Origin of the sequence: Bacteroides sp. HMSC067B03 (genome assembly GCF_001811315.1) — a bacterium.
In the GTDB taxonomy this organism is placed as follows: Bacteria; Bacteroidota; Bacteroidia; order Bacteroidales; family Bacteroidaceae; genus Bacteroides; species Bacteroides faecis.
Genome location: NZ_KV804357.1, coordinates 57,672 through 107,511 on the forward strand (window position 1 = coordinate 57,672; position 49,840 = coordinate 107,511).

General features: G+C 43.4%; 44 protein-coding genes (1 of these 44 running past the window's edge). 20 read left to right on the forward strand and 24 right to left on the reverse strand.

The window, feature by feature from the left end; translation table 11 throughout:
* The 3 genes in view from HMPREF2794_RS12115 to HMPREF2794_RS12125 are tightly spaced (at most 55 nt apart) and all read right to left on the reverse strand, a layout consistent with a single transcriptional unit that may run on beyond the window.
* Positions 1 to 736: the 5' portion of a DUF2156 domain-containing protein gene (locus HMPREF2794_RS12115; protein WP_022301190.1), read on the reverse strand. It extends 182 nt beyond the left edge of the window; 736 of the gene's 918 nt are visible here — the first part of the coding sequence; it begins with the start codon at positions 734 to 736; the stop codon falls past the left edge of the window.
* 55 nt (positions 737 to 791) lie between these two features.
* Positions 792 to 1,487 carry an LrgB family protein gene (locus HMPREF2794_RS12120; RefSeq protein ID WP_010536351.1) on the reverse strand — a complete coding sequence of 232 codons (696 nt, stop codon included), beginning with the start codon at positions 1,485 to 1,487 and terminating at the stop codon, positions 792 to 794.
* The gene (locus HMPREF2794_RS12125; protein ID WP_010536352.1) at positions 1,468 to 1,893 is read right to left on the reverse strand and encodes a CidA/LrgA family protein; all 426 of its coding nucleotides are present in this window, start codon (positions 1,891 to 1,893) and stop codon (positions 1,468 to 1,470) included. Before HMPREF2794_RS12125 ends, HMPREF2794_RS12120 begins: the two co-directional genes overlap by 20 nt.
* 196 nt (positions 1,894 to 2,089) lie before the next feature.
* On the opposite strand from HMPREF2794_RS12125, the gene pta reads away from it, so the two are divergent.
* The 6 genes from pta to HMPREF2794_RS12155 all read left to right on the forward strand — a co-directional run bounded on the left by pta (position 2,090) and on the right by HMPREF2794_RS12155 (position 7,488).
* Positions 2,090 to 3,109, forward strand: coding sequence for a phosphate acetyltransferase (gene pta / locus HMPREF2794_RS12130; RefSeq protein ID WP_010536353.1), 1,020 nt, complete (start codon positions 2,090 to 2,092; stop codon positions 3,107 to 3,109).
* A gap of 28 nt (positions 3,110 to 3,137) precedes the next feature.
* Complete coding sequence (locus HMPREF2794_RS12135; RefSeq protein ID WP_010536354.1) at positions 3,138 to 4,337, forward strand: acetate kinase; 1,200 nt, start codon at positions 3,138 to 3,140, stop codon at positions 4,335 to 4,337.
* Positions 4,338 to 4,478: 141 nt separating this feature from the next.
* A complete protein-coding gene (locus HMPREF2794_RS12140) occupies positions 4,479 to 5,468 on the forward strand; it encodes a glycosyltransferase family 2 protein (protein ID WP_010536355.1) in 990 nt (329 codons plus the stop codon).
* 143 nt (positions 5,469 to 5,611) lie between these two features.
* Positions 5,612 to 6,307 carry a RadC family protein gene (radC, locus tag HMPREF2794_RS12145; protein ID WP_010536356.1) on the forward strand — a complete coding sequence of 232 codons (696 nt, stop codon included), beginning with the start codon at positions 5,612 to 5,614 and terminating at the stop codon, positions 6,305 to 6,307.
* A gap of 47 nt (positions 6,308 to 6,354) precedes the next feature.
* On the forward strand, positions 6,355 to 6,666 hold the full coding sequence (locus tag HMPREF2794_RS12150; RefSeq protein WP_010536357.1) for an iron-sulfur cluster assembly protein: 312 nt from the start codon (positions 6,355 to 6,357) through the stop codon (positions 6,664 to 6,666).
* 57 nt (positions 6,667 to 6,723) lie between these two features.
* Positions 6,724 to 7,488, forward strand: coding sequence for a UDP-2,3-diacylglucosamine diphosphatase (locus HMPREF2794_RS12155; RefSeq protein WP_010536358.1), 765 nt, complete (start codon positions 6,724 to 6,726; stop codon positions 7,486 to 7,488).
* A gap of 107 nt (positions 7,489 to 7,595) precedes the next feature.
* Here the strand turns inward: HMPREF2794_RS12155 and susG are convergent, their stop codons facing one another.
* The 7 genes from susG to HMPREF2794_RS12190 form a co-directional block, all read right to left on the reverse strand.
* A complete protein-coding gene (gene susG / locus HMPREF2794_RS12160) occupies positions 7,596 to 9,674 on the reverse strand; it encodes an alpha-amylase SusG (protein ID WP_022301187.1) in 2,079 nt (692 codons plus the stop codon).
* Positions 9,675 to 9,784: 110 nt separating this feature from the next.
* On the reverse strand, positions 9,785 to 11,242 hold the full coding sequence (gene susF / locus HMPREF2794_RS12165) for a starch-binding outer membrane protein SusF (RefSeq protein WP_022301186.1): 1,458 nt from the start codon (positions 11,240 to 11,242) through the stop codon (positions 9,785 to 9,787).
* Between the two features lie 24 nt (positions 11,243 to 11,266).
* Positions 11,267 to 12,430: a starch-binding outer membrane protein SusE gene (susE, locus tag HMPREF2794_RS12170; RefSeq protein ID WP_022301185.1), complete on the reverse strand. Its 1,164-nt coding sequence runs from the start codon at positions 12,428 to 12,430 to the stop codon at positions 11,267 to 11,269.
* A 34-nt stretch (positions 12,431 to 12,464) separates the two neighbouring features.
* Positions 12,465 to 14,120 carry a starch-binding outer membrane lipoprotein SusD gene (susD, locus tag HMPREF2794_RS12175; RefSeq protein WP_070751597.1) on the reverse strand — a complete coding sequence of 552 codons (1,656 nt, stop codon included), beginning with the start codon at positions 14,118 to 14,120 and terminating at the stop codon, positions 12,465 to 12,467.
* 21 nt (positions 14,121 to 14,141) lie between these two features.
* Positions 14,142 to 17,156 carry a starch-utilizationTonB-dependent receptor SusC gene (gene susC, locus HMPREF2794_RS12180; protein WP_010536363.1) on the reverse strand — a complete coding sequence of 1,005 codons (3,015 nt, stop codon included), beginning with the start codon at positions 17,154 to 17,156 and terminating at the stop codon, positions 14,142 to 14,144.
* Positions 17,157 to 17,307: 151 nt separating this feature from the next.
* Positions 17,308 to 19,524 carry a glycoside hydrolase family 97 protein gene (locus HMPREF2794_RS12185; RefSeq protein WP_010536364.1) on the reverse strand — a complete coding sequence of 739 codons (2,217 nt, stop codon included), beginning with the start codon at positions 19,522 to 19,524 and terminating at the stop codon, positions 17,308 to 17,310.
* 197 nt (positions 19,525 to 19,721) lie between these two features.
* Positions 19,722 to 21,575 (reverse strand): glycoside hydrolase family 13 protein, encoded by a 1,854-nt coding sequence (locus HMPREF2794_RS12190; protein ID WP_010536365.1) that lies wholly within the window; start codon positions 21,573 to 21,575, stop codon positions 19,722 to 19,724.
* A 244-nt stretch (positions 21,576 to 21,819) separates the two neighbouring features.
* Between HMPREF2794_RS12190 and HMPREF2794_RS12195 the strand changes: the two genes are divergently transcribed.
* Entirely contained in the window at positions 21,820 to 23,418 is a 1,599-nt protein-coding gene (locus HMPREF2794_RS12195; RefSeq protein WP_070751598.1) for a DUF6377 domain-containing protein, read from the forward strand.
* A 202-nt stretch (positions 23,419 to 23,620) separates the two neighbouring features.
* Here HMPREF2794_RS12195 and HMPREF2794_RS12200 read toward each other — a convergent pair whose 3' ends face one another.
* The gene (locus HMPREF2794_RS12200; RefSeq protein WP_070751599.1) at positions 23,621 to 25,021 is read right to left on the reverse strand and encodes an alkaline phosphatase; all 1,401 of its coding nucleotides are present in this window, start codon (positions 25,019 to 25,021) and stop codon (positions 23,621 to 23,623) included.
* Between the two features lie 103 nt (positions 25,022 to 25,124).
* A complete protein-coding gene (gene efp / locus HMPREF2794_RS12205; RefSeq protein ID WP_008766998.1) occupies positions 25,125 to 25,691 on the reverse strand; it encodes an elongation factor P in 567 nt (188 codons plus the stop codon).
* A 192-nt stretch (positions 25,692 to 25,883) separates the two neighbouring features.
* Here efp and rpmH point away from each other — a divergent pair, with 192 nt between their 5' ends.
* The 7 genes from rpmH (at position 25,884) to HMPREF2794_RS12240 (ending at position 31,545) form a co-directional block, all read left to right on the forward strand.
* Positions 25,884 to 26,045 (forward strand): 50S ribosomal protein L34, encoded by a 162-nt coding sequence (gene rpmH, locus HMPREF2794_RS12210; protein ID WP_005678985.1) that lies wholly within the window; start codon positions 25,884 to 25,886, stop codon positions 26,043 to 26,045.
* A 412-nt stretch (positions 26,046 to 26,457) separates the two neighbouring features.
* Positions 26,458 to 27,108 carry a PASTA domain-containing protein gene (locus HMPREF2794_RS12215; RefSeq protein WP_070751600.1) on the forward strand — a complete coding sequence of 217 codons (651 nt, stop codon included), beginning with the start codon at positions 26,458 to 26,460 and terminating at the stop codon, positions 27,106 to 27,108.
* Positions 27,109 to 27,133: 25 nt separating this feature from the next.
* Positions 27,134 to 28,207: an RluA family pseudouridine synthase gene (locus tag HMPREF2794_RS12220; RefSeq protein ID WP_010536369.1), complete on the forward strand. Its 1,074-nt coding sequence runs from the start codon at positions 27,134 to 27,136 to the stop codon at positions 28,205 to 28,207.
* Complete coding sequence (locus tag HMPREF2794_RS12225; protein ID WP_010536370.1) at positions 28,204 to 29,178, forward strand: D-alanine--D-alanine ligase; 975 nt, start codon at positions 28,204 to 28,206, stop codon at positions 29,176 to 29,178. The genes HMPREF2794_RS12220 and HMPREF2794_RS12225 overlap by 4 nt, the downstream gene beginning before the upstream one ends.
* A 101-nt stretch (positions 29,179 to 29,279) precedes the next feature.
* Positions 29,280 to 30,428: a 1-acyl-sn-glycerol-3-phosphate acyltransferase gene (locus tag HMPREF2794_RS12230; RefSeq protein WP_010536371.1), complete on the forward strand. Its 1,149-nt coding sequence runs from the start codon at positions 29,280 to 29,282 to the stop codon at positions 30,426 to 30,428.
* Positions 30,425 to 31,138 (forward strand): NigD1/NigD2 family lipoprotein, encoded by a 714-nt coding sequence (locus HMPREF2794_RS12235; protein ID WP_022301835.1) that lies wholly within the window; start codon positions 30,425 to 30,427, stop codon positions 31,136 to 31,138. The genes HMPREF2794_RS12230 and HMPREF2794_RS12235 overlap by 4 nt, the downstream gene beginning before the upstream one ends.
* A 14-nt stretch (positions 31,139 to 31,152) precedes the next feature.
* The gene (locus HMPREF2794_RS12240) at positions 31,153 to 31,545 is read left to right on the forward strand and encodes a rhodanese-like domain-containing protein (RefSeq protein WP_070751601.1); all 393 of its coding nucleotides are present in this window, start codon (positions 31,153 to 31,155) and stop codon (positions 31,543 to 31,545) included.
* Between the two features lie 86 nt (positions 31,546 to 31,631).
* On the opposite strand, the gene HMPREF2794_RS12245 is transcribed toward HMPREF2794_RS12240, so the two are convergent.
* From HMPREF2794_RS12245 to proB, 3 genes are all read right to left on the reverse strand, one after another.
* Positions 31,632 to 32,585 (reverse strand): Rossmann-fold NAD(P)-binding domain-containing protein, encoded by a 954-nt coding sequence (locus HMPREF2794_RS12245; protein ID WP_070751636.1) that lies wholly within the window; start codon positions 32,583 to 32,585, stop codon positions 31,632 to 31,634.
* A 91-nt stretch (positions 32,586 to 32,676) separates the two neighbouring features.
* Positions 32,677 to 33,930 carry a glutamate-5-semialdehyde dehydrogenase gene (locus HMPREF2794_RS12250; protein WP_070751602.1) on the reverse strand — a complete coding sequence of 418 codons (1,254 nt, stop codon included), beginning with the start codon at positions 33,928 to 33,930 and terminating at the stop codon, positions 32,677 to 32,679.
* 87 nt (positions 33,931 to 34,017) lie between these two features.
* Entirely contained in the window at positions 34,018 to 35,100 is a 1,083-nt protein-coding gene (gene proB, locus HMPREF2794_RS12255; RefSeq protein ID WP_010536376.1) for a glutamate 5-kinase, read from the reverse strand.
* 105 nt (positions 35,101 to 35,205) lie between these two features.
* On the opposite strand from proB, the gene HMPREF2794_RS12260 reads away from it, so the two are divergent.
* Positions 35,206 to 36,357: a pyridoxal phosphate-dependent aminotransferase gene (locus HMPREF2794_RS12260; protein WP_029425255.1), complete on the forward strand. Its 1,152-nt coding sequence runs from the start codon at positions 35,206 to 35,208 to the stop codon at positions 36,355 to 36,357.
* Here the strand turns inward: HMPREF2794_RS12260 and HMPREF2794_RS12265 are convergent.
* The 9 genes from HMPREF2794_RS12265 to ribD all read right to left on the reverse strand — a co-directional run bounded on the left by HMPREF2794_RS12265 (position 36,326) and on the right by ribD (position 45,850).
* Positions 36,326 to 36,559 (reverse strand): DUF2007-related protein, encoded by a 234-nt coding sequence (locus tag HMPREF2794_RS12265; protein WP_010536378.1) that lies wholly within the window; start codon positions 36,557 to 36,559, stop codon positions 36,326 to 36,328. The two genes, HMPREF2794_RS12260 and HMPREF2794_RS12265, sit on opposite strands and share 32 nt — an antisense overlap.
* Before the next feature lie 76 nt (positions 36,560 to 36,635).
* A complete protein-coding gene (gene murI, locus HMPREF2794_RS12270) occupies positions 36,636 to 37,478 on the reverse strand; it encodes a glutamate racemase (protein ID WP_010536379.1) in 843 nt (280 codons plus the stop codon).
* Positions 37,479 to 37,585: 107 nt separating this feature from the next.
* Positions 37,586 to 38,101 (reverse strand): OmpH/Skp family outer membrane protein, encoded by a 516-nt coding sequence (locus HMPREF2794_RS12275; protein WP_010536380.1) that lies wholly within the window; start codon positions 38,099 to 38,101, stop codon positions 37,586 to 37,588.
* Between the two features lie 55 nt (positions 38,102 to 38,156).
* On the reverse strand, positions 38,157 to 38,672 hold the full coding sequence (locus tag HMPREF2794_RS12280) for an OmpH/Skp family outer membrane protein (RefSeq protein ID WP_022301838.1): 516 nt from the start codon (positions 38,670 to 38,672) through the stop codon (positions 38,157 to 38,159).
* 109 nt (positions 38,673 to 38,781) lie between these two features.
* The gene (locus HMPREF2794_RS12285) at positions 38,782 to 39,696 is read right to left on the reverse strand and encodes a hypothetical protein (RefSeq protein WP_010536382.1); all 915 of its coding nucleotides are present in this window, start codon (positions 39,694 to 39,696) and stop codon (positions 38,782 to 38,784) included.
* A gap of 45 nt (positions 39,697 to 39,741) precedes the next feature.
* Positions 39,742 to 42,396, reverse strand: coding sequence for a BamA/OMP85 family outer membrane protein (locus HMPREF2794_RS12290; protein WP_010536383.1), 2,655 nt, complete (start codon positions 42,394 to 42,396; stop codon positions 39,742 to 39,744).
* 30 nt (positions 42,397 to 42,426) lie between these two features.
* Positions 42,427 to 43,161, reverse strand: a complete 735-nt coding sequence (locus HMPREF2794_RS12295) for an isoprenyl transferase (protein WP_010536384.1) — start codon at positions 43,159 to 43,161, stop codon at positions 42,427 to 42,429.
* A 33-nt stretch (positions 43,162 to 43,194) separates the two neighbouring features.
* Positions 43,195 to 44,670, reverse strand: a complete 1,476-nt coding sequence (locus HMPREF2794_RS12300) for a BamI family beta-barrel-assembly machinery protein (RefSeq protein ID WP_070751603.1) — start codon at positions 44,668 to 44,670, stop codon at positions 43,195 to 43,197.
* 133 nt (positions 44,671 to 44,803) lie between these two features.
* Entirely contained in the window at positions 44,804 to 45,850 is a 1,047-nt protein-coding gene (gene ribD, locus HMPREF2794_RS12305; RefSeq protein WP_010536386.1) for a bifunctional diaminohydroxyphosphoribosylaminopyrimidine deaminase/5-amino-6-(5-phosphoribosylamino)uracil reductase RibD, read from the reverse strand.
* Positions 45,851 to 45,903: 53 nt separating this feature from the next.
* Here ribD and prmC point away from each other — a divergent pair, with 53 nt between their 5' ends.
* From prmC to argH, 5 genes are all read left to right on the forward strand, one after another.
* On the forward strand, positions 45,904 to 46,740 hold the full coding sequence (gene prmC, locus HMPREF2794_RS12310) for a peptide chain release factor N(5)-glutamine methyltransferase (RefSeq protein WP_070751604.1): 837 nt from the start codon (positions 45,904 to 45,906) through the stop codon (positions 46,738 to 46,740).
* Entirely contained in the window at positions 46,737 to 47,219 is a 483-nt protein-coding gene (locus tag HMPREF2794_RS12315; RefSeq protein ID WP_010536388.1) for a regulatory protein RecX, read from the forward strand. Before prmC ends, HMPREF2794_RS12315 begins: the two co-directional genes overlap by 4 nt.
* A gap of 77 nt (positions 47,220 to 47,296) precedes the next feature.
* Positions 47,297 to 47,935, forward strand: coding sequence for an orotate phosphoribosyltransferase (gene pyrE / locus HMPREF2794_RS12320; RefSeq protein ID WP_010536389.1), 639 nt, complete (start codon positions 47,297 to 47,299; stop codon positions 47,933 to 47,935).
* A 97-nt stretch (positions 47,936 to 48,032) separates the two neighbouring features.
* A complete protein-coding gene (locus HMPREF2794_RS12325; protein ID WP_055269121.1) occupies positions 48,033 to 48,443 on the forward strand; it encodes an SRPBCC family protein in 411 nt (136 codons plus the stop codon).
* Between the two features lie 35 nt (positions 48,444 to 48,478).
* Entirely contained in the window at positions 48,479 to 49,819 is a 1,341-nt protein-coding gene (gene argH / locus HMPREF2794_RS12330) for an argininosuccinate lyase (protein ID WP_010536391.1), read from the forward strand.
* Positions 49,820 to 49,840 lie beyond the last annotated feature (21 nt).

Consider the following 49,840-nt stretch of genomic DNA (forward strand, 5'->3'; position numbering starts at 1 on the left):
AAGCACCATCAATGTTGGTATCTGCCTTTTCTACATGCACTCCGAATGTTTCATGATTGATAGGCATTCCGAAAGTAAATGCTACAATTTTCCCGTTGACGTGGAGAATACCTCCGGTCAGGCCGAGTGCTTCGAAATTATGTAAAGCATAAATAAGGGCACGGCGTTCATTCCCCGTTCCTTCCTGCTGGTCGCAGTTGTTCACTTTACACCATTCGGCTTCCAGGTCCAGACACTCCTGAATACGGTCGGGAGTAATCGGTGTGTATTCATAATCGGGATACGTATTACGGAATCGGTTGATGTGATTTCTTTTTGCCTGAAATTTCTTTCCTTTCAGAGTGGCGAGATCACTCCTTAGATATATATAGTCTGCATAGTCACGATTTTCCGTGAAGGTAAACTGGCCGGGTAGAATAGCTTCGAGATCGGCGCGCATATTGCTGCAAACTCCCAGCATACAGAAGTTATGCTTTTCTTTATCGGCATCCTCTATTAATTCCCGTAGAATGGCTTTCAGGTCGCCACTTCCTACAGGCATCATATATGCCAGTTGCTCTCCTGCCCAGAATTTAAATACCAGGAAATTGTCGATAACTGCATATTGAGTATCGTACAAGAATCTCCAACTACAGAGGTTGGAAAATGAAAGATCGCAGTTTCGGCGGTCACTTTTCATCGTGAATGCGGTTATTGTGTCTTTGTCTGCTAATGTAATGTCTTTAAATGGAATCATAAAATGCTTTTTGCGTTTAACTCTTTATATAACGGAAAATGAAAGAATTTTGTTTTTACAAAACACCTAATAATCGCAGGATGGTCGGTGTCAGTAATGCGGTGAATATTCCATTTAGTGTAAGTCCCAGGCTGGCATAGGCTCCATATTTACTACTGATGTCCATTGCGGTGGATGTACCGACAGCATGAGCGGCTGTTCCCATTGATAGTCCTTGCGCTATCGGACTGCCTACATGCATAATTTTCATCGTCTTAAAACCGCAGATTGCTCCCAATAGTCCTACTGCTACTACGACAGCGGCGGTCAGTGACGGGATACCTCCGATAGCTTTGGTTACTTCCATCGCAATGGGGGTTGTTACAGATTTTGGTGCTAATGAAAGAATTACTTCTTGTGAGGCTCCCATAAATTTAGCAATCAATACCACAGAAATAACTCCGACAATGCAGCCTGCCAATTGAGATAAAAGGATAGGCAACAACTGTTTCTTAATCATTTCCAGCTGAAGATATAAGGGAACTCCTAAAGCTACGACAGCAGGGCGTAACCAGAATTCGATGAGATGCCCTCCCTGATTATAAGTCTCATAAGAGATATTCGTCATTTTGAGGAAGATGATAAGCACAGCGATTGTGAGTAATATCGGGTTCAGTAATACTAATCCTGTTTTTTTCTGAAGCCATTTAGCGAAGAAGAAAACACCAAAGGTGACAGCTAGCAGGAAGAAATTATTTTCTAAAAAGCTCATTGAATTTACGTGTTAGATTGATTTTATCTGTTAAGTGAAGGCTGCGTGCTAATTTAATTTGGCGCGCCAATCTGATTTTACGTACGATTTGGTGTACCCATCCTGTAACGACCAATACAAGAGCAGTACTGACGATCGTTGCAATGACTATCGGCCAGAATTCCGCCGCAATTACATCGAAATATAGCATTAACGCTACTCCGGGAGGGACAAAAAAGAAGCCCAGATTAGCTACCAGAAAGTCGGACAATCCCTGCACCCACTGCAGTTTGATCCAGCCTAATTTCAAAAAGAGGGTGAGCAGCAGCATACCGATGATGCTGGAGGGGAGCTTGATCCCTGTTAAATAAACGATTAATTCACCCAAAGCCAAACAGCCAAATAAAATGGCACACTGACGTATCATACACTAATTACCTATTGATTTGTTTGAAAACACTGCAAAGGTAGAAAAAATAGAAGTACAGTGTTAAATATTATAATATTTTAGACTTGGGAAAGAAAAATAGCCGAAATTGTAATGTGGATATTGCAAAATTGAGTACTTTTGCAGCGCAAATTACAAATCGTAACAAGGTTTATAATATTATTCAAATATATCTATGCTTAATTTAATCAACCAAATCGTGGCTCGTGCGAAAGCAGACCGCCAACGTATTGTTCTTCCGGAAGGAACTGAAGAACGCACATTAAAAGCTGCCAATCAGATTTTGACAGATGAAGTTGCTGACCTTATTTTACTGGGTAAACCCGCTGAAATTAACGAACTTGCTGTAAAATGGGGGCTGGGCAACATCAGCAAAGCTACTATTATCGATCCTGAAACTTCTCCGAAACACGAAGAGTATGCACAGCTGTTGTGTGAGCTTCGTAAGAAGAAGGGGATGACTATTGAGGAAGCTCGTCAATTGACAAATGATCCTTTGTTCTATGGTTGTTTAATGATTAAGAATGGTGATGCTGACGGTCAGCTGGCAGGTGCCCGCAACACGACAGGTAACGTATTGCGTCCTGCTTTGCAGATTATCAAGACAGCTCCGGGTATCACTTGTGTATCTGGCGCAATGTTGTTGCTGACTCATGCTCCCGAATATGGTAAGAACGGTATTCTGGTAATGGGTGATGTTGCCGTTACTCCGGTTCCGGACCCTAACCAGCTGGCGCAGATTGCTGTTTGCACGGCACAAACGGCAAAAGCCGTTGCCGGTATTGAAAATCCGAAAGTGGCTATGTTGAGCTTCTCTACCAAAGGGTCTGCCAAACATGAGGTAGTAGACAAAGTGGTGGAAGCTACCAAAATTGCAAAAGAGATGGCTCCTACACTTGATCTGGATGGCGAAATGCAGGCAGATGCTGCTCTTGTTCCTGAAGTGGGCGCAAGCAAAGCTCCGGGTTCTGATGTAGCCGGTCAGGCTAACGTACTGATTGTTCCGAGTCTGGAAGTCGGTAATATCTCTTATAAGCTGGTACAACGTCTGGGACATGCTGACGCTATCGGTCCGATCCTTCAGGGTATTGCACGTCCGGTGAACGATTTGTCTCGTGGTTGCTCCATCGAAGACGTATATCGTATGATTGCTATTACAGCTAATCAGGCTATTGCTGCAAAAAATAATAAATAAGTATTAAGTATCAAGTAGTAAAGACAATATGAAAATTCTAGTATTGAACTGTGGTAGTTCATCTATCAAATATAAATTATTCGATATGACCACTAAAGAAGTAATAGCTCAAGGTGGTATCGAAAAAATCGGTCTGAAAGGTTCTTTCCTTAAATTAACTTTGCCGAATGGCGAAAAGAAAGTTCTTGAAAAAGATATTCCGGAACATACTATTGGCGTTGAATTTATTTTGAATACATTGATAAATCCGGAATACGGGGCTATTAAGTCATTAGATGAAATCAATGCTGTCGGTCACCGTATGGTACATGGAGGTGAACGTTTCAGTGAATCTGTATTGCTGAACAAAGAGGTGCTGGAAGCTTTTACTGCTTGCAATGATCTGGCTCCGCTTCACAATCCTGCTAATCTGAAAGGTGTGAATGCCGTTTCTGCTATTCTTCCCAACATTCCTCAGATAGGCGTATTTGATACAGCTTTCCATCAGACTATGCCGGATTATGCTTACATGTATGCTATTCCTTATGAAATGTATGAGAAATATGGTGTACGCCGTTATGGCTTCCACGGAACTTCTCACCGTTATGTATCAAAGCGTGTATGCGAATTTCTGGGCGTTAATCCGGTAGGACAGAAAATCATCACTTGTCATATTGGTAACGGTGGTTCTATTGCTGCTGTCAAAGATGGTAAATGTATGGATACGACAATGGGACTGACTCCGTTGGAAGGTTTGATGATGGGTACTCGCAGCGGTGATATTGATGCAGGTGCAGTGACATTCATCATGGAAAAAGAAGGCTTGAATACAACAGGGGTTTCTAACTTGCTGAACAAGAAGAGCGGTGTACTGGGTATTTCAGGTGTATCAAGCGATATGCGCGAACTGTTGGCTGCTTGTGCTAACGGAAACGAAAGAGCTATTCTGGCTGAAAAGATGTATTACTACCGTATTAAGAAATATATCGGTGCTTATGCTGCGGCATTAGGCGGCGTAGATATCATATTGTTTACAGGTGGTGTGGGTGAAAATCAGTTTGAGTGTCGTGAGGCCGTTTGTAAGGATATGGAATTCATGGGCATTAAACTGGATAGCGCTGTTAATGCAAAAGTTCGTGGTGAAGAAGCTGTCATTTCTACTGCAGACTCTAAAGTGAAGGTAGTTGTGATTCCGACAGACGAAGAACTGTTGATTGCATCGGATACAATGGATATTCTGAAAAAGTAATCATTAACTTACTGATATGAAAAAGGCGGTTCCCATCACAGGGCCGCCTTTTTTGATTGGCAAAATTACTGTTGACTCTTTTATAAGTCTCGTTTTTTTTACCTTACTTTGCGTACAAAATATTTTTAGACAGATTATTATATGCGCTATTCCGTCATAATCCCCGTTTACAATCGTCCCGATGAGGTGGATGAATTACTGCAAAGTCTCGCGTCACAGCACTTTAAAGATTTTGAGGTTGTGGTAGTGGAAGATGGTTCTTCTATCCCTTGTAAGGAAGTCGTAGACCGATATACAGATCGATTGGACATTCAATACTTCTCTAAAGCAAATTCCGGACCGGGGCAGACTCGTAACTACGGAGCAGAGCGAAGTAAAGGCGAATATCTCATTATACTGGACTCTGATGTCATTTTGCCCGAAGGATATTTTGATGCCATAGAGAAAGAGTTGTTGGCTTCTCCTGCTGATGCGTTTGGCGGCCCTGACCGTGCACACGACTCTTTCACGGATATTCAGAAAGCCATCAATTATTCAATGACTTCCTTCTTTACAACGGGAGGTATTCGTGGTGGAAAGAAGAAAATGGATAAATTTTATCCGCGTAGCTTCAATATGGGAGTCCGTCGCGAAGTGTATGAAGCTTTGGGAGGATTCTCCAAAATGCGTTTCGGGGAAGACATTGATTTCAGTATCCGTATATTTAAAGGTGGTTATACTTGCCGTCTTTTCCCTGACGCATGGGTATATCACAAGCGTCGGACTGACATGAAGAAGTTCTTTAAGCAAGTCCATAACTCCGGTATTGCCCGCATTAACCTTTATAAAAAATATCCCGATTCTTTGAAATTGGTGCATCTGCTTCCTGCGGTGTTTACTTTGGGGGTAGTGTTGTTATTGCTGGGAACTCCGTTCTGTCTCTTTAGCTTTACCCCGATTATCCTTTATGGGCTGCTGGTCTGTCTGGACTCTACCATTCAGAATAAGAGTCTGCATATTGGTGTTTGTTCTATATCGGCTGCTTTTATACAGCTGATCGGCTATGGAACAGGATTCTGGCGTGCGTGGTGGCAACGTTGTGTAAGGGGAAAAGACGAGTTCGAGGCTTTCCGAAGTAACTTTTATAAGTAGGGTTGGGGAGAGTAGCACGACACCCGGGTGTCAGATAAAGGGCATTAGTACATAAAAAAGAATTCGAGTGCACAAATTCCTGTTCCGATTGCCTGTGCCGTTTAATTAAATAAGGCTACCTTTGTATCCTCAATATACAGATAATGGAAAACAAACACAAATTATCCATTAACCAGTGGGCAATAGAAGACCGTCCCCGGGAGAAAATGATGGAGAAAGGAGCAGCCGCATTAAGTGATGCCGAACTACTCGCAATATTAATAGGCTCCGGAAATACGGAAGAAAGTGCTGTCGAACTGATGAGGCGCCTGCTTCTCTCTTGTGATAACAATCTGAATTCTCTGGCAAAGTGGGAAGTCTGCGACTATTCCCGTTTCAAAGGAATGGGACCGGCGAAGAGTATCACCGTAATGGCTGCCTTGGAACTCGGCAAACGGCGGAAGCTGCAAAATACCAAAGAACGCCTTCGCATCTCTTGCTCAAAAGATATTTATGACATTTTCCAACCTGTGATGTGCGACCTCGAACAGGAAGAGTTCTGGGTTTTATTATTGAATCAGGCAACAAGACTGATCGATAAGGTACGTATCAGTACCGGTGGAATAGACGGAACTTATACTGACGTACGTACAATTCTTCGGGAAGCACTACTGCAAAGGGCTACGCAAATAGCCGTAGTACATAACCATCCTTCCGGAAATATCCAGCCCAGCCAACCGGACCGGACGTTGACGGAACACATCCGTCAGGCAGCCGACACAATGAACATTCACCTGATAGACCACGTTATTGTTTGTGAGGATAAGTTTTACAGTTTTGCCGACGAAGGACTGCTCTGAATAAATTTATTCTTATCTTTGCAATATATATTAATAAGGAAAGCCCTATGGAAAAATTTAAAATAGAAGAAAAAATCGTAGCCATGCTAAAGACGGTGTACGATCCTGAGATCCCGGTGAATGTATACGATCTTGGACTGATTTATAAAATAGACGTCTCTGATGACGGAGATGTAGTACTCGATATGACATTGACAGCTCCCAATTGTCCAGCAGCCGATTTTATTATGGAAGATATCCGCCAAAAGGTGGAATCGGTAGAAGGGGTGACTACAGCCACTATCAATCTGGTATTCGAACCGGAATGGGATAAAGATATGATGAGCGAAGAAGCCAAACTGGAACTGGGATTCCTGTAATGTTTTGATAATGAATAGTGGCAAAACTCATTACTTGTAACTCTAAACTCAAAACTCATGAAGAACGTTTATTTCCTTTCCGATGCGCATCTTGGTTCACGTGCCATAGAACATGGACGTACACAGGAACGACGCTTGGTGAACTTCCTCGACAGTATCAAGCATAAAGCTTCTGCTGTTTACCTGTTGGGAGATATGTTCGACTTCTGGTACGAATTTCAGTTGGTTGTTCCTAAAGGCTACACCCGTTTTCTGGGAAAGCTTTCCGAACTGACAGATATGGGTGTGGAAGTGCATTTCTTTACCGGTAACCATGACATTTGGTGTGGGGATTATCTGGCTAAGGAATGTGGAGTGATTATTCACCGCGAACCGTTGACTACGGAAATTTACGGAAAAGAATTTTATCTGGCCCATGGTGATGGTCTGGGCGATCCGGATAAGAAGTTCAAGTTGCTGCGTTGGATGTTTCATAGCAAGACATTACAGACTTTGTTCTCTGCCATCCACCCCCGTTGGAGTGTAGAGTTAGGGTTGACATGGGCGAAACATAGCCGTGAAAAACGGGTAGACGGAAAAGAACCGGACTATATGGGAGAGAATAAGGAACACCTGGTGCTCTATACGAAGGAGTATCTGCGAAGCCATCCCAATATCAACTTCTTTATCTATGGACATCGTCACATCGAACTGGATTTAATGCTGAGCGCTACTTCCCGTGTGCTGATTCTGGGCGATTGGATCAACTATTTTTCATATGCTGTATTCGACGGTGTAAATCTTTTCCTTGAAGAGTATATAGAAGGAGAGACACAGTTTTGATTCTTATTGATCAAAACGTTGATATTCCATTCATATAATATAAGACTACGTCTTCATACATTCTCGCACATAACATGGAAGAATGTGAAGACGTGGTCTTAATGTATTTAGTTGCTCAGCCTGAATACTACAGAGGCATATCCTCCCAGTTTTAAGGTATAATTGTCATTGTCCGTATTTTGCTGCGCTTCGCCATTTACAAACAATACTTTTTCAATCTTGTCTGTTAGTGGAAGTTGCATTGCCGTTCCGCTGAAGTTGTGGATGACAAGCAATTTCTCCTGATCCTTTGTCATATACCAGGCGGCAATCGGCTTATAATCTTTTTCCTGCGATTCGTTGTAGACAGGATGCTTGGTCATACTTCCCTCTGCCAGTGCCGGATAAGTGTTGCGTAACCGAGTGAGGGTGAGGTATATATTCAGAAGTGAGTGGGCGTCCGTTTGTTGATCGGCTACCGTTTTCACGTTTTTCGATACGGTGGCATCCGTCTTGTCGGTATAGCTGGTCGTGTAACTATCTCCCCACAACATTGGGCTGCGTACGTATTCGTCTCCATTATCCTTTGTTCCGTAAAGACCCAGTTCTTCACCATAGTAGATGTATGGATGTCCGGCTGAAGTGAGCAGGACGGAGGCTGCCAGTCTACATTTGTCGGCGGACTTGCCGAGCTTGGATGATGTACGGTCTTCATCGTGGTTACTCAGTTTGGTAGCTTCGATGTAGTCGCTGCGATAGCCGGCGTATTTCTGTTGGTAAGAAAGGATATCTTTCGCAAAATAACATCCGGTACTATTGTTGATCCCCCATTCCAGCCGATACCAGAAAGAAAATTCAAATAAAGCGGGCAGACCTTTATAATAAGGAGCTACTTTATCATATTCCGACAGAACTTCACCTACCATATAGAAGTCATCCGTATGTCCTTGCTGTTTGTAGCAGGTGTTCATGTCTTCGTAGAACATTTTCAGGAAGCGGGGATTTTCTTCACTGGTTTCACTGTGGTAAATGTGTTTCACGGCATCAAGTCGGAGACCGTCCACACCGCGGGCAATCCATCCCTTTGCCGCATCTGCTATCGCTTGATAGGCCGGTGACTCGCCGGCTTGATCTACCGGACCATAGTTCAGGTCGGCAAACCAATCGGTACAGAAATGGGAGTGGAAGTAGGTGATTTGCTGGCTGTCGAACATGATGTTGGCAGGAGTACCGGCGTTGGTCAGTTTGAACTCTTTGTTCAGGGTGACTTTCTCGGATGAGGAAGATGCACCGTATTTTGTCCCTGCTGGCCAGGAGGAATCATTGCTGGTACGGATCAGAAGCCCCCAGGTAGATTCAAAATCAACAGTGAGCTCATAGAGGTTGTTTCCTTTGTCATAAAACTTTTTGCAGATACCGTCGCCGTAGTATAAGTACTTGGCATTGGTGGTGCCTGTGTCCGGATTGTCTTCGTCTGCTTTGGCTCCTGTAGTGACGATAAGGGTGGGAGAAGATGCATTGCTCCAGTCCAGTGTAAATTTCAGTAGTCCTTTCACTGCACTGGTCTCGTCGGAAATCTGAAACCATTCCGCGGCATTGTATCCGGCTGTCCCTTCCTGAGTAATCATATCTATTTTGCCTGCCGCAATATCGGTTTTCGGATCTTCGGAAAAAGAATAATAATTGCGATACGGACTTTCAGATGATGAACAGGCTTCGGTAAACCACGGGTGATCTGTACCGGTGTGGTTCATTACGTAGTCCAGATAAATCTTGATCCCCCGGTTATGCGCTTCCGTAACCAAACGGTCGAAATCACTTTCTGTGCCGAGTTTCGGATTCACTTTCGTGTAGTCTGTCACATCATATCCGTGGTAAGACATGCAGGGGTGGATGGGGGAGAGCCAGATAGCTTTCACGCCCAGCTGGTTGATGTAGTCCAGTTTTTGGGTAATGCCGTTCAGATCTCCATACCCGTCTCCGTCACTGTCGGCAAAGGAGTAGACCAGTAGTTGGTAGGAGATGTCTGCACGCTTGGTTTCGTCCCATGTGTCGGGAGAGGCAGCGAGTGCCGTCCATTGTCCTTCGACGGGCGGTTCGGGATCTGGAGTAGGTTCGGTGATATTCTTGTCATCGCTGCAAGCGGTCATGAATGTCAGGAGCATCGACAGCCACAGGAGAGATAAAAAATGGAGATGTTTCTTCATAATGATGATGTATTAAAAACAATAACTGTAATCTCTTGGAAAAACAAGGGCCGTCCCGATTCTATTGTATTCGCGACGGCCATTCCCTGTTTTTCGGATTTCTTGTGGTATTATTCGATACGGCCTGTTCCGTTGCCGAAGTTCAGATAAACCTTTTGTCCGGTTTTACCTTGTACTGCGGCTTGGTCACCACCGTTGCCACGATAAGCTATTTGTCCGTCGAAGATGATAAACTCTGTTTTCCACCAGTCGCCGGCAGAGACAGCTTTCGGGTTTACGCAGATTCGCACTGCACCATCTTTCAGGAAAGCCGGAGAAACGAATTCACCATCAGCGGTTCCGGGCACGGTAAATAAGTCCTGTTCTACCAATTGTGCGTTCCAACCATCGTAAGAGGTGTCGCCCATTAAGTATACATTCGGCTTTTCAAATTCTATCACTTTGTTATCGCCGATAACAGAAACATATACCAGATACCAGCCGGCTACATCGACTTTTAAGTTGCCTCCCTCGTCCGACAGACCGGCAAGGTCTTTGGATTCTTGTGAGATGGCGTCTATAAAACCAAAGTCATTACCCCAATTGGCTTGCGGTGCAAACTTCACCTGATCGTTGGCAGCAAAATGGAAGATTCCCCAGAAAGCTCCCTTTGTTCCGTTGACGGGAACAAGCTCCTTCCATGCATTCGGATCACCGGCAGGATTTCCCCAGTTATAAGCACTGCCTGTCATATAAAGTTCGGTGGGCGCACTATTGTCTTTCACCGTAAAACGATAGTTGTAGGCGTCGAAGGAGATTTTGATTTTACCATCCAGTGCCGTATTTATAGCTCCTGCATTGGTCCAGGTGACAAAATTATCGCTGGAGTCGTCACCGTCCACACTACTTCCCAGAGCTTTGTCCCAATCGATATCGTTTCCGTTAATAGCCGAAGCCGGGAAAATCTTGAAGTTTGAAGTACTTTCTATTTCGGTTTCCAGTGTATACAGATTTTCATCGAGAGCATCCTTCTTCATTAATTGGGCACCGGTACCATTCCAACCTGTGAAATCGCCGACTACATAGTATCCGTCGGGATCAACTGCCGGAGTTGCGGCAGGCTTCAATGTGATGCTCACCTCATTTCCCACCAGCTGAATACCTTCGCCGGAAGGAGTAACGGCAGAGGTGTTAATCGCGATCTTCAATTCACGTTCCACGCTTGCACGACTTTTGTAAGCTTCTTGTGTCACACTGTCCAGTTGCGACAATGCTACTTTAAAGGCATTGTCTTCTGTCATGGTAAATGGGATTGTGTGATTCTCGTTCAGTGTCAGAGAGTTCACTGCGATTTTGCTGCTTTCTTCAGCCGTGGTTGAGCTTAACTTCGCAATTTCTACGGAATCTGCTGTGGTTGCATCCATTATAATGCTGGCATCTTTGCCGGCTGCGAAAGTTGCGGTCAACTGTCCTGCCGACTCTTCCTGGGGATTGGACTGGGGATCAGCCCAGTCCTTGAAATCTTCGTTACAGGCAGAAAACCCGATTGCTGCCAGAAACATCCCTGTGTATATTAAATGTTTTTTCATGATGAATCGTTCTTTTAAAGTTAATTACTTCTTTTCTCCTGTGCCTGCCGTAAAGTTCAAGTACATTACATTGCCGGCTGAACCCTGTACGGAATAACCTTCTCCTTTTTCTGTCCAACTGTCAATCAGATTGAAATCACGATAGAAGATTTCACCGTCGTGGAGTGTAAATTCTGTTCTCCACCAGTCGAGGTCTGTCTTGAAGCACATGCGGACCTCTCCGCTCGCAGTCATGGCAGGAGATACGAAGTTGCCGTCTTTGGTAGCGGGAACCGCAAACTTCCATGTGTCGGTAAATGCCCATGAGCCACCGGTTGTATTACCAAACAAATAGACTTCAGCCGGATAGAATGTGATGGTGAACGCATAGTCGGAACCTTTGACTGCCGCTTTGATATAGAAGAGATACCATCCGGCGTTTTCTACGATGAAGTTATCATTACCGCTTACTCCGGCTCCGGCTTTGTCAGTAACAGTCACGCGGTTGTCATTAATACCGATATATTCATTTTCTTTGGTACCGAACTTGAACTCGGAGTTGGCATCGAAGTAAACCATGGCATAGAATTGACCATCCATGCCGTAGACGCCTGCCATCGGTTTCCATACTTTCCAGTCGGCATCCAGCATAGAACCTACGATGAACATGGTCTTAGGCGGTGTCAATGAACTGGTGCTCTTGGAGATTAATACGTTGGGCAACTCAATTATGTTGGAAAAACAGATCCCTTTTCCACTGCTTGTGATGTTGGCTTTCAAGCGGATGTACACAGCTATCGGTTCGGTGGGGAGAGCTGCCTGTTCTCCGTTTACGGCAGTCCATAAGTCGAGAAGTGCGCTGTTGAGCTCGGAAGCATCCACATTCATTTTTGCTGTCGGGTACGTGTTTTCCAACACAGTATAGTTGGCTTTACTGTCATCTGTTGCTTCCTTGAAATCTTGTTCAAAAGAGGCTTGTACCGTGTATGTGGTAGCTGCCGGGAAACCGTAGTCCGGTTGAGAACAAGTAAGTTCTACACTTTGAGCATTCTTCAGGTCATATACATTGTTGGCTGCATACGCAGGCGTATTGAGCGTAAATGTATCGGGCTCATTCAGGATCGGGTTGCTGTCGTTGTCTGTCTCGCAAGCTGTGAATAGTGGCAGTGCGAAGGTGACAGCAAGTAATATATTGGATATTTTTTTCATAATGGCATTCTTTTATATAAGGATGAACTACTGGTTATTTATAGCCTTCATTTTGTGACATATTCTTATTGTTGTTTATATCCGATACAGGGATAGGATATAAATTGTAGTATGAAGCGACAGATGTCCCGTTCATAGCTCCGCCTTTCCAGTCCCACACATATTTATTGGTTGTGAACATGCCGAAACGAACCAAGTCTGAGCGACGGCGACCTTCCAGATAGAACTCGCGTGCCCATTCATCGATAAGTTCCTGTTCGGTTACAGTCTGTACCTTTCTTGTACAGTTGGCACGTTTGCGAAGTTCGTTGATGTCTGCCGTTGCATCTCCTCCCTGACGGAAGATAGCTTCCGCACGTGTCAGATAGGCTTCTGCCAGACGGAATAAAGGAATGTCAGTGTCGGGATATGTTGCATGGCTGACAGGCTTTCCGTCAGAACGATAGTTCTGCCACTTTACAATAGACAGTCCATCGGTGAATCCGCTGATAGCATCTGTCTGAATCTTGCGTCTGCCGCCTCCTACACCGGAGTATAGCATGGCACGGTCGTCACCGGCAGCCTTAATCATATCTTCTGTCCGGATGCCGTATTTAGCATCGAAAGCATCGATCTGTTCATCCGTGTCTAACCCCTTAGTCGGAATTTCCACATCGGCGGGCAACATCGGCACATCTTCGAGATTGGAGAAGAATTTCTTCACCATGGCTGCACGGGCAAAGATACAGGACCAGCCATTTGTTGTTCCCATACGTGGCATACCGGCCACGCGAGTACCACAAACCAGATAGGTAGAACCGCCATGGTTACGTGTCTTTACACCATCCTGACGAATGGGCAGAATGATTTCCTGCATGGCATTTTCATTCTCATCGTTATCGGCCATAAACAGTTCGCTGTAGTTGGTACATAATTTATATGCTGAGGCAATCACTTTGCTGGCATATTCTTCCGCCTTTGCATAGTCGGTTTGTCCGGTATATACACCGGCGTTCAGGTACAAACGTGCACGGAGCAACCAGTTAGCAGCTTTGTCGGCACGACCGAAAGGAGCCTGACGGGGTTCATACATATCACCTTCAATCTCGTTCAGTTCATTCTGAATGTAGGTATAGAGTTCCGTACCTTTCTTTTCAACAGGTAAATCGTTGCTGAAGTGTTCTTTGAACGGAGCTTTTCCAAACAAGTCGAGGAAGTACCAGTAATGCAAGGCACGCAGGAAACGTATTTCCGCACGCTGGCGCAGTGTTTCCGCATCTGTCATACCTTCGGTCTGGTCGAGGAAGAAGTTATATTGTGTGATGTCATATCCTAAACGGACATAAACCCACTCTGTACGCTGGCTGGAAGGACTCCAGCTAATGCTTGTAAGCTGGGGGATATCCTGGTTTTCCTGCCATGCCCAGAGACATTCATCGGTAGGCAACTCATTGCAGTTGAAAGTGGTACGGTAAAAACCGGATTCACCTTCATCTTGTCCGTCCAGGTCAGGAGAGCCGTCGATACCTTTTTGTCCGGTTACGCCCAGCATGGCATAACCTTTCACAAATACTCCTTGCTGATCGAAACTACCTCCTGTCTGAGGTTCGATGGGACTAATATCCAGATCGTTGATACATGAAGTTACTCCCAGTGAGAGAACTGTGGTCAGTGCTGCTGAAAATAGTTGTTTGATATATCTTGTTTTCATGATAAATTGATTTAATGTAATTTAGAATTGCAGACTCAAACCTAGTAAGAAAGTCATGGCTCTGGGGTATGGATTGGCGTCGATACCACTTTTGACTTCCGGGTCAAGGCCTTTGTATTTACTGATAATAAACGGATTTTGTACTGTTGCATATACACGTCCGCCAATACCTTTGTATGTCTGACCTTTCCACAGATTCTGGAAAGAATAGCCCAGTGTGATGTTATCACAACGTAAGAATGATGCGTTGTGTATAAAATAATCACTCATGTAGTAATCTCCTTGTCCGCTGAAACCCAGTGCGACAGCTTCGGCACTCGTATTGCTATATGCATTATTCGAGTACAGTCCCGAAGTGCTGACATTGGCTTTGTTGCTCAAGAAGTCATAGTATACATAGTTGTTCAGACTGGCACGCAGTGAGAAACTGAAATCAAAGTTCTTGTATTGCATTTTGGAAGTCAGTCCCATCAATACATCGCCTGCCGGTTTCTTGTAGATATATTTATCTCCGCTGTCTATGGTACCATTTCCGTTACGGTCGACAAACATGTTTTCAATAGGTTTGCCGTTCTCGTCATACACCTGCTGGTAAACATAGAAAGAATTGGCTGCATAGCCTACTTTGTTTGCCTGTACCTTGGTGTTGTTGCCTCTGGAAATCTTGTCACCGGCTTCTACGTAATAATCGCTGTCATCACCACCCGTCAACTTCGTGATTTCGTTGTGGTTCCATGTGATGTTATAGCTCAAGTCCCAAGTGAAGTCTTTCGTCACAATCGGTTTAGCATTGATGGAAAACTCCATACCGTAGTTTTCCAAAGAGCCGATATTCTGTGTCATCTGGGCGTTGAAGTTAGTACCGACGGGAATCTTTACGCTGTTCAGCAGATCATCCGTCTTACGGAAATAGCCATCAATACCACCTGTAATTCTTCCATTCAGGAATCCGAAGTCCAGACCGGCATTCCAGGTAGTAGTCTTTTCCCATTTCAGATTCTCATTGAAAGCCTTCGGGCGGGAAGTGGAATAGTAAGTATCGCCAAAAGGATACTGGGCATATTCGTTATTGACTACATACAGGGGAAGATATGCGAAATCATCTCCTATGTTTTGTTGTCCGGTAATACCCCAGCCCAGACGCAGTTTCAGGTCGGACAGGACATTTACATCTTTCAGGAAGTTTTCCTCTTTTATCTTCCATCCCAGTGCCAATGACGGGAATGTACCCCAGCGATTGTCTTTAGAGAAACGTGACGAGCCGTCCCAACGCATAGTAAAGGTAAACAAGTAACGGTTCAGCAGGGAGTAATTCAGACGACCGAAGTAGGAGACCAGAGTGTTTCTGGTGGCATACGCTGTTTGTTCGCGCAGTTTTGCGTCATGAGCTTCCTGAGTATAGGGGTCCCAGCCCTGACCTTCTTCAAATCCGTTGCGATGGAAGTGTTGTTCTTCACCGCCGACCATGACGTCAAAGTCGTTTGCACCTAAAGACTTGATATACTGTACATATATATTATAAGAAAGGTTGTATTTATATTGGGTGACATCACCATTCCAACCATAATAGTTATTTCCGAACGAGTATGGAGAAACAGTCGTCGTTTGTGTACCTTCTGCATATTCTCCACCTATGCTTGCATGCAGACGGAGGTCGGGCAGGAAATGGAATTTATAGTCAACATCCACATTTCCAACAAAGTCGTTACTGTTTGCCTTGTCATTTTTAAGCTCCAGTGCAGCCAGCGGATTCTGGGGAGAATTCGGATTGGATGTATATTTCCAGTTCGGGTCGCTGAAGCCTGAGGTAGAATTTATATTCTGCCAGTAGCCGCCTGTAAACTGGTAAGGATCGTCGGTAGAATAAACCGGACGGGTAGGGTCGATAGCCAATGCTCCGCCGATAGCGGCGCCTGTGTCGGCGTAGCGGTTCTTACCATTCATGTATTTGGCATTGATGTTGAACTTCAAGTGATCGTCGAAGAATGAAGGAGCCAGATTCACAGAAGCGGTAAAGCGCTGGAAATTGGATGTTTTCACAATACCATTGTCATTTGTATAGCCTAAAGACACACGATAAGGCAGGTTCTTGAATCCTCCGTTGATAGAAACATGATGATCTGTGCTGACAGCAGTGCGGAATATCTGGTCCTGCCAGTCCGTATTGGCGGTACCCAGTTCAGCCGGCAGTTTATCACCCCACAATTGAGTGGCATAAGCACGATATTCATCTCCACTCAACACATCATACCGTTTTTGAGTCTTGGAGAAGGATACGGAACCATTATAGTTTATACTCGGAGCCTGTCCGTTCTTTCCTTTCTTAGTAGTGATAATGATCACACCATTGGATGCACGCGAACCGTAGATAGCAGTTGCGGAGGCGTCTTTCAGTACTGTAAGGGTTTCAATATCAGCAGGATTGACCATAGACAATCCGTTTGCCATACCTTTGATACCTTCGTTATCAATAGCCAGACCGTCAATGACAATCAACGGGTCGTTACTTGCATTCAAAGAGGAACCGCCACGAATTCGGATTTGTGCTCCACCTCCCGGTGTACCGTCATTTGATATAACGCTGACGCCGGCAATCTTTCCGGATAACATATCCTGCGCGTTTGTGGTAATACCTTTGCTCAGTTCATCGGGCTTGATAGCCATCACCGAACCGGTCATATCGTTCTTTTTCACCTGACCATAGCCGATTACTACTACTTCGTCCAGTATTTCCGTATCATCTTTCAGTATTACATTCATTTGCGCAGCAGCAGGAAGTTCCTTCTGTTGGTATCCGATGAATGAAACAACAATTATGTCGCCTTGCCTGGCAGACAACTGGAAGTTGCCATCAAAATCGGTAATTGTTCCGGTGGTAGTGCCTTTCACCACAACATTGGCGCCGATAACCGGTTCGCCCGTTGCGTCTTTTACCATTCCTTTGACGGTTATTTGCTGAGCAAATGCGCCAACGGACAAGAATATTCCAGCTATTAGCATAAGCAGGACCTTTAACATAAAGTTTCCTTTTTTCATGTTTCTGTATTTAAAGTTAATTTGTAAATTCTCTTATCATTCTCTCTTAAAAAATACCTATTGAAAACCTTTTCTTCGTCTTAATACCTAGCGTTTGAAAACACTCTGTTCTATCGAATTGTAATTTCTCTGTCTTTCAATCTCTTTCTCTTTATAATCTCTTCAAACCTTTTGCTTCAGATTTGTCTTTTACTTCTTTAATGCTGATTGCGTATCCGCCTCCGTTGACTGCGTGCAAATTCAATTTGCTCTTGTTGGTCAGAATACCTTTCTTGATGGTGTAAGCCTGTGGGTTTTCTTTCCAGTCGGCATCTTTGGCGTCAGCATAAACCGTAGCGACATATTGTTTGCCCGGAGTCAGGAAGTCGAATGCAAGCTTGGAGGTATGGCCGTTTTCACCCGCTGTGCAGCCTATGTACCAGTCGTCCGTGCCTTTTGCCTTGCGGGCAATTGTGATATATTCTCCCGGTTCTGCTTCCAGATAGTTTGTTTCGTCCCAGTCAAGGGCAACATCTTTGATGAATTGGAAAGCATCCATGAAGCGTTCGTAGTTCTCCGGAATGTCGGCAGCCATCTGCAAAGGACTGTACATCGTGACATATAATGCGAGCTGGCGTGCAATGGTAGAACGGACCTGAGAATTATTTGCCGGATTCATCTTGTTGCAATGAGTTTCGAAGATACCGGGAGTGTAGTCCATCGGACCACCGACCAGACGTGTGAAAGGCAGAATCGTTGTGTGATATACTTTATTGCCTCCGAATGATTCATACTCTGTTCCGCGGGCGGATTCGTTGCCGATCAGGTTAGGGTACGTACGGCAAATACCGGTTGGGCGGGTTGCTTCGTGTGCATTCACCATGATCTTGTAGTCAGCGGCTTTTTTTACTGCATACAAGTAGTGATTGTTCATCCATTGTCCGTAGTGATGTTCTCCGCGAGGAATGATGTTGCCTACGTATCCGCTCTTTACAGAGTTGTATCCATTGTCTGCCATAAATTGATAAGCTTTGTCCATGTGGCGTTCGTAGTTGCGTACAGAAGCGGAAGTTTCATGGTGCATCATCATTTTGACCCCTTTGCCGGCTGCATAGCGATGGATTTCCTTCACATCGAAATCGGGATAAGGAGTGACGAAATCAAATACATAGTCTTTGCTGTTGCCAAACCAGTCTTCCCAGCCTTCGTTCCAGCCTTCTACCAGTACAGCATCGAATCCGTGGGCTGCGGCAAAGTCGATATAACGTTTCACGTTAGCGGTGTTGGCAGAATGTTTGCCGTTCGGTTTTGTTTTGGAGTAATCTGTTTCACCTAGTTTTACGCTGGTCAGTTCGTCGGTGTAAGCCCATGAACCTTTTCCGGTAATCATGTCCCACCATACACCGATATATTTCACCGGTTTCACCCAAGAAGCGGCATCCGCTATCTTGCAGGGCTCATTCAGGTTGAGCGTGATACGGGAAGCCAGAATGTTGCGGGCGTCATCGCTTACGATAATTGTACGCCAGGGAGTGTTGCAGGGAGTTTGCATATATCCTTTGTCCCCTTTGGCATCCGGTGTCAACCATGATTCGAATATCATATTCTTGTCGTCCAGGTTGAGGTGCATACATGAGTAATCAACCAAGGCGGCTTCGTGAAGATTAATGTATAAGCCATCATCCGTTTTCATCATCAATGCGGTTTGTACACCTGTCTGTGAGAAAGGAGTCTGAGAAGAGTTCGGGGTGATTGCTTCTTTCATCAAGCCTCTGATTTCCGATAAGCGGGAAATGGTATAGTCATACTCCTGTGTATCATAGTCACCCGGTATCCAGTAAGCGATGTGGTCACCGTTCATGGCAAACTGAGAATGTTCTTCCTTGATAACAAAGTAATTCAGTGCCTTTTGCTGGGGAAATTCATAACGGAATCCCAGGCCGTCGTTGAACAGACGGAAACGGATAACGATGGAACGGTCATTCATGGGTTGATACAGGTTGACTGCCAGTTCGTTATAGTGATTGCGGATTTCTTTTTCTTCTCCCCACACCGGTTGCCAGGTTTCATCGAAGGTAGTCGTCTTGGCGTCCTTTATTTCGAAACCGTTATATAGGTTGGTCTTAGAATCAAGTTTGGTCAGGTCTCTGCGGTCTACCCAGTCGAAGTCGGTTCTGGTATTATCCTCTTTCTTCAATTCCAGTCCGAGGGTGCTGGGCTTGATCACCACCTTGTTTTTATATGTCAGTTCATACGTTGGAGCACCTTTTGCGTCCACTTGGAAGGTCATTACCAGATTGTTGTCCGGTGAGGTTAATTTCTGTTGTGCATTCGCAATGAATGAGATGCAAAGGAATGCGATGAGCGATAAAATCTTTCTCTTTTTCATTCTATTTATGGTATTAAATTATAAGCTAACTAATATTTTTACTCCGGTTTGTTCCGGATATTGCAAATATAGCAACCATCCCGGGACTTTGGGCTATCTAGAATAAAAATACAAGTTGGTATTAATGATAATATTTTGTTTTACAGATGTTTATCTTCTTTTTGTTTCCTGATAAATATAAGTCGAAGTGAACTTGTTTAAAAGGATAAAAGGTATATTCCGCGACTTGGGAGTGTTAATTCATTTCTTAATTCAACTTTTTTATCTGTCAATAAATCGAAAGCAGATGGAGCAGGAAGTACTTCCTGATAGGGAGTCAGGTCAATGGTCTGTTCCCGGTCGGTACCATTCAGGAAGACAACGACTGACTGATTACCGTATTTACGTTCGTAAACATAGATACCCTTATTCGGGGCGAAATGTTTCAGTTGTCCTTTGGCGATCACTTCATTTCCTTTTCTCCATTGGAGCAGCTTTTGCATAAAGGAGAAAGCTTCATTCTGTCGTGGAGTGCGGTTGGCTGCATCAAAGCAGTTCTTTGTGTCATTCTGCCAGCCTCCGGGGAAGTCACAGCGGAGCAGTCCGTCTCCGTTTGCTTTATCAGCTGCCATCAGGATTTCAGTTCCGTAATATATCTGCGGTATTCCACGGGTTGTCAGTAAGAATGTCAGGGCCTGTTTGTATCGGTCGAGATTTTTTGTGTCTGCTTCCGAACGGTAGAAGCGGGAAGTATCGTGATTATCGAGGAACGTCAGCAGGTTCATCGGGTGACTGAAAACAATGTCTTGTGACAGATATTCGTAGAGTCTGAAAAGTCCTCCGTTCCATTCGGTAGTCTCTTCGTCGAAAGCCTTGTTCATCTCTTCCATGAGCGGGAAATCCATCACAGTAGGGAGGTTGCTGTTCTTCGGATAAGCGAGTTTGCTGTCTTTTTGCCAGTAAGAGATAAGTACGTTGCTGCCCAGCCACGTTTCACCTACAATGTTGAATTTAGGATATTCTTCGTTGATTGCTTTGCACCAGCGTGCCATCATATCAAAATCAGCATAAGGATGCGTATCCTGACGGATACCGTTGATACCTGCGTATTCTATCCACCAGATACTGCTTTGTATCAAGTAAGTAGCAACATGGCGGTTGCGCTGGTTGAAGTCAGGCATGGTCAGAGTGAACCAACCGTCGATGGCTATTTTCTTTTCGTAATCGGAGGTATACGGGTCCATTTGAGTGGCAGTCTTAAAGCTGGTCTGCACGTAGTTGCCCTCGAAGTTGAACCAGTCTTTGGAAGGCATATCCTTGAACAGGTAATTGTCTGAACCGCAATGGTTGAAGATCATGTCCATCACCACTTTCAACCCCTTGGCATTGGCTGCCTGGGTAAGGTTACGGAACTCTTCGTTGCTGCCGAAACGGCGGTCTACCTGATAATAATCGGTAATGGCATACCCATGATAAGAACCTTCTTTCATGTCATTCTCCTGAATCGGGTTGAGCCATATGCTGGTGACGCCAAGGTCTGCTATGTAGTCCAGATGATTTTCTATTCCTTTTAAATCGCCTCCGTGGCGTGCGAAAGGCTCGTTGCGATCGACATTTCCTTCCAGCATTCCGGGAATGACGTCGTTGGAAGAATCACCATTGGCAAAACGGTCCGGCATGATGAGATAAAGTACATCACTCGAATCGAAACCTTCAACTGCCGAAGCATCCGGTCTGCGCTGTTTAAGCTCGTAGGGGATTTTAGTCTGCTTCTTGCCTTGTGTCAGGATGATGTCAAAGTTTTGTGGGACAGCCTTTGAAAGGTCTAAATATAAAACCAGATAATTCGGATTTTCCTGCTTCACCACTTCTTGCAGCGTAATGTCACCGGAAGAAAGACTGACGTCTGCGGATGATATGCGATCACCATATAATAGTATTTGTAATTCGGGATTTTTCATGCCTGCCCACCAAAAGGCAGGAGCTACTTTCTTTATAGCGTTTGCCGCAAATACCTGATGAAAACCGGGTAATAATAATAGTAAGATAGTGAATAATAAATTCCTTTTCATGGTAACTAGATTTTAAAAATTTGTTCGGGAGAACCGATGATGCAAATGTAGGGGAATCGGGTATGCCGTACTGTAGCTAGAATAAAAATATAAATGCTCGTTTAGAATATATTGTTGATAATAAGCTGCTTATGATTCTTTGCACTATCGAAAAATACAAGTGAAAATGAAAATAGTTATGACGATATTTTTCGTTTTTATTACTATAATCATTATATTTGTATCATCTTTAAAAAAGTACCTTATGAGAAATCTAACCTGTTATCTTTTGTTTCTGCTTTTAGTTTCTCCTCTTTCTCTGTTTGCAAAGCATACGGACCTGAATAAGGCAGTTCTCAAAAAGCTGGATGATATTATAAGTAAGAAGGAGACTTATCAAATTCAGAGGGAAAAAGAAATAACCGATTTGAAAGTACAGCTTGCCCATTCTACCGATCCTGTGCGGAAATATGAGTTGTATGCGTCCCTCTTTGGTGCTTACCTGCATTATCAGGCGGATTCGGCGCTTCATTACATTAACCGTGAAATGGAGATACTGCCACAACTGAACCGTCCGGAGCTGGAAAATGAGATTATCATTAACCGTGCTACGGCGATGGGTGTGATGGGAATGTACATTGAAGCTATGGAACAATTGGCGAAGATCAATCCTAAAGAATTGAATGAATGGACCTTGTTGTCTTATTATCAGACGTATCGTGCCTGTTACGGATGGCTTGCCGATTATACAACGAATAAAAATGAAAAAGAAAAATACCTGAAAAAGACCGACTTGTACAGAGATTCCATTATTGCCGCCATGCCTCCGGAAGCAAACAAAACGATTGTTTTAGCGGAAAGATGCATCATGAATGGAAAGGCTGATACGGCTGTCGGCATGTTGAACGATGCACTGAAGGATATGGAAGACGAGCGTCAGAAAGTATATATCTATTATACTCTTTCTGAGGCATATAGCGTGAAAAAAGATGTTGAGAAAGAAGTCTACTATCTGATACTGACAGCTATTGCCGATCTGGAGTCTTCTGTCAGGGAGTATGCCTCATTACAGAAACTCGCACATTTGATGTACGAATTGGGGGATATTGACCGTGCTTACAAATATTTAAGTTGTTCGATGGAAGATGCCGTGGCGTGTAATGCCCGTCTGCGATTCATTGAAGTAACGGAGTTCTTCCCGATTATCGACAAGGCTTATAAACTGAAAGAAGAAAAAGAACGTGCCGTGTCCCGTGCCATGTTGATTAGTGTGAGTCTGCTGTCCCTGTTTCTTCTGATTGCTATCTTCTATCTGTGTCGTTGGATGAAAAAGATATCTGTGATGCGACGGAATCTGAGTTTGGCCAACAAACAAATGTCTGTGGTAAACAAGGAGTTGGAGCAGACCGGAAAAATAAAGGAAGTATATATAGCCCGCTATCTGGACAGATGTGTTAATTATCTCGATAAGCTGGAAACATATCGTCGCTCCTTGGCTAAGCTTGCCATGTCATCACGCATAGACGACCTGTTTAAAGCAATCAAGTCCGAACAGTTCATCCGGGATGAACGCAATGAATTTTATAATGAATTTGATAAGTCTTTCCTTAAATTATTCCCCAACTTTATCACTTCTTTCAATAATCTGCTGGTAGAAGAGGCGAGAATCTATCCTAAATCGGATGAACTGCTGACAACGGAACTCCGGATTTTTGCCCTTATTCGCCTGGGAGTGGTGGACAGCAACAAGATTGCTCATTTTCTGGGCTATTCTCTGGCAACAATCTATAATTACCGGAGTAGAATGCGCAATAAAGCTGTCGGAGATAAAGATCAGTTTGAACAAGATGTAATGAACCTATAGCTCCTTTTTCATAAGAAGCTTAGCCCTGTGTTGTGCCACGCCTTTGGCACAACCGTGCCATCGCATTGGCACGACTGTGCCAGCACGGTGGCACAACTGTGCCAAAGGCGTGGCACTGTGTGTACAATGCAGAGAGTGCCAATTATCTACGGATGTCAGCCGTAAGACAATTGGCACTCTTTATTAGGAAAGGCAGATATTCTTATTTATATCCTGCCGCCTTTGCGATTCTTTTAGGGATTTCGGTATTGTCAATCTTTTCACCGAACAGTTGAGAACCGGCACCGATAGCAAATACCGGTACATAACCGGCAGAGTGACCACCGCTTACCCAGCCTACCATCGATATCTGATCCATCACTTCTTTAGCGCGTGCTGCCATTGGTTCGCTCTTGGAGTACATGCTTTCGGCAAACACCACTTTATTTCTGACAAAGGATTGTTCAAACTCGTCACGCAGTTTCTTTTCCTGTTCCCAGGAAATAGGGAATTGTTTCCAGAAGCCCATTTCGTTGCCCAGGAATTCTTTCATGTCTTCCCAAGTCACCTTATTTCCTTTCGATTTTCTCAGCTCACTGATTTGTTTGGATAATCCGTCAGCGGAATGTTTCTGATATTGCAATGCTTTCAGGTTCAACTCATATCTGCCTGTGCCCAGTACGATACCACCGGTTTCGTGGTCGGCGGTAACAACGATCAAAGTTTCCTTCGGATGTTTCTTGTAAAATTCATAAGCTACTTTGATGGCGTCATCCATATCCTTCACTTCGTTGAATACAGTAGCGGCGTCATTGGCATGGCAGGCCCAGTCTATCTTTCCACCTTCTACCATCAGGAAGAAACCTTTGTTCTTGCCTTTGGTGAGGAAGTCGATAGCGCTTTCTGTGATTTGAGCGAGAGTCAGATCATCGCTTTTACGGTCGATAGCGTAAGGCAGGCAAGAAGGGTCCTTGCCTTCTTCCTGTATCAGGATCATTTTGCCGGCATCCTTGCTTTTTGCTTTATAATCGTTGTAGCCACGTGCTACGGTGTAGCCTGCTTCTTCGAAAATAGGGAAGATGTTGGGAGCGTCTTTCCTGTCGTAGGTCTTGTCAGGTTTCAGGAAACCACCGCCTGCATAAAAGTCAAAGTTTGCTTTGGTCAGGTCAATGGCGATTTCATAATTCATATTACGGTCTGCCTGATGAGCATAGAAAGCGGCGGGAGTGGCATGGTCTACGCTGACGGAAGTAGTGACGCCTACTTTCTTTCCGGCCTTCTTCGCTTTTTCGGCTATCGTTTCAATCGGGTTCTTGTCTTCTCCTACGGAGATGGCGCTGTTGTAGGTCTTCTTGCCGGTTGCCAGTGCAGTACCTGCGGCTGCAGAGTCAGTTACAGAGTTGGTGGCAGAGAAAGTGGTTGCCATGGTAGCTACGGGGAATTGAGTGAACAGCAAAGGTTCAACGCCGATACGTCCGTTCTGGCGTTCTGCCTGATACATTTCCGTACCGTTTACTTGGTTGACTCCCATTCCATCGCCGATGAAATAGAATACATACTTTGCCTGACCGTTGGCTGCAACGGATATGAGGACAAAAAGTAGTGTGTAAATTAACTTTTTCATTCTTTTGTATCTTAATATTAGGGTTAGTGATGGACAAAGGTAATAAAAAACGGTGGAAGTGCCGAAGCAAATCCACCGTTTCTTTGTGTCATTTGTATGACATTTATGCTTTCACACGTCCTACGTAAGAACCGTCACGAGTGTCGATTTCAATTGTTTCACCTTCGCTGATGAACAAAGGAACACGTACCGTCGCACCTGATTCTACTGTTGCAGGTTTCAGTGTGTTGGTAGCTGTATCACCTTTCATACCCGGTTCTGTATAAGTAACCTTCATCTGAACCTTGATCGGCATGTCTGCATAAAGTACAGTTTCGGTAGAAGCGTCAGAAACAACGTCCAGCACTGCACCTTCGAGCAGGAAGTCTACACCGTTGATCAGGTCGTGAGCAATAGGGTGTTGGTCAAAAGTTTCCTGATTCATGAAGATATAGTCTTCTCCTTCTTTATACAGGAACTGGTACGGGCGACGTTCTACGCGTACATCTTCCAGCTTTTCACCGATGTTGAAACGGCGTTCGAGAACGTAACCGCTAACTACATCTTTCAGTTTAGTACGCATAAAAGTGTTACCTTTACCCGGTTTCACATGCAGGAATTCTATACAGAAATAGAGCTTTCCGTCCATACGGATACAAGTTCCGTTTTTGATGTCTTGAGCATTAATCATACTGCTGTTTTTCTTATTATATTATTGTTATTTAATTGTTTTCTTCGTAATTCGAGTGCAAAAGTAATCTAAATCGGTAAAAAACACAAAAACTTTTGAGCAAAAATGAGTTATCGCTTGGTTAATTTAAAAAAAGTCTCTATTTTTGCAGCCCGATTACGTAGAATAATAACATAAAAACAAGATACAGTAATGAAAAGAACATTTCAACCCTCTAACAGAAAGAGAAAAAACAAACACGGTTTCCGTGAGAGAATGGCATCGGCTAATGGTCGTAGAGTATTAGCTGCTCGCCGTGCGAAAGGCAGAAAGAAACTGACTGTTTCTGATGAGTACAACGGACAGAAGTGGTAATCATCACTCAGAAACAAAAAAGGCGGAGTTCAAAACTCCGCCTTTTTTGTTTGCTCTCGTTTCCATTAAAGTTGGTCATAACTTCCTTTTTATGGCAAAAAATACAGGATTCCCGGTGCAGTAGTTAAATAGTGTATTAAATAATGTTTAATGGAATTCCCTTTGTCACTTTTTAGCTTTCTTTGTCACAGATCATAGACGGAATATATGTGACGGACGGTTGTGTTCAGAGAATCCGGAAGCTGCATCTTAAGATATAAGGTTGTTGAAATCTATAAGAGTGGGGAATATAGTTGCAGCAATTGTGGTGATGATAGGTGTCCTTGCATTTATGCAGGGACATTTTCATTGCTCACTATTCCGAAATTCAACTAATTTGTAGTATCTTTGGCGCGGATTAACAGCAAAGCGTATGACAATCAAAGAATTCTTTTCTTTTAAAACAAATAAATATTTTTGGGTGAATATCGTTGTCATGATTGTGGCAGTGGTGCTGATCGTGTTTGGCGTGATGAAATGGCTGGATGTTTATACCCGTCACGGTGAAGCTGTGGTCGTTCCCGATGTAAAAGGGATGACAGTGGAAGAAGCTTCTAAAATGTTCCGCAATCATGGGTTGGTATGTGTCGTTTCCGATTCCAATTATGTGAAGAATAAGGTAGCGGGCATTGTGCTCGATGTCAATCCGGGAGCCGGACAAAAAGTAAAAGAAGGCCGTACCATTTATCTGACTATAAATACACTGAGCATCCCCTTGCGTGCTATTCCCGATGTAGCGGACAACAGTTCCCTGCGTCAGGCACAGGCGAAAGTGCTTGCTGCCGGATTCAAACTGACTGAGATTCAGCTGATGAACGGTGAGAAGGACTGGGTGTACGGTATCAAATATCAGGGACGTTCATTAGAAGCGGGAGATAAGGTACCTTTGGGAGCAGCATTGACTCTGATGGTAGGAAACGGAGAAAATGAACCGTTGGAAAGCGACTCTATAGAAAATGTTGAAGGAACAGAGGAACCTGCTGCATCAGAATCCCCTTCAAGTCAGGATGACAGCTGGTTTTAATTGATAAATAACGAAACAGACTCACATGATCGAGGAAGAACTTCCGGATGAACTGGAAAATGATTTGGATGACATAGAACCTGTCGGTGATGAATCTCAGCTTTACGAACATTTCCGGGTGGTCGTAGACAAAGGACAGGCAATGGTCAGAGTCGACAAATATCTGTTCGAACGTATTGTTAATGCTTCGCGCAACCGTATTCAGAAGGCTGCCGAAGATGGATTTGTCATGGCCAACGGTAAGCCGGTGAAGAGCAGCTATAAAGTAAAGCCGCTCGATGTCATTACCGTCATGATGGACCGCCCCCGTTACGAGAACGAGATTATTCCCGAAAATATTCCCCTTAATATCGTTTACGAAGATCAGTATGTAATGGTAGTGAACAAGCCTGCGGGACTGGTAGTACATCCGGGGCATGGAAACTATCACGGTACGCTTGTGAATGCACTGGCATGGCACATGAAAGATATTCCCGAATATGATGCCAATGACCCTCATGTCGGGCTTGTCCACCGCATAGATAAAGATACTTCCGGGCTGCTGGTAATCGCCAAGACACCCGACGCCAAGACTCATCTTGGAATACAATTCTTCAATAAGACGACCAAACGCAAATATCGTGCCCTTGTCTGGGGAAATGTGGAACAGGATGAAGGTACAATCGTAGGCAGCATCGCCCGCAATCCGAAAGACCGGATGCAGATGGCAGTCATGACCGACCCGGCAATGGGCAAACACGCGGTGACTCATTATCGGGTGTTGGAACGGCTGGGATACGTCACACTGGTAGAATGTATACTCGAAACAGGGCGTACTCATCAGATTCGTGTTCACATGAAACACATCGGGCATGTACTTTTCAACGACGCACGCTATGGCGGTGACGAAATACTGAAAGGTACCCACTTTAGTAAATACAAACAATTTGTAAATAATTGCTTTGACACTTGTCCCCGGCAGGCTCTGCATGCTATGACATTGGGGTTCGTACATCCCGTCACAGGCGAAGAGATGTACTTTACTTCCGAACTTCCGGATGACATGACCCAGCTTATCGAGAAGTGGCGAGGCTATATAAGTAACAGAGAAATAGAATGAAACGCACAATTGCTATCGTAGCCGGAGGTGATACCTCCGAATTTCATGTATCCCTGCGTAGTGCACAGGGAATATATTCCTTCATAGATAAGGAAAAGTATACATTGTATATTGTTGAGATGCAGGGAACCCGCTGGGAAGTCCAGCTGCCGGATGGTACAAAAACACCGGTAGACCGCAATGACTTCAGCTTTATGCTGGGTGCGGAAAAGATTAAGTTTGACTTTGCCTATATCACCATTCACGGTACTCCGGGTGAAGACGGTCGTCTTCAGGGATACTTTGATATGATGCACATTCCGTATTCCTGTTGCGGGGTGCTGGCTGCAGCGATCACCTATGATAAGTTTACCTGCAACCAATATCTGAAAGCCTTTGGTGTACGTATTGCGGAATCATTGCTGCTGCGTCAGGGACAATCGGTTTCCGATGAAGATGTAATGGAAAAGATCGGTTTGCCTTGTTTTATCAAGCCGAGCCTGGGAGGTTCGAGTTTTGGTGTAACAAAGGTTAAGACGAAAGAAGAAATACAACCGGCCATTGTTAAGGCATTTGAAGAAGCGCAGGAAGTGCTTGTTGAAGCATTTATGGAAGGGACGGAGCTAACCTGCGGTTGCTATAAAACCAAAGACAAGACGGTGATCTTCCCGCCTACGGAAGTAGTGACGCATAATGAGTTCTTTGATTATGATGCAAAATATAATGGTCAGGTAGACGAGATCACTCCCGCACGCATTTCGGACGAATTGACGAATCGTGTGCAAATGCTGACTTCGGCTATTTATGATATATTGGGCTGCTCCGGTATCATCCGTGTGGACTATATTGTGACTGCCGGCGAGAAGATCAATCTGCTGGAAGTGAACACGACTCCGGGGATGACCGCTACAAGTTTTATTCCCCAGCAAGTGCGTGCTGCCGGTCTGGATATAAAGGATGTGATGACTGATATAATAGAAAATAAATTTTAAGTATTAAGTATTAGGTAATAAGTATTAATTCCGGGTGGTTTACAGCGCAGCCTAATACTTTATACTTAATACCTGATACTTATTTATAAAATTCATAGCTTATGGCTACTACAGAGTTTGATGAGATTCGTCCTTACAATGATGAGGAACTTCCTCAAATCTTTGAGGAACTGATTGCTGACCCTGCTTTCCAAAAAGCAGCAACTGATGCAATACCGAATGTCCCTTTTGAACTTTTGGCGCAGAAGATACGCGCTTGCAAAAGCAAACTGGATTTTCAGGAAACATTCTGTTATGGTATTTTGTGGAAAATAGCTGCGGACCATACGGATGGGCTGACTCTGGATCATACGGCTTTACCGGATAAAAGCAAAGCTTATACGTATGTCTCCAATCATCGGGATATTATATTGGATTCGGGCTTCCTTTCCATCTTGCTGATTGATCAGGGGATGGATACGGTAGAGATAGCGATTGGAGACAATCTGCTGGTTTATCCATGGATCAAGAAGTTGGTACGTGTCAATAAATCTTTTATCGTGCAGCGGGCGCTGACCATGCGGCAGATGCTTGAATCTTCGGCAAGGATGTCCCGTTATATGCATTATACCATTAATGAGAAGAAACAGTCTATCTGGATTGCCCAGCGCGAAGGACGTGCCAAAGATTCGAATGACCGTACACAGGACAGTGTGCTGAAGATGCTGGCCATGGGTGGCGAAGGCGATTTAATCGATCGTTTGATGGAGATGAATATTGCGCCTCTTGCCATTTCATATGAATATGATCCCTGTGATTTTCTGAAGGCACAGGAGTTTCAGTTGAAAAGAGATATAGAAGGATACAAGAAAACGACTCAGGACGATTTGATCAGTATGCAGACCGGTCTTTTCGGATATAAAGGGAAAGTTCATTTTCAGACAGCTCCCTGTATCAACGACAAGTTGGAGCAGTTAGACCGTTCGTTGCCGAAACAGGAGCTGTTTTCCGGCATATCTGCTTGTATTGACCGGAGGATTCATGGTAACTACCGGATTTATTCGGGCAACTACGTTGCCTATGACTGGCTGAATAACACATCTGAGTTTGCTGACCATTACACATCCGAGGAGAAACAACGATTCGTTACCTATATTGAGCAACAACTGGGCAAAATAAAGATTCCGAATAAAGATGAAGACTTTTTGCGCGGAAAATTGTTATTAATGTATGCCAATCCACTGGTAAACTATTTAGCTGCTTGCCAATGAATAAAGTAAAGTTACATACAGTCTGGCTTTTGGGAATGCTTTTCCTGATGACTGCCTGCGGGGATGATGAAGATTACTATTATCCTCCTGTGAAGCTGGAGTTTGTTACAGTGAAAGCTGGAGCGGATGGACTGATAAAGAGTCTGCTTCCTGATAAGGGAAAGTTGCTGACTGTTTCGAAGGACCGTACCGGTTCAAGCATTTCTCCGAACACAGCCAGACGTGTGATAAGTAACTATGAAGTAAATTCGGATGATGCTACTGCTGTCATTTACTCTTTGCAGTCGGTAGTGGCCCCGGAGCCTAAAGAAGCTACCGATCCGGCTTTTGAGGGAGGACTGAAGTACGATCCGGTTGACGTGACCAGTATCTGGATGGGACGTGACTATTTGAATATGATCTTGAATGTGAAGATTGATATCAATAGTGGTAAACAGCATGTTTTTGGGATGGTCGAAGAGAGCGTTGAGTCAGAGGGGGATGAGAAAGTCGTTACTTTGTCTCTGTTCCACAACGCAAATGGGGATGAGGAGATTTACAATCGTCGCGCCTATGTCTCTGTTCCTCTGACGAAATATGTGGATGAAGAGAATCCGCATCAGACAATCAGAATAAAATTCAAATATCATACCACAGATACAAGTGGTACGGTAGTAGAGTCAGAAAAGTATTGTAATCCGGGATTTGAATATATTCCGGATGAGAATTGAATAATGTAGTATATATGTTTAAAATGAATCAATTAGTCGTGGGGTTATTTTTATTTCTCTCTTCTCTTTTCTCCTGTCAGCAGAAAGGAGATTTTAAAACGGTGAATGTAGATGAGTTCGATTCTTTCATTCAGGATGAAGAAGTGCAGCGTCTGGATGTCCGTACACTGGCTGAATATTCAGAAGGACATATTGCCAGAACGATCAATATTAATGTGATGGATGACTCTTTTGCTTCAATGGCGGATTCGTTATTGCAAAAGAGCAAACCGGTAGCTCTGTATTGCCGTAGCGGTAAACGAAGCAAGAAAGCTGCTGCGATTCTTAGTGAAAAAGGGTATAAGGTTAGAGAGCTTGGCAAAGGATTCAATGCCTGGCAGGCAGCCGGAAAAGAAATAGAACACTAAAAGACCGTTCTCATCATTATGAAAAAACAACTCACTGTAATAGGGGGTGTTTTCTCTCATAATGATGAGAACGGTCTTTAGTACTTTTATAGCCCTTCAATCAATCTCTTCAAAACTACCGTAGCCGATATTTCACGGTTGGCAGCTTCAGGAATAACAATAGACTGAGGACTTTCAATCACATCGTCTGTAACAATCATATTTCTACGGACAGGCAGGCAGTGCATAAAGAATGCATTGTTGGTTACTGCCATCTGGCGGTCGCTGACTGTCCACTCGCGGTCTTTGCTTAATATCTGGCCGTAGTTGTCTCCTGCATAAGCAGCCCAGTTCTTGGCATATATAAAGTCTGCTCCTTCGAAAGCTTTCATCTGGTCATACTCTACCTTGGCATTTCCTACAAATTGCGGAGCTAACTCATATCCTTCCGGATGGGTGATCACGAAATCGTAATCAGTGGCATTCATCCATTCGGCAAAGGAATTGGGAACAGCCTGTGGCAATGGACGGGGATGCGGAGCCCAAGTCATGACGACTTTAGGGCGTGCGGTCTTTTTGTATTCTTCAATGGTAATCAAATCGGCAAAACTTTGCAGCGGATGCCGCGTAGCTGCTTCCATAGAGAATACCGGACGTCCGGAATATTGAATAAACTGATTGAGGATGGTCTCTTGATAGTCAAACTCACGATTTTCGAAACGGGCAAAGGAGCGTACTCCAATGATGTCACAATAACAGCCCATCACGGGAATGGCTTCCAGCAGATGCTCCGGTTTGTCACCGTCCATGATGACGCCACGTTCTGTTTCCAGCTTCCAGGCGCCTTGGTTGATGTCTAGGACCATCACATTCATTCCCAAATTAATAGCAGCTTTCTGTGTGCTAAGACGAGTACGAAGACTGGAGTTGAAGAAGATCATCATCAATGTCTTGTTTCGTCCCAATTCTACATATTTGAAGCGGTCCTTTTTAATTTCAAATGCTTCTGCAAGGGCTGATTTTAAATCGCCGATGTCCTGTACACAAGTAAATTTCTTCATTTTATCTATCATTAATCGTTATTATCCAATCTGTTATTTACGGTTTATCAACCCTGATTCATGTCTTATGCCCTGTGGTCACCGTTTGGTTTTACCATCTGGTTTGCCCGTCTCCTTCAATCACCCATTTGTAGGAAGTGATTTCTTCCAGTCCCATCGGACCACGGGCATGCAGCTTTTGGGTACTGATACCGATTTCAGCACCTAAACCAAATTGGGCGCCATCTGTGAAGGCGGTAGAAACATTGGTGTATACACAGGCTGCATCTACTATCTTAGTGAACAAGGCCGCACGTTCTTTGTTTTCAGTGATGATACATTCGCTGTGTTTTGAACTGTTTTCTTGTATATGTCCCAATGCGTCTTCAAAGCTTTTCACAGTCTTGACGGCCATTTTATAATCAAGGAACTCGGTTCCGAAGCTTTCTGTTGTGGCAGGTACCAGTAATTCTGCGGGATAATGCCCCTCCAGTGCCCGGTAAGCCTGGGCATCTGCATAGACGATTACATTGCTTTCTTTCAGTTTATCGCAGAGTGCCGACAGGTCAGTCAGGCGTTTTTCGTGGATAATGGTACAATCCAACGCATTGCAGACACTGACACGACGTGTTTTGGCATTATGAATAATGTCGGCTCCTTTTGTTGTGTCACCAAACTCGTCAAAATAAGTATGACATATACCTGCTCCTGTTTCAATCACAGGAATCCGCGCATTCTCGCGTACAAAGTTTATCAGATTGCTGCTTCCTCTCGGAATGATGAGGTCAACAAATCCTACTGCATTCAGCAAAGCGGCAGTGGCTTCCCTGTCAGCAGGGAGTAGTTCTACTATATGCGGATTGACGTTGAACTTCTTCAGCACTTTATGAATAATGCTGATGATGGCACGATTAGAATCGTCCGCATCGCTTCCACCTTTCAGGATGCAGGCATTGCCACTCTTCAGGCAAAGGGAGAATACGTCGAAACTAACGTTCGGGCGAGCCTCATAGATAATGCCTATGACTCCAAAAGGTACGCTGATCTTTGTCAGCTTCATTCCGTTCGGACGAGTTGTTTCTTTCAGGATTCTTCCTAAAGGAGAAGGAAGGGTTGCTACATTACGTGTATCGTCAGCGATACCTTTCAGCCTCTCTGCCGTAAGTTTCAACCGGTCGTATTTCGGATTACTTTGATCCATCCGTGCCAGGTCCTTCTCATTCTCTGAAAGAATGAAGGCTGTTTCGGCAATGGTAGCATCCGCTACCGCATTCAGTATCTGATTGATGATATCATCACTCAGTAAAGCCAGTTCACGACTGGCAGCTTGTACGGCAGCGAAGGTTTCGTTTAAATTTGTAGTCATTTGCTCCTTTTTTACGTTAAATAGAAAGATGAACAGTGCAAATATAGCGAATGATGGGCACAAAGCCCGTTGAAAAATGAAATAAATCTACTCGATGTATAGGTAGTCATAGTGTACTACCGGCTTTTTACCGTGCTTGCCCATGGCTTCCCGTGCTTGTTTGGAATCACAGTTTGCCTTTCCTACACCGACCTGATTTCCCTGGAAGTCCATGATGCGGACTATTTCATCTTTTTCGAATTCGCCTTCAATATGTGTAATTCCAATCGGGAGGATACTTGCAGCCTTCTCCGAATTTAATATATCAGTGGCACATTCATTGATGTGAATTTCGCCTTTGGCAAAACCTTCGCTATGGGCAATCCATTTCTTTACGCTGGACACTGGTTCATTCGAAGGAATAAAACGGGTACAAATCGTTTCTTCCGGGTGTTGCAGCAGATCTACCAGAATATTGTCCCTCTTGCCATTGGCTATAATGACTGTAATGCCTTCATCTGCTACTTTTCGGGCTATATTTGTTTTTGTCAGCATACCTCCGCGACCGAAACTGGATTTGGAAGCCTGGATATAACTGGACAGGTCTTTGCCATGTTCAATCTCGCGAATGACCGATGATTCCGGATCTGCAGGAGAACCATTGTAAATCCCGTCTATGTTGCTGAGGATGATCAGCGCTTGTGCATCCATCATAGAAGCGATGAGGCCCGACAACTCATCATTGTCTGTAAACATAAGCTCGCTGACAGAAATCGTATCATTCTCGTTGACAATAGGGATCACTCCGTTTTCCAGCATCACTGTCATGCAATTCTTCTGGTTCAGATAATGGCGGCGGGTACTGAAGTTTTCTTTGGTAGTCAGTACTTGTCCTACCGGAATCCCGTGCTCGCGGAAAAGTTCATAGTAGCGGTTTATCAGTTTAGCCTGCCCTACTGCAGAGAATAATTGACGTTGATCTACACTGTCGAGCTTTTTCTGCGGGTGTATCTCACTGCGTCCTGAAGCGACGGCTCCTGAAGATATGAGGATAATCTCTACTCCGGATTTGTCTAACTCTGCAATCTGATCGACGAGTGCCGACATGCGTGTGACGTCTAATGTACCGTCGCGACGTGCCAATACGTTACTACCTACTTTTACTGCTATTCGTGTAAATTCCTGTTCCATTTTTACTAACGATTTGAAAGCACAAATATAGAGCTTTTTGTCGATATGTTACAAAAACAGGCTGAAAAGAATTATCTTTGCAGCCTGATAGATAAAAGAAAAACAATGAAACATACCAATCCTCAAGTAGAACAGATGACCTCCTTCATTGTGATGGATGTGTTGGAACGAGCTAATGAATTACAAAAACAAGGCATTGACGTTGTCCACCTGGAAGTGGGTGAACCGGACTTTGATGTACCGTCTTGTGTGGCAGAAGCCGCCAAGGCTGCTTATGATCAACATCTTACACACTATACCCATTCATTGGGCGATCCGGAACTACGCGGGGAGATAGCCGCATTTTATCAACGTGAATATGGAGTGGTCGTTGATCCGGACTGTATCGTGGTCACTTCCGGCTCTTCTCCGTCTATTCTTCTGGTGCTGATGTTGCTTTGCAATTCGGATAGTGAGGTGATACTTTCTAATCCGGGTTATGCTTGTTATCGCAATTTTGTGCTGGCTGCCCAGGCAAAACCTGTTCTGGTGCCTTTGTCAGAGGAGAACGGACTGCAATATGATATAGAAGCGATCCGTAAATGTGTGACTCCGCATACAGCGGCTATCTTTATTAATTCGCCGATGAATCCGACGGGAATGTTGTTGGATGAAAGCTTTCTGAAAGAGGTTGCCTCATTGGGTGTCCCCATTATTTCTGATGAAATTTATCATGGACTTGTCTATGAAGGGCGCGCGCATAGTATTCTTGAATATACTGATAAGGCTTTTGTCTTGAATGGATTCTCCAAACGATTCGCAATGACAGGACTGCGTTTAGGTTATCTGATCGCACCGAAATCCTGTATGCGTTCTTTGCAGAAGTTGCAGCAGAACCTGTTTATCTGTGCGTCCAGCATAGCACAGCAAGCCGGAATAGCGGCATTACGGCAGGCAGATACGGATGTGGAACGGATGAAACACATCTATGACGAACGTCGCCGGTATATGATTACCCGGCTTCGGGAAATGGGATTTAAAATAAAAGTAGAGCCTCAGGGAGCTTTTTATATCTTTGCCGACGCACGCAAATTCACTGCCGACTCTTATCGTTTCGCATTCGATGTGCTCGAAAATGCGCATGTCGGTATTACTCCCGGTATTGATTTTGGAACGGGAGGTGAAGGATATGTACGTTTCTCCTATGCGAACTCTCTGGAGAATATCCAGACAGGATTGGATCGCATCAGTCAGTATCTTTCTCGTTGCGGCTTCTGATTAATTCAGTAGCTGCTTCGTACTCCTCTTCAGTGACGAGAATGGATACGGCGGGAGCAATATAAGGAGCTAATGTCCCCATAATGCCATCCTTGATGACACAACGGATATTATTGCTTTCCAATAATCCTTTGATGATTTCTGCTTCCCATGGAGAGCCTGAGAATACTTCTACGGATCTGCTATAATCTTCTTCTTTCATAATTGTGTGGCATTAGAGGTTTGTTTATTTACAAATATAACAAAAAAGAGGGACAAATGGTTATTCTTTTCTGAATTTATTCAAGAGAAATTCGTTTCACGCTGATCTGCTCCTTCAGGAAGGTAGAGGCAGATTCGGTGAATTTCTCTTCCGCTTCTGTTGTATAAAACAAACAATTCCCGTTACGGGTGCATTTAGCGTCCATTTCCGGGTGTCTGTGCAGATAATCTTTTAGGCTTTCGGCTACATATTCCCCCTGAGCAATGACGCGGATACCGTCCGGAGTATATTCCCGTATTTTAGGGAATAAGATGGGATAGTGTGTACAGCCCAGAATCATCGTGTCGATCAGAGGATCTTCAGATAGTAGCTGGTCAATATATTTCTTGATGAAATAATCTGCACCTTCGTTTTGTGACTCATTATTCTCAACCAGTGCCACCCACATCGGGCAAGCTATTCCGCTCACTTGAATTTCCGGAAATAATTTATGTATCTCCAATGGATAAGATTCGGATTTGATGGTACCTGATGTTGCCAGTATGCCGACATGCCGGTTCTGTGTAATATCTCCGATACATTCTACTGTGGGACGAATCACTCCCAGTACGCGACGGTCGGGATCAAGCTCCGGCAGATCATTCATCTGTATGCTGCGTAGTGCTTTGGCAGAAGCTGTATTGCATGCCAGTATCACTAGATGGCAACCCATCTCAAATAGTTTATTGACTGCTTGCAGGGTAAACTCATATACAATCTCAAAAGAACGGGTACCATAAGGAGCACGGGCATTATCTCCCAAATAGATATAGTCGTATTCCGGTAGCACTTCTCTTATTTTTTCGAGAATTGTCAGACCGCCGTATCCAGAATCAAAGACTCCGATAGGGCCGGGTATATGAGATAGTTGTTGCTTCATGATGAATGATAATTTATATACGCAAAGTTACATGAAAAAAGGGAAAGAGAAAGAAGCATGATCTTCTTTTCTCTTTCCCTTTCGTTATTTCTTTCGCTTATAGCTTTTTATTTAATGCCAAGCTGCGTTTTTACTTTTGGAGTCAGATTGATACTTTGTGACTCATTTACATAAGCAACCGGAGTTCTTGCAAGGTCGAAGATGTAAATCACGCCTTCAGCAGCACCTACAGCTTTGATTGCATCGTCCAACTTTTTGTAGATAGGAGCCATAGCATCAGCTTGTGCTTTCTGCATCTGCTGTTGAGCTTCCTGTTGGAACTGCTCTTGTCTTTGCATCATATCCTGCAGTTCTTTTTGTCTTCTCTCAGCAATATTAGCAGGAAGAGAGTCCTTAGCGATAGCTTGCTGGAATTCCTGATATTTCTTGTTGAATTCTTCCTGAGTTCTTTGTAATTCGCTGGTCAGTTGTTTGTCTAATGCTTCGATGTCAGATTGTGCCTTAGCAAATTCAGGCATTGCAGAAACAATCTCCTGAGCATTAATATGACCGAATTTCAGATTTTGTGCAAATACACCCATTGGGAGTGCAAGCAACAATACAAGTGCAATTTTTTTTAGCATAGTTCTATAATTTATTTGAATGATTTTTAGTTATTTTCGATGCAAATGTATGAAATTAATTTGAATATCCTAATTTTCTCAGCACTTCATCGCTAATATCAATACGAGGATTGGCAAAAATGATGCCTGCAGCGGATGCTCTGTCAAGTACAAGATCATATCCGTGTAGTTGAGACAGTTCTTTTACAGCGGCATATATTTCATCCTGAATCGGATTAATTAGCTTTTCCTGCATCTTAGCCAGTTCGCCTTCCGGACCGAAGTATGTACGCTTCAGTTCGGCAGCGGATTTCTCTTTCGCTACAATCTCATCTTCTTTCTTAGTCTTTTGAGCCGCAGAAAGAGTAGAGGACTGGGCCTGGTAGTCCTGGAACATCTTCTGTGCTTCCTTGGCAATAGCTTCTACTTCACCTTGATATTTCTTCGTAGCTTGTTGCAATTGCTCATTAGCGCTTTGATAGGCCGGAATATTTTTCAGAATATACTCCGTATCGATCAATGCAAATTTTTGTGCACTAGCTGCCATACTGATGGCAAACAGTAACATAATGGATAGAATAGACTTTCTCATAATGTTCAGTTTATAAGTATAATATAATTATTTGTGTTTGAGATTCCTAGAAATCTCAAACACAAATATACATGATTTTAATTAATAGCGCTTCAATTATATCTGTTTTTTAAAATTTATCATTCCATCTGGTATCATTTTCACCCGATATTGTTTGAGAAATTGTTCCAACGATTGTTATTAGCCATTGACGTTGACGTTCTGGTACATTATTGGGCACAATTCTTGCAACAGGAATTTCTATATTCCATTGTCTTCTAGTAAATGTTCGTTTTCCAATATCCCAAAATGCAAAATTTGAACCACCACTTGATGCAGCTACACTACATCTCAAGTCCATGGTTATATCTCTTGGTTCACTAGCTTCTTTCCAACTACCACGACCTCTGTATTCAAGTTTAACCATAAAACCAAGAACTTGTGCTACATAATCATTTACTCTGGTTGTATATGATTTAAGTTCATGTACATAATTAAATTTATATTTGGAAGATGCACGTCTAAAATTATACTGATGGCTGAACCCTATGCCATTATAGCCTAAATATCCACCTTCTCTTGTTTGTACTTTACATTCTACAGGAGAAGCATCCGTTTCACCGCATAGAATGGGAGTTGAGATCTTTTTATTATTGATTTCTACTAAATATAGCTTTCCATTATCATATTTTAGTATAGAATCGTTTATAGCTACTTCGAGATCTTTATTGAAAAGTGCTTGGAATGCTTTAGGCATAGATAACATTATCGTATCTGTACATAAGTCGGCATTTTTCAAAAGAGAATTGGAGGTTTTAGAAGTAGTCCATGCTAGTTGTTCATCATAATCTTTGATAAACAAAGAATCATAACATTCAAAAAAATGCTTTGTACTATTGAAATGTATGATATTGTAATCTTGGGATTTCAATAGTACATTTTCATTTTTATTGGTCCCTATTTCTGTTTTAGAATCATTGAATTCTTCTTGCGCACAAGCAGATAATAGAGCAATTGCTCCTAATAATAAATAGTTTGTTTTCATAATAATTAGTTTTGAATGTGGTTATATATTAAAATCATGTTTTTGTTAGAATTCTTGTCCTAAAATAAAGTGGAACTGGCTACCGCCGTATTCCTTACTACCGAAAATCTTATCGAAACCATAACCCCAATCGATCCCCATCATACCAATCATCGGCAAGAAAATACGAACGCCGACACCGGCAGAACGTTTCAAGTCGAACGGATTGAATTTAGAGATATCATGCCATGCGTTACCTGCTTCTAGGAAACCTAACACATAAATGTTGGTACTTGTTTCCAGCATCAACGGATATCTTAATTCGATACCAAGGCGTGCATAAGCATATCCTTCTTTTCCGTATGGTGTCAATGAGCTGTTTTCGTAACCACGCAAAGCAATACTTTCTGTAGCGTAGCTGGAGTAACCAGTCATACCGTCACCACCTACGTCGAATGTACCGAACGGTGATTTCTTATATTTGTTGTAATGACCTAACAAACCGAATTCCGTACGTGTCATCAATACCAGACACTTAGGATGTGCTATATAGTCCATCAACGGAGTATATGTTTTGGCTTTAAATTTCCATTTGTGGTACTCAACCCATCTATGAAGTTTGTTCATGTTGTCTTGAGTAATGCGTTCATTGTCCGCATCATAGAAATAGCCTTTATAGTCTTTACCATCAAACAATGAGTACGGCGGTGTGAACTGCACTGACAGCGAGAAGTCCGAACCTGTACGCGGGAAGATCGGGTTGTCAATAGAGTTACGGGCCAAAGTCAATGAAATGCTAAGGTCATTACATTTACCGTTGGTTACCGGGAAGTACTGCCAGTCTTTCAGATTGTAGCGTTGGTAAGCCAATTCTGCAGACAATGTAAAGTAGTCATCCGGCCATTTCAGACGTTTACCCCAACCTAGAGAAAGTCCCCACATTTTAATAGATTTATCCGGGTCGTAATAGTTCTCATAGTTGTTGTAGTTACCGTAGTTGTATGAGCCATAGCCACCATAGCCTGCATAATAACTGTTGTAATAGTTGTTGAAATAGCTGGAGTTATAGTAGCGGCTGCTGATGTCAGTCTGTACTGAGAAGAAAGCCGATACAGAGAGTGAGTTCGGGCGTTTTCCACCAAACCAAGGATCAAAGAATGAGATACTATATGATTGATAGTATTTAGCATTCGTCTGACCGCTGATGGTCAATGTCTGTCCATCACCTTGTGGCAGGATACCACGATAGTTTTCACCCGGGCGCAGCAAGTTGGCAACAGAGAAGTTCGTAAACTTCAGACTCAGTTTACCGATGATACCTGTTTGTCCCCAACCGGCAGAGAATTCTACCTGGTCATTGGCTTTGGATGTCAAAGGCAGACCTATATCAACGGTTCCGTTAATCGGGTCCGGCTGAATATCCGGTTGCAGTTTTTCAGGGTCGAAGTGTCCCATCTGCTGGATTTCACGTAAAGAACGCATCAGGTCATCTTTGCTGAACAATTGTCCCGGACGAATACGAAGTTCACGACGAACTACATTTTCATACAGACGGTCGTTACCGCTGATGTTGATCTTATTGATAGTAGCCTGACGACCTTCATAGATTCTCATTTCGAGGTCAATGGAGTCACCGACAATATTTACTTCTACCGGATCAAGATTGTAGAACAAATAACCGTTATTATAGTATAAGTTACCGATTGCATCGTCATCTGTAGAAGTACGTTCGCTCAATAACTTCTGGTTATAAACATCACCCTTCTTCATGCGGAGCAAGAAGTTCAGCTGTTCAGACGGATACAGTGTGTTACCTACCCATGTCACATTACGGAGGTAATACTTCTGACCTTCGTCTATATCCATAAATACGTCTACTGTCTTTTCATCGTATTGCGCTATACTGTCTTTTACGATCATAGCATCACGATATCCCAGCTCGTTGTATTTATCTATGATCAGCTGCTTGTCTGCTTCAAAGTTCTCCGGCACAAATTTCTTGGTACGGAACAAGTTCAGAAGTTTACCTTTTTCATTGGTTTTTTTCATTACCTTCTTCAGCTTGGATGTTTTGATTGCAGAGTTTCCGGTAATATGGATAGCATGTACCTTAATCTTTTCCTTCTTATCGATATCGATATCCACAATCACCTGATTCTCGTTCGCAGGATCGTCTTTTTGTGAGATAATCACTTCTGCATTCTTAAAACCTTTATCGTCGAAATAACGTTTGATTAATGTCTTGGCGCGGTCAACGGTGTTCGGAGTGATCTGCATACCTTTTACCATACCCAATTTACCTTCCAGGTCGGTACGTTCTGACTTTTTCACACCATGGTAGCGTACGTCCGCAATACGGGGGCGTTGCGTCAGGCTTATTTTTAACCAGATTTTGTTACCTTCCACCTTTTCGGCAGTGATCTGTACGTTAGAGAATAAACCATGTTTCCAGTAGCGCTTGATTGCTCCGGTAATCTCATCACCCGGCACGGTGATAGTTTGTCCTACTGACAGACCGGACAGACCAATTAATACATAGTCTTCATAATTCTTTACGCCTTCTACCTTAATGTCTGCTATCTCATACTTTTTGGGTGTTCCGGAGTATAAGATAACTGGTTTAGAGTCTTCGTCGGTGTCGGCATTTTGCGCAGTGCCTGTAACTGCAAAGCAGAACAGGCAGATAAACGTTACGAATATAAAGGAAATACGATAATGCATTTATGTTATAATTTGATGTTTCGGATTATGTTAGCTGATTTGTTCACTTGTTTTGCCGAATCGGCGCTCCCTTTGCTGATACTCATAAATGGCTTTGCAGAGTTCTTCTTTGTCGAAGTCCGGCCAAAACGTATCACAAAAATAAAGCTCCGAATAAGCACACTGCCATAACAGGTAGTTACTTAGCCGGATTTCTCCTCCCGTGCGGATCAGTAAATCCGGATCGGGCATAAAGTTTGTGGTCAGATGAGTAGTAATGCATTCATCTGTTATTTGTTCGGGAGAAATTTCTCCCGTTTTCGCTTTCTGTGCAATCTGTCGAACAGCTTCAGTAATCTCCCAGCGGGAAGAATAGCTGAGTGCCAGTACCAGACATGTCCCTGTATTATTCGCAGTGTGTGCTATACATGATGATAGTCCTTTCTGTACATCCACAGGTAATTTCTCTATATCGCCAATGATGCGGAAACGAATATTATTCTTCATCAGAGTTTCCTCTTCGATAGAGTCCAGTAATAGGTTCATCAAAGCTGCTACCTCTTCCTGCGGACGATTCCAGTTCTCAGTGGAGAAGGTATATAAAGTCAGATATTTAACCCCCAGGCGTGCAGCATCTTCGATAATTTTATGTACCGTTTCTGCACCTGCCTGATGACCGTAAGTTCGTTCTTTTCCCCGTTGCTTGGCCCATCTCCCATTCCCATCCATGATGATGGCTATATGCTGGGGAATCCGATTTTTGTCTATTTTCTCTATATAGGACATGTTTTGATTATAAGGTTCGTATTTAACTACTTCTTATTGTATTAGGAATCCGAGTTTATTAACTCTACCACGCCAGATCTTGTCGATACCTTTACCGCCTACCATCCATATATAATGGTTTCTGTCAACTACCATTGTGTAGTTTACTTCTTTTCCCTTGAAGCTGTATTCGGAATAAGGATATTGTGTCACTCCTCCTTCAAGTTTGACCGGAGGAAGAATCCCGGGAAGCATAAACATTCTGTCTACACCTTTCCAAACAAGCAGTGTTGGAGATGTATAGAACTTCTGGAATCCTTTCGCATCATCTTTATTCTCTTTTCCACAAATGTAGAATGCGTCATTATAATGTATAATAGATGGATCTACCAGCTTTGGACAATTATTATTTGATGGAATTTCCATCGGAATCCAAGCTTTACCATCTTCTGAAGCCCAAACAACTGTAGCTGTGTCATTGTCTAAACCGTCTGCAGTATTACCTACTACTATAGCATTCAATGTTCCGCTCTCAGTTGCGTATACATCAGCTGACAGATTGTTGACAGGGAATTCTGTAGGCACTATCTCCTCGCCTGTTGTGATATTCCATTCATTCTCAGTCTTTTCTGCAAAACTAAAGTATTTCTGTCCATTCTTCTCAACTATGCTTGCAATACCGTTAATCTTTTTATGATTACTACCATCATTGTCTGAGAAACTGGTAATCAAATTGCTAACAGTCGCTCCACTAGGGGTGAGGACAGCATCTTCGGCCCACATCAGACCATCTGCGGAATTATATACCTTATTATTGGCAAGTAAGTATAACTTTTCATCGAAGCGAATAATAGACGTAACATCAGCACCTTCAGGAAGGGTGGCATTCTTCAACTCCCAATTTTGCCCATAGTTTAAACGATCAGTAGGAGAACCTGCCGGTATCGTTGTACTATATACTTTATCACTATTTTGGGTGAACAGTAATATGTTGTCACCTAATGTTACTATCTTTTGTTTTTGTTCGGTAATTCCTGCTGGGTTCGCAGCTATCGGTTCTTTTCCCCAGCTAAGTGAATCGGGTACCATACGGTGCATGCGTACACTTACTCTGTATTCATTCTGTGTCTGCATATCCGGTGCCCATACCTTTAGTACCAGATATTTCCCTTCTTCGGGAGCATTTACATATTTGAGCAGATCAATAGAGTCATTTATATTAATGATTGAGTCCTGATCACTCTGATCTTTCATCGTCACGATTCCGGATGCTGTTGTCAGCGTCTTGATCAGAATCTTATTAATGATCGTGTCAGCATTGACAGGCAGTGAATCCACATTGTATATTAAACGACTAATTTGGTCAATTGTGAATTTATAGTTTACCCCGTAACCTATAGTGTCAAGTTCAAACGCATGTATAGTCGCATCCGGACTATAATTGACGTCGTTATCATTGTCAAGGCATGACGTAATAACGAATGACACCATGAAAAAACTCGCAATGATTGATAAAAACTTTATTCTCATTTGAAAGATTGTGTTTATTTACAAGTTGCAAAAATAGGAACATTTTTTCCGATATAGAACATTAAGGGGAAGTTTTATATAAAATTATAGATAATAACGCTGTTTTTATCGACGTAGAACCCCTTGAATAGAACTATTTTAGCCATCTTCCGAAAACATACCGCCAAATCTGTCTGTCGAAGTGTTCTTCTGTCGAATAACTAAAATTATCGCTTATTTCAGGTGCTTTAACACCGGAATTCAGCTTGCACGGACATTTCTCAATATATACTTCATCCCATAGTTCGGTGTCGATGAATGATTGGAGCAATTGACTTCCTCCTTCTACCAGTAAGGACTGTATTTTTTGTTGATATAACACTTCCATGATTTGAGGCAAAACATCTTGGGTGAAGTCAATCGTCTTGTATGTGACGTTCTTCTCGTCCGAATGTTTTTCTGCTGTAAATACGATAGTGGAAACTTCCCCGTCGAACAGGTGCAGGCTGTGGGGAAGGGACAGGGCACGGTCCAAAACGATACGTATTGGATTTCGTCCGTACCAGTTGCGGACAGTCAGTGATGGGTTGTCCAGCAATGCTGTCCGTCTGCCTACCATGATTGCATCTGCTTCTGCTCTTTTCTTATGTACCAGCATAGAAGAAAGGGGAGAGGACAGTACTACAGGTTTGCCGTCAGTCCGTTCGATATCTATAAAATGATCGGCTGATTCAGCCCATTTAAGTGTGATAAAAGGACGGTGCAGTGTGTTGAAAGTAATAAAACGCCGGATCAGATGCCGGCATTCTTTTTCCAGTACTCCCACTATCACTTCCCTTCCTGCGTCCCGCAACTTCTGAATCCCTCTTCCGGCAACCTGCGAAAAAGGGTCTTGGCAACCGATTACAATACGGGGAATTTGTTTCTCGATAATCAGATCAGCACAGGGAGGCGTTTTTCCATAATGCGAGCAAGGTTCCAGGCTGACATAAATGGTGGAACGACTCAATAACGACTCGTCTTTGACGGAACGAATCGCGTTTACTTCGGCATGCGCCTCTCCGCAGCGGATATGATATCCTTCGCCGATAATACGTCCGTCACATACGATAACGGCCCCTACCATCGGGTTTGGAGCGACATTGCATTGTCCGTTTTTTGCCAGCTCAATACAACGTCTCATGTATTTTTCTTCTTCCATTTTGGTGCTCTTCGCTATATTATTCTTACTTTTGCACTCCGAAATTGTAAAATATGAACCGCATCACTACTTACATCCGTCAGTCATTGCAGGATATTTATCCACCGGAAGAGGTCAGGGCTCTTTCGATGCTGATCTGTTGCGACATGTTGGGGGTGGATGCGCTTGATATTTACATGGGCAAAGATATAATTTTATCTGCATGCAAACAGCGTGAATTAGAAAACATTATATTCCGTTTGCAGAAAAATGAGCCTATACAGTACATTCGGGGATATGCCGAGTTTGGTGGAAGGAACTTCCGGGTAGCTCCCGGCGTGCTGATACCTCGTCCGGAGACAGCTGAGTTGGTGAGTTTGATTGTGAAAGAGAATCCGGATGCCCGTTGCCTATTAGATATAGGTACGGGAAGCGGATGTATTGCCATCTCTTTGAGCAAAAGTCTGCCGGGAGCGAGAGTAGATGCCTGGGATATTTCGGAAGAAGCGCTGGCTATTGCCCGAAAGAATAATGAAGAGCTGGATGCGCAGGTCACATTTTGCAGGCAGGATGTTTTTTCTGCTGATGGGATGCAGAGCGGATCTTATGATATAATTGTCAGCAACCCGCCTTATGTGACGGAGACTGAAAAAAGAGAGATGGAAGCGAATGTGCTTGACTGGGAACCGGAGCTTGCTCTGTTCGTTCCTGATGAAGACCCTTTGCGCTTTTATCGCCGGATTGCCGAGTTAGGGCGTGAATTGCTCCGTCCGGACGGTAAACTCTATTTTGAAATAAACCAGGCATACGGACAAGACATGATACGCATGATAGAAATGAACCAATATCGAGACGTTCGTGTTATAAAAGACATATTTGGAAAAGATAGAATACTTACAGCTAACCGATGAGTGCACAATTAACCGATGAAGAGGCTTTGAATCGTGTAGCCTCTTATTGCTCCGCCGCAGAACATTGCCGGGCAGAAGTAAATGAAAAATTACAGCGTTGGGGAATAGCCTATGAGACTATAGCGCGTATCCTTGAACGGCTGGAAACCGAAAAGTATATTGATGACGAACGCTTTTGTCGTGCTTTTGTGAACGATAAATTTCGTTTTGCCAAATGGGGGAAGATGAAAATAGCGCAGGGACTCTACATGAAGAAGATTCCTTCCGACGTGGCATGGCGTCATCTGAATGAAATAGATGATGAAGAGTACCTTTCCATCCTTCGTGACTTGCTGGCTTCTAAGCGGAAAAGTATCCATGCGAAAGACGACTATGAACTGAATGGAAAGCTGATGCGATTCGCCATGAGCCGGGGTTTTGAGCTCAAAGATATACGTCGTTGTATCGAACTTCCGGAGGAAGAGGGACAATTCAGTTAAAAAATAAACGGATTCTTCTTTTTATTCTCATTCAATTTCTGTACTTTTGCGGCAAATAATTAATAGTTAGTTTAGTTATGAAAAACTTAGAGAGACTATTCGCGGAGAAACTTTTGAAGATTAAAGCTATTAAACTTCAACCCGCTAACCCTTTTACATGGGCTTCTGGATGGAAATCCCCCTTTTACTGTGATAACCGTAAAACTCTGTCCTATCCTTCTCTTCGTAATTTTGTGAAGATTGAAATTACACGTCTGATATTGGAACGATTCGGACAGGTGGATGCGATTGCCGGTGTGGCCACAGGTGCTATTCCGCAAGGAGCTTTGGTGGCTGATGCATTGAATCTGCCGTTCGTGTATGTTCGTTCTACCCCGAAAGATCACGGATTGGAGAACCTGATTGAAGGAGAACTTCGTCCGGGTATGAAAGTTGTAGTGGTTGAAGATTTGATTTCTACAGGTGGTAGTAGTTTGAAGGCTGTAGAGGCAATTCGTCGCGACGGATGCGAAGTGATTGGTATGGTAGCTGCCTATACGTACGGTTTCCCTGTTGCAGAGGAAGCGTTTAAGAATGCCAAAGTACCTTTGGTGACGTTGACTAATTACGAGGCAGTGCTTGATGTTGCCCTTCGCACAGGTTATATTGAAGAAGAAGATATTGCAACATTGAACGAATGGCGTAAAGACCCTGCCCATTGGGATGCAGGAAAATAATATTGTATTATTTGACAGAAAATTTTAGTAAGAAAGAACCATTCGGACAATCCTTGTTCGGATAGTTCTTTCTTTTATTTTATACCAATAAAGAATTATGGCTAATTTTGAAAGTAGTGTGAAGGTAATACCTTACAGTCAGGAACGTGTGTATGCTAAACTTTCAGACTTGAGTAATCTGGAATCCGTAAAAGACCGTTTGCCGGAAGATAAGGTGCAGGATTTGAGTTTCGATTCGGATACCTTGAGTTTTAATGTTTCGCCTGTAGGGCAGATAACGTTGCAGATTGTTGAGCGTGACCCTTGTAAATGTATAAAACTTGCGACTACCAATTCTCCACTTCCTTTTAATATGTGGATTCAGTTGGTAGAGACTGCCGAAGAAGAGTGTAAGATAAAGTTGACTATCGGTATGGACATTAATCCGTTCATGAAAGCGATGGTACAGAAGCCTCTCCAGGACGGTTTGGAGAAGATGGTCGAGATGCTGTCGATGATTCAATATTAATAAGTATTAGGTATTAAGTATTACTTAAAACAATTATGGCGCAGAAACTTTGGGAAAAATCCGTGCAGGTAAATAAAGATATCGAACGTTTCACGGTGGGACGTGACCGGGAGATGGATCTTTATCTGGCTAAACATGATGTACTCGGTTCTATGGCTCATATTACGATGCTCGAAAGTATCGGCTTGTTGACAAAAGAAGAACTGGAGCAGTTATTGGCTGAGCTGAAAAATATTTATGCTTCGGCTGAGAAAGGTGAGTTTGTGATAGAAGAAGGAGTGGAGGATGTGCATTCTCAGGTAGAATTGATGCTGACCCGCCGTTTGGGAGATGTCGGCAAGAAGATTCACAGTGGGCGTTCGAGAAATGATCAGGTTTTGCTGGACCTTAAACTCTTTACCCGTACACAAATCCGTGAGATAGCGGAAGCTGTCGAACAACTTTTTCATGTGTTGATCCTTCAGAGTGAACGATATAAGAATGTCCTGATGCCGGGATATACCCATTTGCAGATAGCTATGCCTTCTTCTTTTGGCTTATGGTTTGGTGCTTATGCCGAAAGTCTGGTAGATGACATGCAATTTCTGCAGGCAGCTTTCAAGATGTGCAATCGCAATCCGTTGGGGTCTGCGGCAGGATATGGTTCTTCTTTCCCGTTGAACCGGACGATGACCACTGATTTGCTCGGTTTCGATTCGATGAACTACAATGTGGTGTATGCACAAATGGGGCGTGGAAAATTGGAACGTAATGTTGCTTTTGCATTGGCTACCATTGCCGGAACGATCTCCAAACTGGCTTTTGATGCTTGTATGTTCAATAGTCAGAACTTCGGTTTTGTGAAGCTGCCGGATGATTGTACTACCGGTTCCAGTATCATGCCTCATAAGAAGAATCCGGATGTATTCGAGTTGACTCGTGCCAAATGCAATAAGCTGCAATCACTTCCTCAGCAAATCATGATGATTGCAAACAATCTGCCTTCCGGTTATTTTCGCGACTTGCAGATTATAAAAGAAGTTTTCCTTCCTGCATTTCAGGAATTGAAAGACTGCTTGCAGATGACAACATACATTATGAATGAGATAAAGGTGAATGAGCATATCCTTGATGATGATAAATACCTGTTTATTTTCAGTGTAGAAGAAGTGAACCGTCTGGCACGTGAAGGTATGCCTTTCCGGGATGCATATAAAAAGGTGGGACTGGACATTGAAGCCGGAAAATTTACTCACAACAAGCAAGTACATCATACGCATGAAGGAAGTATCGGCAATCTTTGCAATGACGCAATCTCCGCATTGATGCAGCAAGTCGTTGACGGCTTTAATTTTTGTGGAATGGAAGAAGCAGAGAAAGCATTGTTGGGACGATAAATATTTTCTGCCAAACTTTTT

What these genes read in the sequence shown, in the direction of transcription:
- HMPREF2794_RS12325 (WP_055269121.1), top strand. Translation starts at nt 48,033, where the DNA reads ATGGCTAATTTTGAAAGTAGTGTGAAGGTAATACCTTACAGTCAGGAA.
- HMPREF2794_RS12220 (WP_010536369.1), top strand. Translation starts at nt 27,134, where the DNA reads ATGATCGAGGAAGAACTTCCGGATGAACTGGAAAATGATTTGGATGAC.
- HMPREF2794_RS12275 (WP_010536380.1), bottom strand. Translation starts at nt 38,101, where the DNA reads ATGCTAAAAAAAATTGCACTTGTATTGTTGCTTGCACTCCCAATGGGT.
- radC (WP_010536356.1), top strand. Translation starts at nt 5,612, where the DNA reads ATGGAAAACAAACACAAATTATCCATTAACCAGTGGGCAATAGAAGAC.
- HMPREF2794_RS12235 (WP_022301835.1), top strand. Translation starts at nt 30,425, where the DNA reads ATGAATAAAGTAAAGTTACATACAGTCTGGCTTTTGGGAATGCTTTTC.
- HMPREF2794_RS12120 (WP_010536351.1), bottom strand. Translation starts at nt 1,487, where the DNA reads ATGAGCTTTTTAGAAAATAATTTCTTCCTGCTAGCTGTCACCTTTGGT.
- HMPREF2794_RS12265 (WP_010536378.1), bottom strand. Translation starts at nt 36,559, where the DNA reads ATGAAAGAAGAAGATTATAGCAGATCCGTAGAAGTATTCTCAGGCTCT.
- murI (WP_010536379.1), bottom strand. Translation starts at nt 37,478, where the DNA reads ATGAAGCAACAACTATCTCATATACCCGGCCCTATCGGAGTCTTTGAT.
- susG (WP_022301187.1), bottom strand. Translation starts at nt 9,674, where the DNA reads ATGAAGAAACATCTCCATTTTTTATCTCTCCTGTGGCTGTCGATGCTC.
- HMPREF2794_RS12135 (WP_010536354.1), top strand. Translation starts at nt 3,138, where the DNA reads ATGAAAATTCTAGTATTGAACTGTGGTAGTTCATCTATCAAATATAAA.
- susD (WP_070751597.1), bottom strand. Translation starts at nt 14,120, where the DNA reads ATGAAAACAAGATATATCAAACAACTATTTTCAGCAGCACTGACCACA.
- HMPREF2794_RS12230 (WP_010536371.1), top strand. Translation starts at nt 29,280, where the DNA reads ATGGCTACTACAGAGTTTGATGAGATTCGTCCTTACAATGATGAGGAA.
- HMPREF2794_RS12150 (WP_010536357.1), top strand. Translation starts at nt 6,355, where the DNA reads ATGGAAAAATTTAAAATAGAAGAAAAAATCGTAGCCATGCTAAAGACG.
- efp (WP_008766998.1), bottom strand. Translation starts at nt 25,691, where the DNA reads ATGATTAATGCTCAAGACATCAAAAACGGAACTTGTATCCGTATGGAC.
- HMPREF2794_RS12260 (WP_029425255.1), top strand. Translation starts at nt 35,206, where the DNA reads ATGAAACATACCAATCCTCAAGTAGAACAGATGACCTCCTTCATTGTG.
- susE (WP_022301185.1), bottom strand. Translation starts at nt 12,430, where the DNA reads ATGAAAAAAATATCCAATATATTACTTGCTGTCACCTTCGCACTGCCA.
- HMPREF2794_RS12295 (WP_010536384.1), bottom strand. Translation starts at nt 43,161, where the DNA reads ATGTCCTATATAGAGAAAATAGACAAAAATCGGATTCCCCAGCATATA.
- susC (WP_010536363.1), bottom strand. Translation starts at nt 17,156, where the DNA reads ATGAAAAAAGGAAACTTTATGTTAAAGGTCCTGCTTATGCTAATAGCT.
- HMPREF2794_RS12240 (WP_070751601.1), top strand. Translation starts at nt 31,153, where the DNA reads ATGTTTAAAATGAATCAATTAGTCGTGGGGTTATTTTTATTTCTCTCT.
- ribD (WP_010536386.1), bottom strand. Translation starts at nt 45,850, where the DNA reads ATGGAAGAAGAAAAATACATGAGACGTTGTATTGAGCTGGCAAAAAAC.
- HMPREF2794_RS12315 (WP_010536388.1), top strand. Translation starts at nt 46,737, where the DNA reads ATGAGTGCACAATTAACCGATGAAGAGGCTTTGAATCGTGTAGCCTCT.
- pta (WP_010536353.1), top strand. Translation starts at nt 2,090, where the DNA reads ATGCTTAATTTAATCAACCAAATCGTGGCTCGTGCGAAAGCAGACCGC.
- HMPREF2794_RS12200 (WP_070751599.1), bottom strand. Translation starts at nt 25,021, where the DNA reads ATGAAAAAGTTAATTTACACACTACTTTTTGTCCTCATATCCGTTGCA.
- HMPREF2794_RS12190 (WP_010536365.1), bottom strand. Translation starts at nt 21,575, where the DNA reads ATGAAAAGGAATTTATTATTCACTATCTTACTATTATTATTACCCGGT.
- prmC (WP_070751604.1), top strand. Translation starts at nt 45,904, where the DNA reads ATGAACCGCATCACTACTTACATCCGTCAGTCATTGCAGGATATTTAT.
- argH (WP_010536391.1), top strand. Translation starts at nt 48,479, where the DNA reads ATGGCGCAGAAACTTTGGGAAAAATCCGTGCAGGTAAATAAAGATATC.
- susF (WP_022301186.1), bottom strand. Translation starts at nt 11,242, where the DNA reads ATGAAAAAACATTTAATATACACAGGGATGTTTCTGGCAGCAATCGGG.
- proB (WP_010536376.1), bottom strand. Translation starts at nt 35,100, where the DNA reads ATGGAACAGGAATTTACACGAATAGCAGTAAAAGTAGGTAGTAACGTA.
- HMPREF2794_RS12225 (WP_010536370.1), top strand. Translation starts at nt 28,204, where the DNA reads ATGAAACGCACAATTGCTATCGTAGCCGGAGGTGATACCTCCGAATTT.
- HMPREF2794_RS12300 (WP_070751603.1), bottom strand. Translation starts at nt 44,670, where the DNA reads ATGAGAATAAAGTTTTTATCAATCATTGCGAGTTTTTTCATGGTGTCA.
- HMPREF2794_RS12285 (WP_010536382.1), bottom strand. Translation starts at nt 39,696, where the DNA reads ATGAAAACAAACTATTTATTATTAGGAGCAATTGCTCTATTATCTGCT.
- HMPREF2794_RS12155 (WP_010536358.1), top strand. Translation starts at nt 6,724, where the DNA reads ATGAAGAACGTTTATTTCCTTTCCGATGCGCATCTTGGTTCACGTGCC.
- HMPREF2794_RS12215 (WP_070751600.1), top strand. Translation starts at nt 26,458, where the DNA reads ATGACAATCAAAGAATTCTTTTCTTTTAAAACAAATAAATATTTTTGG.
- pyrE (WP_010536389.1), top strand. Translation starts at nt 47,297, where the DNA reads ATGAAAAACTTAGAGAGACTATTCGCGGAGAAACTTTTGAAGATTAAA.
- rpmH (WP_005678985.1), top strand. Translation starts at nt 25,884, where the DNA reads ATGAAAAGAACATTTCAACCCTCTAACAGAAAGAGAAAAAACAAACAC.
- HMPREF2794_RS12290 (WP_010536383.1), bottom strand. Translation starts at nt 42,396, where the DNA reads ATGCATTATCGTATTTCCTTTATATTCGTAACGTTTATCTGCCTGTTC.
- HMPREF2794_RS12185 (WP_010536364.1), bottom strand. Translation starts at nt 19,524, where the DNA reads ATGAAAAAGAGAAAGATTTTATCGCTCATCGCATTCCTTTGCATCTCA.
- HMPREF2794_RS12125 (WP_010536352.1), bottom strand. Translation starts at nt 1,893, where the DNA reads ATGATACGTCAGTGTGCCATTTTATTTGGCTGTTTGGCTTTGGGTGAA.
- HMPREF2794_RS12140 (WP_010536355.1), top strand. Translation starts at nt 4,479, where the DNA reads ATGCGCTATTCCGTCATAATCCCCGTTTACAATCGTCCCGATGAGGTG.
- HMPREF2794_RS12245 (WP_070751636.1), bottom strand. Translation starts at nt 32,585, where the DNA reads ATGAAGAAATTTACTTGTGTACAGGACATCGGCGATTTAAAATCAGCC.
- HMPREF2794_RS12280 (WP_022301838.1), bottom strand. Translation starts at nt 38,672, where the DNA reads ATGAGAAAGTCTATTCTATCCATTATGTTACTGTTTGCCATCAGTATG.
- HMPREF2794_RS12250 (WP_070751602.1), bottom strand. Translation starts at nt 33,930, where the DNA reads ATGACTACAAATTTAAACGAAACCTTCGCTGCCGTACAAGCTGCCAGT.
- HMPREF2794_RS12195 (WP_070751598.1), top strand. Translation starts at nt 21,820, where the DNA reads ATGAGAAATCTAACCTGTTATCTTTTGTTTCTGCTTTTAGTTTCTCCT.